The organism is Streptomyces sp. NPDC085937, from assembly GCF_044540535.1.
Taxonomy (GTDB): Bacteria; Actinomycetota; Actinomycetes; order Streptomycetales; family Streptomycetaceae; genus Streptomyces.
Genome location: NZ_JBITSH010000020.1, coordinates 1 through 57671, shown reverse-complemented (window position 1 = coordinate 57671; position 57671 = coordinate 1). Strand labels below are relative to the sequence as shown.

Below are 57671 nucleotides of genomic sequence, written 5' to 3'. Positions count from 1 at the left end.
ATCTCGCGCTCTCCGCGAACCCGCAGTCGTTCCGCACCGGCGCCCGGGGCTGCTGCACCATCGAGGACTCCCGTGACGCCCGCCGGGCCGCCGACGTCATCGGCATCCCGTTCTACGTGTGGGACCTCGCCGACCGCTTCCGCGAGGACGTCGTCGAGGACTTCGTCGCCGAGTACGAGGCCGGCCGCACCCCCAACCCGTGCCTGCGCTGCAACGAGAAGATCAAGTTCGCCGCGCTGCTCGACAAGGCGCTCGCGCTCGGCTTCGACGCCGTCTGCACCGGCCACTACGCCAAGGTGATCCTGCGCGAGGACGGCACCCGCGAACTGCACCGCGCCTCCGACATGGCCAAGGACCAGAGCTACGTCCTCGGTGTGCTCGACGACCGCCAGCTCGCCCACGCCCTGTTCCCGCTCGGCGACACGGTCACCACCAAGGAGGAGATCCGCGCCGAGGCCGAGCGCCGGGGCCTGGCCGTGGCCAAGAAGCCCGACTCGCACGACATCTGCTTCATCGCCGACGGCGACACCCAGGGCTTCCTCGCCAAGCGGCTCGGCAAGGCCGAGGGCGACATCGTCGACGAGTCCGGCGCCACGATCGGCACCCACGAGGGCGCGTACGGCTTCACCATCGGCCAGCGCAAGGGCCTGCGCATCGGCACCCCCGCCCCGGACGGCAAGCCCCGCTACGTCCTGGACATCTCTCCGGTGGACAACACCGTCACCGTCGGCCCGGCGGCCTCCCTGGACGTCACCGCGCTCACCGCGATCCGCCCTCGCTGGTGCGGCAGCGCCCCGGCCGGCCCCGGCACCTACACCGCCCAGCTGCGCGCCCACGGCGGCGAGACCGAGGTGACGGCCGAACTGGTCGGCGAGGAGCTGCGCGTGCGCTTCACCGAGCCCGTGCGCGGTGTCGCCCCCGGACAGGCGGTCGTGCTGTACGACGGCACGCGCGTGGTGGGTTCGGCGACCATCGCCTCGACGGAGCGGGCGACGGCGGACGTGGCCTGACACGGCCCGCCCCCGCGGCGGTCACCGTGCGAGGGTCACGCGGCAGTCACGGCGTGAGGGTCACGCGGCGGTCACCCCACGGGGACCACGCGGCGGTCACCGTGCTGCGGGGCCGCGCGGTGCTTCACCGCGCGAAGAACTCCGCCAGCACCGGCGCCAGCACGTCCGGTTCGGCCATGTGGGTCTGGCCCCCCAGGGTGCGGTACGCGCCCCGGGGGACCGACTCGGCGATCGCCCGTGCCGCCTGACGCATCCACGCCGGGCTCGCGTCGCCCGCGATCGACAGCACCGGCACCGCGATCGACGCCAGCATCTCCCGCGGCACACCCCCGCCGCCCATCACGGCGTCGTCGTACGCCAGGCTCGGCGCCAGCGCCTCCATCCCCGCCCACATCGGCGACTGCCGCGCGCTCCCGATCACCCCGTCGCCCAGCCCGGTCAGCCGCAGGAAGAGCTCCACCGCGTCGCCCCGCCGCCCCTCCTCCAGCGCCGCCGTCAGCCGCTCGGTGTACCGGGCGCGCTCCGCGAGGTCGTCCTCGGACATGGCGTACGGCGTCTCGTACACCGAGACCTGGCGCACCGGCAACCCGCTCGCCGCCGCCCGCAGCGCCAGCGCGCCCCCCGAGGAGACGCCGTACAGCGCCGCCTCGCCGCCCACCGCCTCGATCAGCGCCGCCAGGTCCTCCACCTCGCGCTCCACCGCGTACGGCGGCGTGTCGCCGCTCGCGCCCCGGCCGCGGCGGTCGTAGACCACCACCCGGAACCGCTCGGAGAGCGGGGCGGCCAGCGGCGCCACCGTGGCGCCCGTCGACATCGCGCCGCTGACGAGGACGATCGTGGTGCCGCGCCCGGCGCTCTCGTAGGCGAGGGTGGTCCCGTCGCGCGAAGAGATGTTCTGGTCCATGTCTCACGAGACTGCCGCACGGCGCCGGAATCGTGGGTGAGGCGGGCGGCGCGTCCGCGGATCACGTCCCGCGGTGAGCGGTCAGTCCACGTCCACCTCGTAGAAGCACAGGTGGTCCTTGATCGGCGCCACCGCCGGCTTCGGGTCCGGGTACGCCCACACCAGGTCCGCCGCGTCCGGCAGCGACCAGTACGACGCGGTCCCCTTGAACGGGCAGTGCGTGTGCGTCGCCGACGGCGTCAGCAGGTCCAGCCGCACGTCCTGCGGCGGGATGTAGTAGCGCGCGGGGCAGCCCGTCTCGTGCAGTACCAGCGCGCGGTCGCTCTCCGCCAGAACCTGCCCGTCGCGCACCACGCGCACGTGCCGGTCGCTGGACTCGACGGTGATGCGATGGCCTGTGGTCACGGCGTCCTCCTCGGTGGTCGGTCCGACGGGTACAGCGCGCCCCGGGGCGGCCTTCTTCCCGAGCGTAGGCTGGCCTCCGTGAACATCTGCGTCTTCCTCTCCGCCGCCGACCTCGCCGACCGCTACACCACTCCGGCGCGCGAGTTCGCGCGCCTGATCGGCAAGGGCGGGCACACCCTGGTCTGGGGCGGCTCCGACGTCGGTCTGATGAAGGTCGTCGCCGACGGGGTGGAGAAGGCCGGCGGCCGGCTCCTCGGCGTGTCGGTGGAGTTCCTCTCCGCGAAGGCCCGCCAGGGCGTCGACGAGATGGTCGTCGCCAAGGACCTCGCCGAGCGCAAGCGGCTGCTGCTGGAGAAGGCCGACGCGGTCGTGATCATGGTGGGCGGCACCGGCACCCTCGACGAGGCGACGGAGATCCTGGAGCTGAAGAAGCACGGGCACACCGACATGCCCGTGGTGCTGCTCAACACGGCCGGCTTCTACGACGGGCTCAAGGAGCAGTTCCACCGCATGGAGGCGGAGGGCTTCCTGCCCCGTCCGCTGAGCGAGCTGGTCTTCTTCGCCGAGGAGCCGGTGGGCGCGCTGGCCTACCTGGAGGAGAGCCGGGGCGTCGCCTGATCGGCGAGGGTGCGAGCATGGCGGTCATGGCTACACATGTGATCACCGGAGCCGGTTCCGGCATCGGCGGGGCCGTCGCCCGCCGTCTGCACGCGCGCGGGGACGACCTCGTGCTGCACGCGCGCGACGCGGGCCGCGCGAAGGAGCTGGCCGCCGAGTTCCCCGGTGCCCGCACCCTGGTCGGCGACCTCGCCGACCCCGACCGGCTCAGCTGGGCCTTCTCGCACCAGTCACTGCCCGACCGGGTGGACTCGCTGCTGCACATCGCGGGCGTCGTCGACCTCGGCCCGGTCGGCGACCTCACCCCCAAGAGCTGGCGCCACCAGTTGAACGTCAACCTGGTCGCCCCCGCCGAGCTGACCCGCCACTTCCTGCCCCAGCTCCGCGCGAGCCGGGGGCACGTGCTCTTCGTCAACTCCGGCGCCGGTCTGAACGCGCACGCGGACTGGTCCGCCTACGCCGCCTCCAAGCACGGCCTGAAGGCCCTCGCCGACTCCCTGCGCCACGAGGAGCACGCGAACGGCGTCCGCGTCACCTCGGTCTACCCCGGCCGCACCGCCAGCCCCATGCAGGCCAAGGTCCACCAGCAGGAGGGCAAGGAGTACGACCCCGCGAAGTGGATCGACCCCGAGTCGGTCGCCACGACGATCGTCATGGCCCTGGACCTTCCCAGGGACGCGGAAGTGAACGACCTGACGGTCCGCCCGGGAGGCTGAAGCCCGTCCGGCGCTCGAGGACGAGGCCCGAAGGGCCGAAGGGGGTCTGGGGCGCAGCCCCAGGGACGGGAAGGGAAGGGGCGGCGGGGGCGAAAACCCTCCGCCGCCCACTGCGTACGCTTCCCCTGTGAACGACACCCTTCGCTTCGCCCCCGCCCTCGCCACCGGCGTCGGCTCCCTCCCCGGCGGCGACGCCAGAGAAGCCGCCAAGACCGCCACCGGCAGTTTCGAGGACTTCCCCCACCTCCCCGAGCTCCCCGCCCGCGGCCCCGGCGCCGACATGATCGGCCGCACCGCCGGCATGCTCGTCGAGCTCTACGCCCGCGTGGAGCCCAGCGGCTGGCGGATCGGCGACCGCCCCGGCCGGGACACCCGCCGCGCCCGCTCCTGGCTCGGCGAGGACCTCGACGCGCTGGAGGAGTACACCCAGGGCTACGAAGGGCTGCTGAAGGTCCAGGCCGTCGGCCCCTGGACCCTCGCCGCGTCCCTGGAACTGAGGAACGGCGAGGCCGCCCTCTCCGATCCCGGCGCCGCCCGCGACCTCGCGGCCTCCCTCGCCGAGGGACTGCGGCTCCACCTCGACGAGGTGCGCCGCCGCGTCCCCGGCGCCACCCTCGTCCTCCAGCTCGACGAACCGTCCCTCACCGCCGTCCTGCGCGGCCAGGTGAAGACGGCCAGCGGCTACCGCACCCACCGCGCGGTCGACCGGCAGATCGTCGAGGCCACCCTGCGCGACGTCGTCGGCGTGCACGACGGAGGGCCGGTCGTGGTCCACTCCTGCGCCCCGGACGTCCCGTTCGCCCTGCTGCGCCGGGCGGGCGTGGCGGGCATCTCGTTCGATTTCTCCCTCCTCACCGAGCGTGACGACGAGGTGATCGGGGAAGCGGTCGAGGGCGGCACCCGCCTGTTCGCCGGTGTCGTCCCCGGCACGGACGCCCCATTGTCGGACCCTGCCGGTAGCGTCATGGGTGTCAGGACGCTCTGGCGCAGGCTGGGGCTGCGGCCGGGACTTCTCCCGGAGGCGGTCACGCTCACTCCGGCGTGCGGACTCGCGGGGGCCTCTCCCGCGTACGCGCGCGCGGCCTACGCACACTGCGTCCGGGCGGCGAGATCCCTCGCGGACAACCCTGAGTAACGGGAGGACACACGGTGGCCGGCGACAAGCAAGCGGAGACGACGAGCGTGCCCGCACAAGCGCGGGAGCAGCACGCCACGCTCGCCGAGCAGATCGAGGAGCACCGCTTCCGGTACTACGTGAACGACGCACCGGTCGTCAGCGACGCGGAGTTCGACCGCCTCCTGCGTGAGCTGGAGGCACTGGAGGAGCGGTACCCGGAGCTGCGCACGCCGGAGTCGCCGACCCAGAAGGTCGCCGGGGCCTACGAGACGGAGTTCACCTCCGTCCAGCACCGCTCCCGCATGCTGTCCCTGGACAACACGTTCAACGACGAGGACCTCGCCGCCTGGGCCGAGCGCATCCACAAGGAACTGGGTACGCAGACGTTCCACTTCCTGTGCGAGCTGAAGGTCGACGGCCTCGCGGTCAACCTCACCTACGAGCGCGGCCGGCTGGTCCGCGCGGCGACCCGCGGCGACGGCCGCACCGGTGAGGACATCACGCCCAACGTCCGCACCATCGCCGAGATCCCGGACCGCCTCAAGGGCGACAAGGTGCCCGACGTCGTGGAGATCCGCGGCGAGGTCTACTTCCCGATGGAGAAGTTCCAGGAGCTCAACGCCCGTCTGGTGGAGGCCGGTGACAAGCCCTTCGCCAACCCGCGCAACGCGGCGGCCGGTTCGCTGCGCCAGAAGGACCCCCGGGTCACCGCCACCCGCCCGCTGCACATGGTGGTGCACGGCATCGGTGTGCTCGAGGGCTACAAGGGCATGACCCGGCTCTCCCAGGGCTACGGCCTGCTGAAGGAGTGGGGCCTGCCGACCTCCCCGCACAACCGGGTCGTCGACGGCATGGAGGGCGTGCGGGAGTTCATCGCCCACTACGGCGAGAACCGCCACTCCGTGGCGCACGAGATCGACGGCGTCGTCGTCAAGCTCGACGAGATTCCGCTCCAGGGACGTCTCGGCACCACCTCCCGCGCCCCGCGCTGGGCCATCGCCTACAAGTACGCGCCCGAGGAGGTCAACACCAAGCTGGTCAACATCCGGGTGGGCGTCGGCCGCACCGGCCGGGTCACGCCGTACGCGCAGGTCGAGCCGGTGACGGTGGCCGGCTCGGAGGTCGAGTTCGCCACGCTGCACAACCAGGACGTGGTCAAGTCCAAGGGCGTGCTCATCGGCGACACCGTGGTGCTGCGCAAGGCCGGTGACGTCATCCCCGAGATCCTCGGGCCGGTGGCGGACCTGCGGGACGGCAGCGAGCGCGAGTTCGTCATGCCCTCCGAGTGCCCCGAGTGCGGTACGCCGCTGCGGCCGATGAAGGAGGGCGACGTCGACCTGCGCTGCCCCAACGCGCGTGCGTGTCCGGCCCAGTTGCGCGAGCGGCTGTTCTATCTCGCCGGACGCAAGGCGCTGGACATCGAGCACTTCGGCTATGTCGCCGCCGCGGCCCTCACCAGCCCGCTGGAGCCGCAGGAGCCGCCCCTGAAGGACGAGGGCGACCTGTTCGACCTCACCGTCGAGCAGTTGCTGCCCATCAAGGCGTACGTGCTCGACCAGGACAGCGGGCTGCCCAAGCGGGACCCGAAGACCGGCGAGGAGAAGATCGCCACGGTCTTCGCCAACCAGGAGGGCGAGCCGAAGAAGAACGCGATCGCGATGCTCGCCAACATCGCGGCGGCCAAGGAGCGCCCGCTGGCCCGCGTGCTCACCAGCCTGTCGATCCGTCACGTCGGCCCGGTGGCCGCGGAGGCGCTGGCCCGCGAGTTCCGGTCGATCGAGCGCATCGAGCAGGCCACCGAGGAGGAGCTGGCCGGCACCGAGGGCGTCGGCCCGACCATCGCCGCCTCGCTCAAGGAATGGTTCGCCACCGACTGGCACCGCGAGATCATCCGCAAGTGGAAGGCGGCCGGCGTCCGCATGGAGGACGAGCGGTCCGGCGAGGACGAGGGCCCGCGCCCCCTCGAAGGACTCACCGTCGTCGTGACCGGAACGCTGGAGGATTTCACCCGGGATGGCGCGAAAGAGGCCCTGCAGAACCAGGGCGCCAAGGTGACCGGATCCGTGTCCAAGAAGACGTCGTTCGTGGTCGTGGGTGACAATCCCGGGTCGAAGTATGACAAAGCGATGCAGTTGAAGGTGCCGGTTCTGAACGAGGACGGTTTCAACGTCCTTCTGGAGCAGGGTCCCGAGGCCGCGGCCGGCGCCGCCCTTTCGGCCGAGGAGTAGCGGTTGAAGGCCACCCGATCGGCGCATACCAGATGCATACGGGTGGCTGGGGCGCATTCGGGCAACCGTCGGCGACCGGTGCCCGTGGAAGCCTTCCGCGGCCTACTGTTGAGATGTGCGCCTGCCGTGCCCAGTTGCGGTCGGGGCAACCCCCGAACCCGTGAGGGGTCCGGGGAAGGGCTTTCCACCGCGGAGCCGCTGAGGGTTGTCGGGCATCGGGCCGCGTGGCGTGGGCACCGCCGGCTGTGAGAGGGACGGGAATGGAACCGACCGAGAGCGCCGCCCCGGGCTCACGGCTGCGCCTGCGCCGTATGGCGGTCGTCTGGCGACGCGGCCGCGAGGACGGGCGGCCCGCGGGGCGTCCGGACGCGCGGGGGCGCACCGGTGCGGGCACCGCGGACGCGCGCGACGCCGGGCGCCCGGCCGGCGGGACCGGTCTCGGGCCGGACGGGACGGAGACCGAACGCCACCCGTCCTGGCCCGCGTTGCCCACGGCCGTCGTCGCCGCGGCCGCCTTCGTCCTCGGCGCCGGCTTCCTGCGCGCCTTCACCGGAGGGCACGCCCTCTTCCCGTCCGGCACCGTCGGCTGGTCGCTCGCGGTGCTCACCGGGATCGTCGTCGGCCACCTCGTGATGCTGGGCCGCTCCCGCTGGTGGGGCGGCACCGGATCCGGCGCCGCCCTCACCCTCGCCGTGCTGCTGCTGTACGGCTGGGTCCCGGCCGGCATGGTGAGTCTCACCGTCGTCGTGCTGGTCGGCATAGCCCGGCGGGGCCGCTGGCGGCAGGGCGTGCTGCACGGCGCGGCCGACCTGCTCGGCATCGGCGCCGGAGCGCTGGTCCTGGCCGCGTTCGGCACCGTCCCGTCCGTCGAGTCGCCGTCCACCCCCGACACCTGGACCCTCTACACCGGCCCCGGTGTGGTGCTGGTCGCCGCCGCCTATCTCACGGTCACCCGCACCCTGTTGTGGTACCTGTACACCCCCCGCTCGGGCCTGCCCACGGTCGCCCGCACCGCCCTGGTCCGCCAGGGGCTCGTCGCGGTGGCCCTGCTCGGCATAGCGCCGCTGATCTGCGTGGTCGCCGACGCCAAGCCCGTCCTGCTGCCGCTGTTCTCCATCCCGCTGATCGCCCTCGACTCCACCCTGTGGATAGCCAGGGCGCGGGCCGAGGAGCAACTGCGCGACCCGCTCACCGGGCTGCCCAACCGGCAGTGGCTGCAGGAGCGCATCTGGACCGCGCTGGACGACGCGGAGCGGGTCGGCTCCCGGGCCGCGCTCATGCTCATCGACCTCGACCGCTTCCGGTCGGTCAACGACACCCTGGGCCATCTCGCCGGCGACCGGCTGCTGCTGCAGATCGCCGACCGGCTGAGACTGGCCCTGCCGCGCGGGGCGGAGGCCGCGCGGCTCGGCGGTGACGAGTTCGCCGTGTTACTGCCCGTGGCCGACTCCACGACGTCCGCGACCCGCGCCGCCCGCGGTCTGGTCGCCGCCCTCAGCTCCCCGCTCGACCTCGACGGGCTCACCCTCGTCCTGGAGGCGAGTGCGGGAGTCGCCGTGTTCCCGGACCACGCGGCCGACGCCGAGGGGCTGCTGCGGCGGGCGGACGTGGCGATGTACCAGGCCAAGCGGGACCGTACGGGCGTCGAGGCGTACGAGTCCAAGCGGGACTCCAACACCCCTGACCGGCTGGGCCTGCTGGGCGATCTGCGCCGCGCCCTCGACGCGCACGAGGTGGAGCTGCACTACCAGCCGAAGGTCCGCTTCGACGGCCAGGTCTCCGGCCTGGAGGCGCTGGTGCGGTGGGTGCACCCGGAGCGCGGGCGGGTCCCCCCGGACGAGTTCATAGCGATAGCCGAGTCGTCCGGGCTGATGCCGCAGCTCACCGAGTACGTGCTGGAGACCGCGCTCGGTCAGGTCGCCCGGTGGCGCGCGCAGGGCCTGTTCGTGCCGGTCGCCGTCAACGTCTCGCCGCGCGACGTCCACAGCCCCGGCTTCGCGGGCTCCGTCGCGGCCCGGCTGGCCCGGCACGGGGTGCCCGCGGGAGCGCTCCAGCTGGAGATCACCGAGCACGTGCTGCTGGAGGACCCGACGCGGGCCGCCGACACCCTCAACGCGCTGACCGGGCACGGCGTGAAGATGTCGCTCGACGACTTCGGTACCGGCTACTCCTCGCTGGTGCACCTGCGGCGCCTGCCGGTGAGCGAGCTGAAGATCGACCGGTCGTTCGTGGCGCGGCTCGCGATCGACACGGAGGACGCGGAGATCGTCCGCTGCACGATCGACCTGGCCCACTCGCTGGGTCTGCTGGTGGTCGCGGAGGGCGTCGAGGACGACGAGACCTGGGAGCGGCTGCGGGATCTGCGGTGCGACGCGGTGCAGGGGTGGCTGGTCGCGGCGGCGATGCCGCCGGACGAGACGACGGCCTGGCTGCTCGCCCGGGGGTCGCGGGGGTGGCAGCGGCCGGCGGCGGCGCTGCCGGCGGCGACGGGGCCGGCGGGGCCGGCGGAGGACTAGCCCTCCGCCGGAGTCGTGCCCGGGAGCCGGCGCTGCGCCGTCCCGCGGGGCCCGGCCGCCCCCCGGCGGACAGGCCGTCGTGCGGCTGCGGGTCCGCTGGGGCTGGTCGCGCAGTTCCCCGCGCCCCTTTCAGGGGCTCCGGGAGCCCGCGTTGCGTTGCCCCGGCGAGGGTGCGGTCGTTCCTGGGGAGGTCGTCGTGCGGCTGCGGGTCCGCTGGGGCTGGTCGCGCAGTTCCCCGCGCCCCTTTCGGGCCCTCCGGGGGGCGTCGGGTGGAGGGTTTCACGGGCAGGGGTGCCCGCCCCATAGGATTGGTCCCAAACCACACACACTCACCCCAGAGGATCGCTGCATGCCTGGCATCACGCGCGAGGAGGTCGCCCACCTCGCCCGGCTGGCGCGTCTGGAGCTGAAGCCCGAAGAGCTCGACCACTTCGCAGGCCAGCTCGACGACATCATCGGCGCGGTCGCCCGCGTCAGCAAGGTCGCCGACCAAGACGTCCCGCCGACCTCGCACCCGCTCCCGCTGACGAACGTCATGCGGGCCGACGAGGTCCGTCCCTCGCTCACCCCCGAGCAGGCGCTCTCCGGCGCCCCGGCCCAGGAGCAGCAGCGTTTCAAGGTGCCGCAGATCCTGGGGGAGGAGTAAACCGCCATGAGCGATCACATCATCAAGCTCACCGCGGCCGAGACCGCCGCGAAGATCGCCTCCGGCGAGCTCACCGCGGTCGAGGTCACCGAGGCCCACCTGGCCCGGATCGAGGCCGTCGACGAGAAGGTGCACGCCTTCCTGCACGTCGACCGTGAGGGCGCCCTCGCGCAGGCCCGCGCCGTCGACGCCAAGCGCGAGCGCGGCGAGCAGCTCGGCCCGCTGGCCGGTGTGCCCCTCGCGCTGAAGGACATCTTCACCACGGAGGGCATCCCGACCACGGTCGGCTCCAAGATCCTCGAGGGCTGGATCCCGCCGTACGACGCGACGCTCACCAAGCGCCTCAAGGACGCCGACGTCGTCATCCTCGGCAAGACCAACATGGACGAGTTCGCCATGGGGTCCTCCACCGAGAACAGCGCTTACGGCCCGACCGGCAACCCGTGGGACCTCACCCGCATCCCCGGCGGTTCCGGCGGCGGTTCCTCCGCCGCGCTCGCCGCGCACATGGCTCCGCTCGCCATCGGCACCGACACCGGCGGCTCCATCCGCCAGCCGGCCGCCGTCACCGGCACGGTCGGTGTGAAGCCGACGTACGGCGCGGTGTCCCGTTACGGCATGGTGGCGTTCTCCTCCTCCCTCGACCAGGGCGGCCCCTGCGCCCGCACGGTCCTGGACGCGGCCCTGCTGCACGAGGTGATCGCCGGGCACGACCCGATGGACTCCACCTCCATCGACGAGCCGGTCCCGCCGGTCGTTGAGGCCGCCCGCAACGGCTCGGTGGCCGGCATGCGCGTCGGTGTCGTCAAGCAGTTCCGCGGCGAGGGCTACCAGGCCGGCGTCGTCCAGCGGTTCGACGAGTCGGTGCAGATGCTCAAGGAGCTCGGCGCCGAGATCGTCGAGCTGGACTGCCCGTCCTTCGACCTGGCGCTGTCCGCGTACTACCTGATCGCGCCGTCCGAGTGCTCCTCCAACCTCGCCCGCTTCGACGGCCTGCGCTACGGCGCGCGCGTCGGCGACGACGGCACGCACTCCGCCGAGGAGGTCACCTCGCTGACCCGCGAGGCCGGCTTCGGCGACGAGGTCAAGCGCCGCATCATGCTCGGCACGTACGCGCTCAGCTCCGGCTACTACGACGCGTACTACGGCAGCGCCCAGAAGGTCCGCACGCTGATCAAGCAGGACTTCGACCAGGCCTTCGAGCAGGTCGACGTGATCGTCTCCCCGACGACCCCGACCACCGCCTTCCCGATCGGTGAGCGCGCCGACGACCCGATGGCGATGTACCTCGCGGACCTGTGCACCATCCCGACCAACCTGGCGGGCAACGCCGCCATGTCGCTGCCCTGCGGCCTCGCGCCGGAGGACAACCTGCCGGTCGGCCTGCAGATCATCGCCCCGGTCATGAAGGACGACCGCCTCTACAAGGTGGGTGCCGCCGTCGAGGCCGCCTTCGTGGAAAAGTGGGGCCACCCGCTGCTCGAGGAGGCTCCGTCGCTGTGAGTGCACTGACCAAGGCCAAGGGATTCAAGAAGTCCCGGTCCGGTACGTACCTGTCCATGGCCGCCACCGCGTTCGGCGCGTTCGGCGTCGCCAAGCGGCTGAAGACGGCGCGCGCCGAGAAGGACACCCTGGTCCTGATCGACGCGACCGTGTCCGCCGCCGCCATCGTCACCGGCCTCGCCATCCTCTACCGCGAGCTGAAGCGGCTGGGCGACGACGACGTCCTGCTGGGCTGAGAGGGAAGTTTTCACCGTGACCACCACGACCGACCTGGTGTCGTACGAGGACGCACTCGCGTCGTACGACCCCGTCATGGGCCTCGAGGTCCATGTCGAACTCGGCACCGCCACCAAGATGTTCTGCGGCTGCTCCACCGCGCTCGGTGCCGACCCCAACACCCAGACCTGCCCGGTCTGCCTCGGCCTGCCCGGCGCGCTCCCGGCCGTCAACGCGACCGGCGTCGAGTCCGCCGTCAAGATCGGACTCGCGCTCAACTGCGAGATCGCCGAGTGGTGCCGCTTCGCCCGGAAGAACTACTTCTATCCGGACATGCCGAAGAACTTCCAGACCTCCCAGTACGACGAGCCGATCGCCTTCAACGGCTACCTCGACGTGCAGCTGGAGGACGGCGAGACCTTCCGCGTGGAGATCGAGCGCGCCCACATGGAGGAGGACACCGGCAAGTCGCTGCACGTCGGCGGTGCCACCGGCCGTATCCACGGCGCCTCGCACTCCCTCCTCGACTACAACCGCGCCGGCATCCCGCTCATCGAGATCGTCACCAAGCCGATCGAGGGAGCGGGCGAGCGTGCCCCCGAGGTGGCCCGGGCCTACGTCCGTGAGCTGCGCGAACTCATCCGGGCGCTCGGCGTGTCCGAGGCCCGCATGGAGATGGGCCAGATGCGCTGCGACGTGAACCTGTCGCTGCGCCCGCACGGCACCGAGAAGTTCGGTACGCGCTCGGAGACGAAGAACGTCAACTCGCTGCGTTCCGTCGAGCGTGCCGCCCGCTTCGAGATCCAGCGGCACGCGGCGGTGCTGTCCTCCGGCGGCACGATCGTCCAGGAGACCCGGCACTTCCACGAGGACACGGGGTCCACGACCTCGGGCCGCGTGAAGGAGGAGGCCGAGGACTACCGGTACTTCCCGGAGCCGGACCTGGTGCCCGTGGCGCCGTCCCGGGAGTGGGTCGAGGAGATCCGCGCCCAGCTGCCCGAGCTGCCGCTGGTGCGGCGCAACCGGCTCCGCGAGGAGTGGGGCGTCTCCGGCACCGACATGCAGGCCATCCTGAACGCCGGTGCGCTGGACCTGATCGTCGCGACGATCGACGCCGGTGCCGACGCGGCCTCCGCCCGCAAGTGGTGGATGGGCGAGCTGGCCCGCAGCGCCAACGAGTCGCAGAAGCCGCTGGACGAGCTGGCGATCACCCCGGCGCAGGTGGCCCGGGTCACCGAGCTGGTGACCAAGGGCGAGCTGAACGACAAGCTGGCCCGCCAGGTCATCGAGGGTGTCCTCGCCGGGGAGGGCACGCCGGACGAGGTCGTGGAGAAGCGCGGCCTGAAGGTCGTCTCCGACGAGGGCGCGCTCACCGCCGCCGTCGACGAGGCGATCGCCGGCAACCCGGGCGTCGCGGACAAGATCCGCGGCGGCAAGGTCGCGGCGGCCGGCGCGCTGGTCGGCGCGGTCATGAAGGCCACGCGCGGCCAGGCGGACGCGGCCCGGGTGAAGGAACTGATCCTGCAGAAGCTGGGCGTCGAGGGCTGAGACCCGTACGACGTGAGGAGGGGACGCACCCGCCGGGTGCGTCCCCTCCTTGTGTCACGGGCGTGCGCGGGTCAGCGGCGGCGGCCCACCACGCGGGTGAAGCCCAGCGTGCGGCCCTGGTCGGCGCGCACCAGTCGCGCGTTCTCCCGGCTCATCCGCCGGTGGAACTCGTCCGTGTGGTGTTCGGCGACCACGTCGGACCAGAGCAGCCACTCCCGCCAGCCGCCCTCCAGCCGGTCGGCCGTCTCGACCTCCACGGCGCCGCTGCGGGTCCAGTGGCGACACCACCAGGCGGGGCTGTGGAAGCACCAGAACGCGGGCTCCCAGAAGGGCTTCAGATGGTCCGGCGGCTCGGTGCCGTCGATCTCCTCGGTGAGCGACGGCACGACGACCCCGACGCGTCCGCCCGGCTTCAGCAGCCGGGTCAGCGTCGGCAGGTAGAGGTCGTCGGTGCCGAAGTACTGGTACGCGTCGACCGAGACGATCGCGTCGAAGGTCTCCTCCCCGAAGGGCAGGTCGTGCGCCTCGGCGAGGACGGGCTGGACGCGGTCGGCGACGCCCGCCTCGGCGATCCGGCGGGCGTTCTCGTCCGGGCCGATCCACAGGTCTGCGGCGGTGACCTGGACGCCGTACTCCCGGGCCAGGAAGACCGAGGTCATGGCGCGTCCGCAGCCCAGGTCGAGCACCCGGGCGCCGGGGCGCAGGGTGTCGAGGCCGAGGGCGGGGGCCAGCCACTCCAGCAGCCACAGCGCGTGCGGGCCCATGGAGTTCTCCACGGTCCAGCGGGCGTCGTAGGCGCTGCTGCGGGGGTAGCGCGGAAGGCTCAGGCGGTCAGCGAGATCGTCGTGCGGGGTGTTCGGAGTGATGTCCGACATCGGTGAACGGGCTCCTTGAGGCCGTGAAGAGGGGAAGGGTCGCGTCGGAGATCGGACGGACAAGCATCAAAGCACCTGCTTCGGCCGGCGGCGGACTGCCGCGGGGAGTCGGACCGACGGACGCTAACAGCCGCACGGGTGCCCCCGCATCCAGGTTTCCGGTGTCGGGGCGCTACGCTCCGGCGCCATGAGTGGACGTCCTGATTCCGACATACGCCCGGACACTCAGACCGTCGAAAAGGACGGGAAAGCCGGAGAAACGCAATCGACGGCAGACACCGACGCCAGGAATTCCGGAATATCCGAAATGGGCGGAAAGTCCGGAGCGGCTGAGAACGGCGAGGATGCCGAGCGTACCGGGTCGCCCGAATCCGCCGAGGCCTTCGAGGAAGCGGACGGCGGTGGTCTCCTCGTCGAGCGGGCGCGGCGGGCCCGGTGGGCCGCGGCCGGCACGGGGATCGCGCTCGCCCTCGCGGGTGTCGCCGCCGCCCTGCTGCGGGCGGTCGGCGGGGCGCCGGCCCTGGTCGCGACGGCCTACGCCGGCGGAGCGGCGGTCTGCGCCCTGGCGGCGGTCCTGGGTGCGCGCGGACGAACCCGCAGGGCGCTGTGGACGACGATCGCGGGCGTCATGGTCATGGCGCTGGGGGACCAGTTCGACTGATTCCGCGAGCCCGACGGGAAATGTGAGTTAGTCCACGAAAGGGACAAACGATCATTTCCACCTGCAACAGTGGCAGGGCATTGCTCATGCGTTCTTTGCGGGCTGTTCGATCGTTCGTCGGCTGTACCCGGTCAAAGATCCACCCCGAGCCATACCGGGAGCACGCCTGTGGCAGCCCTAGCACGTTGGTGCGTTCAACGCCGTCTGTTCACCGTTCTGCTGTGGCTTCTCGCCCTGGTCGGGATCGCGGCGGGCGCCTTCGTCGCCGGCTCCGCCTACTCGAACGACTACAAGGTGCCCGGCACCGAGTCGGGGCGCGCCACCGAGCTGCTGAGGGAAGGCTTCCCGGGCCTCGGGGGCGACAGCGACAGCGTGGTCTGGCACACCTCGTCCGGCACGGTGCGGGACAGCGACGTCGAGCAGACCATGACCCGCACCCTCGACCGCATCGCGGACCTGCCCGGCATCGCCTCCGTCAGCACCCCGTACGCCGACGCGGGCGCCGGACAGATCAGCCAGGACGGCCGCACCGCCTACGCCACGGTGACCTTCGAGCACCAGACCAAGGACATGTCCCCCGGTCAGGCCGGTGCCGTGGTGAAGGAGGCCAAGGCCGCCGAGACCGACGGCCTGAGCGTCGATCTGGGCGGCAGCGCCGTCGAGCTGAGCGAGCCGTCCGGCGGGCACATGGCCGAGATCGTCGGCGTGGCCGTCGCGGCCGTGGTGCTGTTCCTCGCCTTCGGCTCGCTCGCCGCCTCCCTGCTGCCGATCGCCACCGCGCTGGTGAGCGTCGGCACCGCCTACGCGGGCATCGTCCTGCTCGGCCACCTGATGACCGTCGCGGACTTCGCACCCATGCTCGGGCTGCTGATCGGGCTCGGCGTGGGCATCGACTACGCGCTGTTCATCGTCACCCGGCACCGGCGCGGACTGAAGCGCGGCCTGAGCGTCACCGAGGCCGCCACCAGCGCCGTCGCCACCACCGGCCGGGCCGTGGTGTTCGCGGGTGCGACGGTGTGCATCGCCCTGCTGGGCATGCTGATCCTGCGCCTGAACTTCCTCAACGGCGTGGCCGTGGCCGCCTCGCTCACCGTGGTGCTCACCGTCGGCGCCTCCGTCACCCTGCTGCCCGCCCTGCTGTCGCTGATCGGCACCCGGGCGCTCAGCCGCCGCGAGCGGCGCCGGCTGGCCGAGCACGGCCCCGAGCCGGAGGTGCCCACCGGGTTCGCCGCCCGCTGGTCGGCGTTCGTGGAGCGCCACCCCAAGCTGCTCGGCGCGATCGCCGTCGTCGCGATGGCCGTCCTCGCGCTGCCCACCTTCTCGCTGCACCTGGGCACCTCCGACCAGGGCAACGACCCCAAGACCTCCACCACCCGCCAGGCCTACGACCTGCTCGCCGACGGATTCGGCCCGGGCGTGAACGGGCCGCTCACCCTGGTCACCAAGGTCGACGGCGCCCCCGACCGGCTCGCCCTGGACAACCTCGACGCCACCCTGCGCGCCACCGAGGGCGTCGCCTCGGCGTCACCGGTGACGTACAACCAGGGCGGTGACACCGCCTTCCTCACCGTCGTGCCGGAGTCGTCCCCGCAGTCCAAGCAGACCAGCGACCTGGTCGACCGGCTGCGGGAGGACGTGCTGCCCCGGGCCGAGTCGGGCACCTCGCTCGACCTCCAGGTCGGGGGCGTGACGGCCGGCTACGACGACTTCGCCTCCGTCATCGTCGGCAAGCTGCCGCTGTTCGTCGGCGTCGTGATCAGCCTGGGCTGTCTGCTCCTGCTGCTCGCCTTCCGGTCCATCGGCATACCGCTCAAGGCCGCCGCGATGAACGTGGCAGCCGTCGCCGGCGCCTTCGGCGTGGTCGTGATGATCTTCCAGTGGGGCTGGGGGAGCGAACTGCTCGGCCTCGGCCGCGCGGGCCCCATCGAACCCTTCCTGCCCGTGATCATGGTGTCCGTGCTCTTCGGGCTGTCCATGGACTACCAGGTGTTCCTGGTGAGCCGGATGTACGAGGAGTGGCTGGAGACCGGCGACAACCGCCGTGCCGTCCGCGTCGGCCTCGCCGAGACCAGCCGCGTGATCAACTCCGCCGCCGTCATCATGATCTCGGTGTTCCTCGCCTTCGTGCTGAGCGGTGACCGCGTGATCGCCATGTTCGGCATCGCCCTCGCCGCGGCCGTCGCCCTGGACGCCTTCATCCTGCGTACCCTGCTCGTGCCCGCCCTGATGCATCTCCTCGGCGGCGCCAACTGGTGGCTGCCCAAGTGGCTGGACCGGATCCTGCCCCGGATCAGCATCGAGCCGCCCGAGTGCCGCGCCGCCCATGAGAGGCTGGCCGCCGTCACGGACGCCGAGGTGGCGGACGTGCTGGCGGAGGAGGAGCGGCAGCGGGATGTACGCGATACGACTGGGTGACGACGGCGCCGAACTGCGCCCGCTGGAGCCGTGGCACGCCGAGGAGTTCCTCGCCCACCTGGACCGGGGCCGGGACTTCGTCAACCAGTACATCCCCTTCGGCTCCCGGGCCACGGACGTCACCACGGCCCGTGAGGCGCTCCAGCGCTACGCCGACATGCGCGCCGCCGACACCGCCTCGGTGCACGGGCTGTGGCTGGACGGCACGCTGGTCGGCGGGGTGCTCACGCTGAACTTCGACGCCGCGAACGGCACCTGCGAGGTCGGCTGCTGGCTGGAGCCCGCGGCCACCGGACGGGGACTGGTCACCCGCGCGATGCGCGTGCTCGTCGACTGGGCCGTCGAGCAGCGCGGGATCCACCGGGTCGAATGGGTCGCCGCGTCCGGCAACACGGCCAGCATCGCCGTCGCCCGCCGGCTCGGCATGACCCGGGACGGCGTCCGCCGCGCGGCCCACCTGCACCACGGCGTACGGCACGACCTGGAGGTCTGGTCCGTCCTCGCCCCCGAGTGGCGCGCCCGTGGGGAGCACCCGGACCCGCGTTAAGCGGAATCTCAGACGCCGTCCGTACGGTGCGAGACATGGGAACGAAAACAGAGGACGAGACCGAAACCGGAATCACGACCGCGACCACGGCCGGGCCTGACGGGCAGGTGACGGAACAGCCCGGGGAGCCCGCCGCCGAGGACCGCGCCGAACCGGCCGAGGGCCCGTCCGGCGTCGGACAGGGCGCCGCCGCGGTCGTCTCCGCGGCGCTCGGCCTCGTCTCGCTCACCGGCAGCTGGCTGGGCACGGTGGCCGCCGCACGCGAGACCCTGGTCGGCCAGCTGCGGACCGCCGCCGACGCGGGCGTCGCCACCCAGGTCAAGGAGATCTACGGCGACGCCTGGCACACCAGCGCCCTGTGGGGCGGCCTCTTCGCCCTCACCGCGCTGATCGTCGGCGCGGTGGTGCTGGTGCGGCCCGCGTTCGGCGCGCCCGGCCGCACCGCGCAGGCGCCCTGGATCAAGTCCGTCGCCTGGGCCGGCGTCGCCCTCGGTGTCGTAGGACTGCTGCTCGCGGTCCTCAAGTACACCGACCTCCTTCTGGGGCTTCCCGCGACCGGCTGAGGAGGCGCCTAAGGCCCCCGGCCCGCCTGAGGCACGCTTTCTAAGGCATCGCGCCCGCGCCAAGATATGGAACTCTCCCGATGTGGCGGACCCGCCTCGGGGACGAAGGTGGAGGCATCGCAGATAGCGACGTCGACACCGACTCCCAGGGGGAACACCATGTGGGAACACGAGCTGTACCGGCTCCGCCACGACGACCTCGTCCGCAGGGCCGCGACCGAGCGCCGCGCCCTTGCGGCCGTGCGGGGCCGCCGCGCCGCCCGCCGCGGAACATCGGCACGCGGCGCCGAGCCCGAGAGCCATACCCGGCGACGGTCCTGGTTCGCCCGGGCCGCGTGAAGAACGAACCGGGGCGGCGGCCGCGCCGAATGCGGCCGCCGCCCCTTTCGGCCGCTGTGACCACACAGTTTCGAGGAGGCGATGTCGTGCCGGTGCTCCGGGACGGGAAAACCGCTGCGCCGACGCCGGACGCGCATGCGATGCTCAAGGGCGTGGAGACCAAGTCCGTCAGTCCCGTTTTCGTCGGCCGCTCCGCCGAACTCGCCACTCTGAACGACGTGTTCACCCGCGCCGACGCCGGTGAACCCCAGGCGACGCTGATCGGCGGCGAGGCCGGGGTGGGCAAGACCCGCCTCGTGGAGGAGTTCGCCGCCGCGGCCCGCGACCGGGGCGCGGTCGTCGCCGCCGGCGGCTGCGTGGAGATCGGCGCCGACGGGCTGCCCTTCGCCCCGTTCTCCACCGCCCTGCGCCAGCTGCGCCGGGAGCTCCCCGAGCAGCTCGCGGCCGCCGCCTCGGGCCAGGAGGAGGAGCTGGCCCGCCTGCTGCCCGAACTCGGCGCCGCCGCCGCCCGCCAGGCCCGCCGGGACGAACAGGGCATGGCCCGCCTCTTCGAGCTCACCGCCCGCCTGCTGGAGCGGGTCGCCGCCGAGCACACCGTCGTCCTCGTCCTGGAGGACCTGCACTGGGCCGACGCCTCCACCCGCCACCTGCTCGCCTATCTGTTCCGCACCCTGCGCACCGGCCGTCTCGTCGTCCTCGCCACCTACCGCGCCGACGACATCCACCGCCGCCACCCGTTGCGCCCCCTGCTCGCCGAACTGGACCGGCTGCGCACCGTGCTCCGCGTCGAACTGGGCCGCTTCAACCGCGCGGAGGTGCACCGGCAGATCGCCGGCATCCTCGCCCGCGAACCCGAGCCGCACCACGTCGACGACATCTTCGAACGCTCCGACGGCAACGCCTTCTTCGTCGAGGAACTCGCCGTCGCCGCCCACGAGGGCTGCCGCACCGGCCTCACCGACTCCCTGCGCGACCTGCTCCTGGTCCGGGTGGAGACACTCCCGGAGGACGCCCAGCGGGTGGCCCGGATCGTCGCCGAGGGCGGCTCCGCCGTCGAGGACCGGCTGCTCGCCGCCGTCGCCGGACTCGGCGAGGACGAGCTCATCGAGGCCCTGCGCGCGGGCGTCAACGCCAGCATCCTCACCCCTGCCCCCGAACGCGACGGCTACCGCTTCCGGCACTCCCTGGTCCGCGAGGCCGTCAGCGACGACCTGCTGCCCGGCGAGCGCTCCCGCCTCAACCGCCGCTTCGCCGAGGCCCTGGAGGCCGACCCCGCCCTCGTCCCCGCCGACGAGCGGGCGACCCGGCTGGCCAGTTACTGGTACCACGCCCACGACGCCGCCAAGGCCCTGCCCGCCGTCCTCGACGCCTCCGTCGAGGCCCGCAGACGCCACGCCTACGCCGAACAGCTGCGGCTGCTGGAGCGGGCGATGGAGCTGTGGGACGGCGTCCCCGACGCCGTGCGCGCCGCACTGCGCCCGCTCGACCACGCCGAGACCTACCCCTGCCCGGTGCCGGCGGGACACGACGGGAGTCCGGAGGGCCACGACGCCGGGGGCAGACCGCTGCGCTATCTCGACCTCATGGCGGAGGCCGCCGTCGCCGGCCGCCTGTGCGGGGAGCGCGAACGCGCCCTGAAGATCACCAAACGGGCGCTGCGCCTCCTCGACGAAAACCCCGACCCGCTGCGCGCCGCGTGGTTCTGGGTGCAGCGCTCCCGGCTCACCCAGGCACTCGCCCGCGGCGACGGCTGGGACGAGCTCGGCACCGCGCGGGAACTGGTGCGCGGACTGCCGCCCTCCGAGGTGCACGCCGAGGTGCTGGCCTCCGCGGCCGGCTGGTCGATGCTGCACGAACCCGGCGCGGACGCCATGACCGCTGCGGAACGCGCCGTCGAGTACGCCCGCATGGTCGGCGCCCACGACATCGAGCTCAACGCCCGGCTGACCCTCGGCGGCCTCATGGTCGACGCAGGTGACATCGACGCCGGACTGGCCGAGCTGTACGAGGTCAAGGAACGGGCCACCGAACTCGGCGTCGACACGGTGGTCGCCCGCGCCTTCGTGAACCTGCCCTCCGTGCTCGAGAGCGTCGGCCGGTCCGAGGAGGCCGTGCGGCTGCTCGAGGAGGGCGTCCGGGTCACCCGGCGCCTCGGACTGCTGGACCCCGAGGGCTGGATGTACGGCAACCTCGCCGAGTCCCTCATCTCCGTGGGGCGCTGGGACGAGGCCGAGCAGGCCGCGACCCAGGCGCAGCGACCCGGGCAGGGCGCCAAGCCGCGCGCCGGCGGTTCGATCCGCCTCGCGCACCTGGCCCACGTCCGGGGGGACACCGCCGCGGCGGTACGCCGCCTCGCCGAGGCCCGCGCCCAGTTCGGCACCCACGACCCGATGCCGCAGTACGCCCTGCCGATGACGTGGGTCGCCCTCCACGTCGCCGCCGCCGAGGGCCGCCTCGACGAAGCCCGCGCCCAGCTGTTCGACGCCCTGAGTACCGGCTTCCCGCCCGGCACCCAGCGCTACGGCTGGCCCCTGCTGCTCGCCGCCGCCACCGCCGAGGCCGACCGGTACGGCGACCCGGAGACCGAGGCCGGCCGCGCCCAGGTCCTCGACCGCATCCGTGACGCGGCGAAACGCCTGGCCACCGGAGTCCCCCTGTGGACGGCCCACGACCTGTGGCTGCGCGCCGAACTGCTGCGCGCCGAGGGCAGGACCGAGCCCGACGCGTGGTCCGAGGCCGTGGCCGCGACGGAACCGCTGGGGCGGCCCTACGACCTCGCCTGCGTCCGCCTGCGGCTCGCCGAGGCGCTGCTGGCCGCCGGCGCGGACGAGGACGAGCGGGCCCGCGCCGTCGAACTGCTGCGGCTGGTGGACGCCGTCGCCGGTCACCTCGGCGCGGCGCCGCTGGCGCGCGAGGCCGCGCTGCTGGCCCGGCGCGGTCGCCTGGCGCTGACGCCCGCCCCGCGCGAGGAGACGCCCCCGGCTCCGGCCGACCCGGCCGAGGCACTCGGACTGACCAGCCGGGAGCGGGACGTCCTGCGCCTGGTGGCCGCCGGGCACACCAACCGCCGTATCGCCGAGGAACTCTTCATCTCGCCGAAGACGGCCAGCGTCCACGTCTCGAACATCCTCGCCAAGCTGGGCGTCTCCGGCCGTGGCGAGGCGGCGGCGGTGGCCCACCGGGTGGGCCTGGTCCCGGCCGGAGCCGGACAGCGGGAGGCCGCGCGACAATCGGTGTAGGACGGGAGCGGTCCGGCACCCGTGGCCCTGGGAAGGGGAGCGATGTTCAACGCCTTCGAGGAGCTGTTCGCCCCCGGACGCAAGCACGGTGTCGACGAGCGCAAGCGCCTGGAGCTGAGCCGGGAGGACGTCGGTGACGCCGACCCCGGACGCGGGCCGATAGACCTCGCGTCCGGGAAGGTCACCGTCCGCCGGCCGGAGCCCCCGCAGGAGGACACCGAGGACGCCTCCGAGGAGGAGCGACCCGGAAGCTAGCTCACCCGCAGCTCCAGGATGCGGTCGTCGTCGTCCTTCGGGTCGCCCCGGCCGTCCGTGTTGCTGGTCACCAGCCAGAGCCGGTCGCCGCCCGCGGCGACCACGGTGCGCAGCCGGCCGTAATCGTCCTCCAGGAAGGCCTGCGGGTCCGCGGAGGCCTCCGTCCCCCTGAGCGGTACGCGCCACAGCCGGTCGCCGCCCAGGCCCGCCATCCAGACGGAGCCCTCGGCGTACGCGATGCCGCTGGGGGACGCCTCGTCGGTGCTCCACTGGGCGATCGGGTTGTGGAAACCGCCCTCGTCGGAGTGGCCCTCCGCCTCCGGCCAGCCGTAGTTGTCGCCCGGCGCGACGGCGTTCAGCTCGTCCCAGGTTTCCTGGCCGAACTCCGAGGCGAACAGCCGCTGTTCACGGTCCCAGGCCAGGCCCTGCACATTGCGGTGGCCGTAGGAGTACACGGGGGAGCCGGGGAACGGGTTGCCCGGGGCCGGTTCGCCGTCCGGGGTCATCCGCAGGATCTTGCCGCCCAGGGAATCCTTGTCCTGGGACAGGCCCGTGTCGCCGCTCTCGCCCGTGCCCGCGTAGAGCATGCGGTCCGGGCCGAAGGCGATCCGTCCGCCGTTGTGCACGAAACCCTTGGGGATGCCCCGGAAGACCGTGTCGGGAGCCCCCAGCTGCTCGCCGGCCGGCTTCCGCTCGGTGTACAGCATGCGCACGATGCGGTTGTCGGAGGCGGAGGTGAAGTAGGCGTAGATCATGTGGTCCGAGGCGAACCCGGGGGACAGGGCGATGCCCAGCAGACCGCCCTCGCCCTCGGGCGAGACCCCGGGCACCTCGCCCAGCTCGGTCTTCTTCCCGGTCTTCGCGTCGACCCGGGTGATCGTGGCGTCGTCACGGGAGGACACCAGGAGGTCGCCGTCCGGCAGCGGGGCCAGGCCCCAGGGCGTGCTCAGTCCCGTCGCCACCGTGCGGACGACGGTCACCGAGCCCTTCGCGGGCGGGGTCTCCTCGGCCTTCCCGGAGGGCGAGGAGGGGGCCGCCGCGGCGGTGGAGGGGGTGCCGTCCCGGTCCGGCGGTGCTCCCTCGTCGGAGGAGCAGCCGGCCGTCAGCAGGAGCGCGGCGGCGGCCAGCACGGCCGTCACGGCTCGTCGTTGCACGATCTCGTCCCTTCGACGCGGCGGGTTCTGTCTGTCATACACCGCTCGCGCCTCCCAGGTTCCCGCTTCGCCCGGGCCGAACCCCGGGGCCGAACCCCGGGCCGAGCCCGGGGCCGGTGTCCGGGGCGCCCCCCGCCGGGCCTCCGGCCCCGCCCGCCACCCGGCCACCGTCGGCCACCGGTCGCGGGAGTGCGCCCCCGGCCGTGCCACGTGCCCGCTCAGTCCCAGGACCCCTGTGCCGCCGGAAGGGCCGCGATCTCCGCGAGGTCCCGTTCCGTCAGACGCAGGTCCGCCGCGGCCGCGTTCTCCGTGACCCATCGCTCCCGCTTCGTGCCCGGCACCGGGATCACCTGGCGGCCCCGGCTCAGCACCCAGGCCAGCGCCACCTGCGCCGGGGTGACGTGCTCCCCGTGCCGGCGCGCGATCCGGCGCAGACCCACCACGATCGGCTGGTTCGCGGCCATCATCTCGGCCGTGAAGCGGGGGTGCCGGGCGCGCAGGTCGTCCGCCTCGAACCCCACGCCGGGGGTCAGCGTTCCGGTCAGGAAGCCGTTGCCCAGCGGCATCGCCGCCAGGAAGCCGACGCCCCGCGACGCGCACCACGGCAGCAGGCGCTCCAGCGCCTCCGGCGACCAGACCGAGAGCTCCGCCTCCACCGCGCTGACCGGGAAGACCTGCTGCACCCGCTCCAGCTGCCGGATCGTCGCGTCGTGCAGCCGCGCCCCCGGCCGTCGCGACGAACGCGCCCCGACCGCGCAGAGCCCCAGTGCCCGTACCTTCCCCGCCCGCACCAGCTCCGCCATCGCGCCCCAGGTCTCCTCGACCGGCACCTCCGGGTCGGCGCGGTGCAGCTGGTAGAGGTCGATCACGTCGGTCTGCAGCCGGCGCAGCGACGCGTCGCAGGCCCGTCGGACGTACCCGGGGCGGCCGTTGGCCACGATGTGCTGGTCGCCCACCAGCAGTCCGACCTTGGTCGACACGAAGGCGTCGGCGCGCCGCTCCTTCAACACCCGCCCGAGCAGCAGCTCGTTGGTGAACGGCCCGTACATGTCGGCGGTGTCGAGAAGGGACGAGCCCACGTCCAGCGCCCGGTGCACCGCCTTCAGCGACTCCTCGCCGCGCTGCCGGGACGTGCTGTAGGCCCAGCTCATCGGCATGCACCCGAGTCCTACGGCACCCACCGCGAGCGCCGCCGCGCCGATCGTCCTGCGCTCCACCTGCTCGTGACCCTCCCTCTCCGGCCCCCCCAACCTAACCTCTGCGTCCGCGAACGCCTGAACTAGCCTCCGGAGCATGACTGCTGACGTGTGGCTCCCCATCCCGCCGGACGAGATCGAAGGGCTCCCCGAGGGGCCGCGGTACCGCTTCTGGGACGGCGGTGACGCGTTCCCGGCCGACCCGGCGGACTGCGCCTTCTACGTCGTGCCGTACATGAGGTCCGCCGAGGTGTGCCTGCGTCCGCTGCCGCGGATGCGTTCCGTGCGCGTGGTGCAGACCCTGTCGGCCGGCATCGACCACGTGCAGCCGGGACTGAAGGACCTGCCCGCGGGCGTGCGGCTCTGCAACGCCCGCGGGGTGCACGAGGCCAGCACCGCGGAGCTCGCGCTCACCCTGGTCCTCGCCTCCCTGCGCGGCATCCCCGACTTCGTGCGGGCCCAGGACCGGGGGGAGTGGCGGGGCGGCTTCCGGCCGGCGCTCGCCGACCGGAGCGTGCTGATCGTCGGGTACGGCTCGATCGGCGCGGCCATCGAGGACCGGCTCGCTCCGTTCGAGCTCGCGCGGGTGGCGCGCGTCGCGCGCTCCGCGCGCACCACGGAGCGCGGGCCGGTGCATCCACTCACCGAACTGCCCTCCCTGCTGCCGGAGGCGGACGTCGTCGTCCTCTCCACCCCGCTGACCGACAGCACCCGGCATCTCGTGGACGCCGGATTCCTGGCCCGGATGAAGGACGGTGCCCTGCTCGTCAACGTCGCCCGCGGACCCGTCGTCGACACCAAGGCCCTGCTCACCGAGCTGGAGAGCGGCCGTCTCACCGCGGCCCTCGACGTCACCGACCCCGAACCGCTGCCCGCCGGCCACCCGTTGTGGCGGGCCCCCGGTGTCCTCGTCAGCCCGCACGTCGGCGGACCCACGTCCGCCTTCCTCCCCCGCGCGAAGCGTCTGCTCCGCGACCAGTTGCGCCGATACGTGAACCACGAGGAGCTCGGCAACGTGATCCTGGTGACGGGAAGGGAAGACGTGTAGTCCGCTTCGAGTACCGTCCGCGACTCCCCGGAAGCGGTGGGTACTCGACGGTCCGTTGATCGTCACGGAGCGTAGAGGACCTATGTCCCTGAGTGACGATACTGGTGTATCGTCCCGACAGGGGCTGCGCCGTCGACCAACGGCGCGGGGGAGCGACACGAAGACTGTGAGGGGGGCGACGGGCGATGCACGGCCACTGGACGAGCGATCCGACGCGGCGGACGCGTCGGCGGCGACACCGGCGCACGGACACGCACAGGCGCGGCCACCACATCCGGCGCGGCGACCGGACCGACGGCGCCCGCCCTCACCTCGACCCCGGCGACGACCGGTGGACCGGCCGGCGGTCCAGGCCCCGGACGCTCCGGGGACCGTGGGGCGCGGCCATGGCGCGGACCGGGAGGGACCGGTGAGCGCGCCGCCCTCGACCCCCACGCTGGACGGAGCGCTGTGTCCCGCGTCCGCCCCGCGGGCGCCGCTGCCCGGTGCGCCCGCCGCCGCCCGGCGGCCCGGTCCGGCGGCGCAACTGGTCCTGGCCCTGGTCTGCGCCGCCTACGCCGTCGGAGCCGCGTGCGGCTGGGGCTCCGAGCGACTCGCCCTGATCATGGGCGACTTCGGGCTCAGCGCGGCGGCCGCTGCCGCCGCCGTCTCCTGCGTCGTCTACGCCCGCAGCCGCCGCACCCGCTACCGGCCCGCCTGGCTGCTGTTCGGCCTCTCCTCGGCCATGGCCTCCCTGGGCAACCTGGTCTGGGGCTGGTACGAGGTCGTGCTGAACCGCGAGGTGCCGAACCCCAGTTACGCCGATCTGTTCTTCCTCTGCTTCGCGCCGCCCGCCATCGTCGGCCTGCTGGTGCTCGCCAAACGGCCCGTGACCAAGGCCGGATGGGTCTGCCTCGGACTCGACGCCTGGCTGATCGGCGGCTCGCTGCTGACCCTGGCGTGGAGCCTCGCCCTCGCCCAGGCCGCCCAGGCCGAGGGCCCGGGCGTCGCGCACACGGCGCTGTCGCTGGCGTACCCGCTGCTCGACATCGCCCTGGTCAGCATGGTGCTGGCACTGCACTTCCGGCGCTCGGCGATCAACCGGTCCGCGGTGAACACCGCGATCGGGGCGCTCGCGCTCACCGTGATGTGCGACGCCCTGTTCACCTCCCCGCTGCTGCACGCCGACTACCGCTCCGGGCAGCTGCTCGACGCGGGCTGGTTCGCCGGCTCGCTGCTTCTGGCCTACGCCCCCTGGACGGCTCCCCGCCGCGGCGGACCGGAGCGCGAGGGGCACACGCGCGTGGTCCGCGAGCACCTGCCCGGGCGGCGCGGCGCCCCGGACCACCAGCACGCCCCGCCGCCCGGCCAGGACCCCGGCCGGTACCAGCTCTCGCGGCCCATCGCGGGATCCCTCGCCGCGCTCACGCCGTACCTGGCGGCGGCCGTGTGCACCCTCGGGATCCTCTACAACGTCCTCAACGGGCGCAGCGTGGACCGCGTCGTGCTCCTCACCGGCGGCACCGTCGCGCTGGCGCTCGTCGTGCGCCAGGGCATCATGCTCCTCGACAACATCACCCTGACCCAGGAACTGGCGCAGAAGGAGAACCACTTCCGCTCCCTGGTGCAGGGGTCGAGCGACGTCATCATGATCGCGGCGCCCAGCGGCATCCTGCGCTACGTCTCCCCGGCCGCCGCCGGGGTGTACGGCCGCCCGGCGGAGGACCTGGTCGGCACCGAACTGGCCGCGCTCATCCACCCCGAGGACCTGGGCCGCGTGGTGCACGAGGTGCGCCGGTTCCTCGCCGCCGACCCGGTCGAGGAGCCCACCACGCGCATCGAGTGCCGCTTCCGCTCCGGCGGCGGGGCAGGCTGGCTGAACGTGGAGTCGACGGTCAACCGGCACCACGGCGGCCTCATCTTCAACAGCCGTGACGTCACCGAGCGGGTGCGGCTCCAGGCCCAGCTCCAGCACAACGCCGAGCACGACCCGCTGACCGACCTGCCCAACCGCGCCCTGTTCACCCGGCGCGTCCAGCAGGCCCTCTCCGGCCGCCGCGCCTCGGACCGCGGAGCCGCCCTGCGCGGCACGGCGGTGCTGTTCATCGACCTCGACGGCTTCAAGGGCGTCAACGACACCATCGGACACCAGGCGGGCGACGAACTGCTCGTCCAGGCCGCCCGCAGACTGCAGGACGCCGTCCGCAAGGGCGACACCGCGTCCCGGCTGGGCGGTGACGAGTTCGCGGCCCTCATCGTCGGCGACGGAGTCCGCGACCGGGACGCCCGCGAGCGGCACATCCTCGAACTCGCCGACCGGCTCAGAGTCACCCTCTCCCAGCCCTACCTCATCGACGGCAACGACGTTCGCGTCAACGCCTCCATCGGCGTCGCCTTCGCCGAGCCGGGACTCGGCGCGGGCGAGCTGCTGCGCAACGCCGACCTCGCGATGTACCGGGCGAAGGCGGCCGGCAAGGGCCGGGTCGAGCTGTACGAGCCGCACATGCAGCAGGACGTCGTCCGCAAGGCGGAGCTGGCCACGCGGCTGCGCGCGGCCCTGCACCACGGCGAGTTCGCCCTGCTGCACCAGCCGGTGGTGTGCCTGGCGGACGGCCGGATCACCTCGGTGTGCGCCCAGGCGCGCTGGCGTTCCTCGCAGGGCGTGCTGTTCACCCCCGCGGAGTTCCTGCGCGTGGCCGAGGACAGCGAGAAGACCGCCGAGCTGGGCCGCTGGCTGCTGGACGAGGCGGTGGAGCAGGCCGCCGAACGGCACGCGACCGGGCTGCCCGTACCGGTGGCCGTCCGGCTGAGCGCCCGCCGGCTGCTGGACCGGTCGCTGCCCCTCGGCTCGATCGAGGCCCTGCTCACCCGGCACGGACTCCCGTCCGGCTCGCTGATCGTGGAGCTGGCCGACATCGACCCCAGGGTCTCCCTCGACGAGCTGGAGCGCCGGCTGACCGTGCTCAAGCGGCTCGGCGTGCGGATCGCCCTGGACGGCTTCGGCAGCGGACCGGCGGCGATCACGGCCCTGCGGCGGCTGCCCGTCGACATGCTGAAGCTGGACCGCAGCCTGGTCGACGGAGTGGCGGAGTCCGCGCGGCTGTACAAGATCACTCACGGGCTGCTGCGGATCGCCTCCGACCTCGGACTGCAGTCCGTGGCCGACGGCGTGGACCTGCCCGAACAGGCCGAGGCACTGCGGGCGATGGGCTGCACCCACGGGCAGGGCCTGGCGTTCTCCGGGCCGCTGGACGAGTACCGGCTGCGCCGGGCGCTGGCCACCGGCCCTTACCCGGTGCCGCTCGGTGCGGCCGAACCGGTGCTCGCCGGCGGGGGTTCCGCGGTGTACTCCTCCGGGGTGACCGCGGTGCTCAAGAGCGGTACGGCACTCCGCTCACATAATGAGACTCCCGTCCCACCCACTTGACAGTGAGTGCGCGCCGGGGGGAGGGTCAATGCCATGCGCACCCGAATTCTCGTACTTGGACAGCGCGTCGGCTGACGCTGAGCGACCAACGCTCAGCGACCCACCACCCGGCGCGCTCCCCTCGCTTGCCTTATGGCACGAGGGGTTTTTTGTTGCACAGGCACCTGTCGAGCAGCACGCGTAACCCGCACGAACTTCGCAAAAAACCCTCAGCATCGAGAAGAGAATGCCGATGACCGAGCAGGCCACCGGGGCCCATCACCCGCAGCCGCGGCCCCGTTCCGGAGGACAGCAGTCCGCCCCCGTCGAGCACGTCACGGGCGCGCAGTCCCTCATCCGCTCCCTCGAGGAGGTCGGCGCCGACACGGTATTCGGTATCCCCGGCGGCACGATCCTGCCCGCCTACGACCCGCTGATGGACTCGACCCGGGTGCGCCACGTCCTGGTCCGTCACGAGCAGGGCGCCGGTCACGCGGCCACGGGTTACGCGCAGGCCACCGGCAAGGTGGGCGTCTGCATGGCGACCTCGGGACCGGGCGCCACCAACCTGGTCACGCCCATCGCCGACGCGCACATGGACTCCGTCCCGCTGGTGGCCATCACCGGTCAGGTCGTCTCCAAGGCGATCGGCACCGACGCCTTCCAGGAGGCGGACATCGTCGGCATCACCATGCCGATCACCAAGCACAGCTTCCTGGTCACCAAGGCGGAGGACATCCCCCGGGCGATCGCGCAGGCCTTCCACATCGCCTCCACCGGCCGCCCCGGCCCGGTGCTGGTGGACATCCCCAAGGACATCCTCCAGGCGAAGACCACCTTCTCCTGGCCGCCCGTCATGGACCTGCCCGGCTACCGGCCCGTCACCAAGCCGCACGCCAAGCAGATCCGCGAGGCCGCCAAGCTGATCACGGCGGCCAGGCGGCCCGTCCTCTACGTCGGCGGCGGCGTCATCAAGGCAGGCGCCACCGCCGAGCTGAAGATGCTCGCGGAGCTCACCGGAGCGCCCGTCACCACCACCCTGATGGCACTCGGCGCATTCCCCGACGGCCACCCGCTGCACGTGGGAATGCCGGGCATGCACGGTGCGGTCACCGCCGTCACCGCGCTGCAGAAGGCCGACCTGATCGTCGCCCTCGGAGCCCGCTTCGACGACCGCGTCACCGGCAAGCTGGACAGCTTCGCCCCGCACGCGAAGATCGTCCACGCCGACATCGACCCGGCCGAGATCGGCAAGAACCGCGCCGCCGACGTGCCGATCGTCGGTGACGCCCGCGAGGTCCTCGCCGACCTTATCCAGGCCGTCCAGAGAGAGCACGCCGAGGGCCACCGCGGCGACTACTCCGCCTGGTGGAACGACCTGAACCGCTGGCGCGACACCTACCCGCTGGGCTACGACCAGCCCGCGGACGGCTCCCTCTCCCCGCAGCAGGTCATCGAGCGCATCGGACAGCTGGCCCCCGAGGGCACCGTCTTCGCGGCGGGCGTCGGCCAGCACCAGATGTGGGCCGCGCACTTCATCCAGTACGACAAGCCCGCCACCTGGCTGAACTCCGGCGGCGCCGGAACGATGGGGTACGCGGTCCCGGCCGCCATGGGAGCCAAGGCGGGCGTGCCCGACCGCACGGTGTGGGCGATCGACGGCGACGGCTGCTTCCAGATGACCAATCAGGAGCTGACCACCTGCGCCCTGAACAACATCCCGATCAAGGTCGCCGTCATCAACAACGGCGCCCTCGGGATGGTCCGCCAGTGGCAGACCCTCTTCTACAACCAGCGGTACTCCAACACGGTCCTGCACTCCGGCCCCGACGACGTCAACCCGGAGGCGAGGGGCACCCGCGTCCCCGACTTCGTGAAGCTGGCCGAGGCCATGGGCTGCTACGCGATCCGCTGCGAGGACCCCGCCGACCTCGACAAGGTCATCGAGGAGGCCAACTCGATCAACGACCGCCCGGTCCTGGTGGACTTCATCGTCCACGAGGACGCGATGGTCTGGCCGATGGTCGCCGCCGGCACCTCCAACGACGAGATCATGGCCGCCCGGGACGTGCGCCCCGACTTCGGCGACAACGAAGACGACTGAGCGAGAGAGACCGAAGAGATCATGTCCAAGCACACGCTCTCCGTCCTGGTGGAGAACACCCCCGGCATCCTGGCCCGGATCGCCGCCCTGTTCTCCCGCCGCGGCTTCAACATCGACTCGCTCGCCGTGGGTGTCACCGAGCACCCCGACATCTCCCGCATCACCATCGTCGTGAGCGTGGACGAGTTCCCGCTGGAGCAGGTCACCAAGCAGCTCAACAAGCTCGTCAACGTGCTGAAGATCGTCGAACTCGAACCCGGGCACGCCGTCCAGCGCGAACTCGTCCTGGTGAAGGTGCGCGCCGACAACGAGACGCGCTCCCAGATCGTCGAGATCGTCCAGCTCTTCCGCGCCAAGACCGTGGACGTCTCCCCGGAGGCCGTGACCATCGAGGCCACCGGCAGCAGCGACAAGCTGTCCGCCATGCTCAAGATGCTGGAGCCGTTCGGCATCAAGGAGCTGGTCCAGTCCGGCACGATCGCGATCGGACGCGGTGCCCGTTCGATCACGGACCGGTCGCTCCGTGCTCTGGACCGGTCGGCCTAAGACACCGAACGGGCGGCCGGGACACGGCCGGCCGCCCGCATCGCGAGACCCCCAACCTTCCCCCTCCCTCACCGTCATACGGTGGGACGCAACACCTGCACACAAGGAGAGAACCCAGTGGCCGAGCTGTTCTACGACGCCGACGCCGACCTGTCCATCATCCAGGGCCGCAAGGTCGCGGTCATCGGGTACGGCAGCCAGGGCCACGCCCACGCCCTGTCGCTGCGCGACTCCGGCGTCGACGTGCGCGTCGGTCTGCACGAGGGCTCCAAGTCCAAGGCCAAGGCCGAGGAGCAGGGCCTGCGCGTGGTGACCCCCTCCGAGGCCGCCGCCGAGGCCGACGTCATCATGATCCTCGTCCCGGACCCGATCCAGGGCCAGGTCTACGAGGAGTCCATCGCCCCGAACCTGAAGGACGGCGACGCGCTGTTCTTCGGCCACGGCTTCAACATCCGCTTCGGCTTCATCAAGCCCCCGGCCGGCGTCGACGTCTGCATGGTCGCCCCCAAGGGCCCGGGCCACCTGGTGCGCCGCCAGTACGAGGAGGGCCGCGGCGTGCCCTGCATCGCGGCCGTCGAGCAGGACGCCACGGGCAACGGCTTCGCGCTGGCCCTGTCGTACGCCAAGGGCATCGGCGGCACCCGCGCCGGCGTCATCAAGACCACCTTCACCGAGGAGACCGAGACCGACCTGTTCGGAGAGCAGGCCGTGCTCTGCGGTGGCACCGCCGCCCTGGTGAAGGCGGGCTTCGAGACGCTGACCGAGGCCGGCTACCAGCCGGAGATCGCCTACTTCGAGTGCCTGCACGAGCTGAAGCTGATCGTGGACCTCATGTACGAGGGCGGCCTGGAGAAGATGCGCTGGTCGATCTCCGAGACCGCCGAGTGGGGCGACTACGTCACCGGCCCGCGGATCATCACCGACGCCACCAAGGCCGAGATGAAGAAGGTCCTCTCCGAGATCCAGGACGGCACCTTCGCCCAGACCTGGATGGACGAGTACCACGGCGGCCTGAAGAAGTACGACGAGTACAAGAAGCAGGACTCCGAGCACCTCCTGGAGACCACCGGCAAGCAGCTGCGCAAGCTGATGAGCTGGGTCGACGAGGAGGCCTGAGCCGATCCGTCGGAAGGGCCGGAGCGGCATGCTCCGGCCCTTCGGGCGAACCAGGGGTAACGTCGGTGGTACCGCGTTGTCCGTCCCGTCCCACCACGGACGGGTGATCCTTCCGAAGCGGCGTAAGACGACGCCACCGGCGCCACTACACTGCTGCACTACATACGCGTCAGGCCCACAGCGTCGTGCGTCTTCCACGCGGCTAGCACTTCTTCACCGCCTGCGGCCGTCGGGACGGCCGTCCGCATTGGGACTTGTGAGGACTCACGTGAGCTCGAAACCCGTCGTACTCATCGCTGAAGAGCTGTCGCCCGCCACCGTCGACGCACTCGGCCCGGACTTCGAGATCCGGCACTGCAACGGCGCGGACCGAGCCGAACTGCTCCCCGCCATCGCCGACGTCGACGCCATCCTGATCCGCTCCGCCACCAAGGTGGACGCCGAGGCGATCGCCGCGGCCAACAAGCTGAAGGTCGTCGCGCGAGCCGGCGTCGGCCTCGACAACGTCGACGTCTCCGCCGCCACCAAGGCCGGCGTGATGGTCGTCAACGCCCCCACCTCCAACATCGTCACCGCCGCCGAGCTCGCCTGCGGCCTGATCGTGGCCACCGCCCGCCACATCCCGCAGGCCAACGCCGCACTGAAGAACGGCGAGTGGAAGCGCAGCAAGTACACGGGCGTCGAGCTCGCCGAGAAGACCCTCGGTGTCGTGGGTCTGGGCCGCATCGGTGCGCTGGTCGCCCAGCGCATGTCCGGCTTCGGCATGAAGGTGGTCGCCTACGACCCCTACGTCCAGCCGGCGCGCGCCGCGCAGATGGGCGTGAAGGTGCTGTCCCTCGACGAGCTGCTCGAGGTCTCCGACTTCATCACCGTGCACCTGCCGAAGACCCCCGAGACCCTCGGGCTGATCGGCGACGAGGCGCTGCGCAAGGTCAAGCCGACCGTGCGTGTCATCAACGCCGCGCGCGGCGGCATCGTCGACGAGGAGGCGCTGTACTCGGCGCTCAAGGAGGGCCGCGTCGCCGGCGCCGGCCTCGACGTGTACGCCAAGGAGCCCTGCACCGACTCCCCGCTCTTCGAGTTCGACCAGGTCGTGTGCACCCCGCACCTCGGCGCCTCCACCGACGAGGCCCAGGAGAAGGCCGGTATCGCCGTCGCCCGCTCGGTGCGCCTCGCCCTCGCCGGTGAACTGGTCCCCGACGCGGTGAACGTCCAGGGCGGTGTCATCGCCGAGGACGTCAAGCCGGGCCTGCCGCTGGCCGAGCGCCTCGGCCGCATCTTCACCGCGCTGGCGGGCGAGGTCGCGGTCCGCCTCGACGTCGAGGTGTACGGCGAGATCACCCAGCACGACGTGAAGGTGCTGGAGCTCTCCGCGCTCAAGGGTGTCTTCGAGGACGTCGTCGACGAGACCGTGTCCTACGTCAACGCCCCGCTGTTCGCCCAGGAGCGCGGTGTGGAGGTCCGGCTGACCACCAGCTCGGAGTCGGCCGAGCACCGCAACGTGGTCACCGTGCGCGGCACCCTCGCTGACGGCGAGGAGATCTCGGTCTCCGGCACGCTGGCCGGTCCCAAGCACGTCCAGAAGATCGTCGCCGTCGGCGAGTACGACGTCGACCTCGCGCTGGCCGACCACATGGTCGTCCTGCGCTACGAGGACCGCCCGGGTGTCGTCGGCACCGTGGGCCGCATCCTCGGCGAGGCGGGCATCAACATCGCCGGCATGCAGGTCGCCCGGGCGACGGTCGGCGGCGAGGCGCTCGCCGTGCTGACGGTCGACGACACCGTGACCACCACGGTGCTGGGTGAGCTGGCCGCGGAGATCGGGGCGACCTCGGCCCGTTCCGTGAACCTGGTCTGACGTCACCCTTCGTCAGGGCTCACACGCCGGACGGGCTGAGTTTCTCGGCCTGTCCGGCGTTTCCCGTGTCCGGACGTACCCGGACGTGCCGCAGGCCCGCCACCGCGATCCCCGCCGCGACCAGGAGCAGCAGCGCCCCGGCGACCGCCGCGCCCCGCATTCCCTCGGTGAACGCCTCGCGTGCCGCCGTGGCCAGGGCGTCCCCCGCGCGCCCCGGCATCTCGGCGGCGACGGCGAGCGCCCCGCCGAGGGTCTCCCGCGCCGGCTCGGGCGCGGTGTCCGGCATGGCGTGCCGGTAGACGGCCGCGCCGATCGACCCGAGGGCGGCCATGCCCAGGGCGCCGCCGAACTCGGTGCCGGTCTCCAGCAGGGACGAGGCCGAGCCCGCCCGGTCCACCGGGGCCGAGCTGAGCGCCAGGTCGGTGAGCAGGGACATCACGACGACGATGCCCGCGGCCATCACCCCGCACGCCGCCAGCACCAGCCACAGGGAGTCCGTCCCGGCCAGGGCGAGCAGCCCGTAGCCGCAGGCGGCGATGAGGAATCCGGCGGTGACGACGTGCGCGCGCTCGGCCCCGCGCTGCACCAGCGTCGCCGCGGCCGGGGCGGCGACGCCGATGAGCACCGACGGCAGCAGGCTCCACAGCGCGGCCTCCAGCGCGCTCTTGTCGAGCACCGACTGCAGGTACTGGGTGGTGAAGATCGCGGAGCCCATCATCCCGAGCGCCGACAGGGTGTTGAGGACGAGCGCGGGACTGAAGCCGTGCCCGCGGAACAGCGCGGGCGGGATCATCGGTGACTTCGCGGTGCGCTGCCGGTGCACGAACAGCGCGCCGAACAGCAGGCCGACGGTGATCGAGACGACGTACCGGACGTTCCAGCCCTCGGAGGGCAGTTCCTTCAGGCCGTAGACGACGGGCAGCACCGTGGCCATCGACAGCGGGACGCTGAGCAGGTCGAAGCGGCCGGGGGAGGGGTTCCTCGACTCCGGCAGCAGCAGCGGGCCGAGGACCAGCAGCAGCGCCATCGCGGGCAGGTTGACCAGGAAGACCGAGCCCCACCAGTAGTGCTCCACGAGCAGCCCGCTCATCACCGAGCCGAGCGCGATGCCGCCCGTCATCACCCCGGACCACAGCCCGATGGCCTTCGCCCGCTGGCCGGAGTCGGTGAACATCGTGCGGACCAGCGCCATCGTCGACGGCATCAGGGTGGCGCCGCCGATGCCGAGCACCGCGCGGGCCACGATCAGGGTCTCCGCGCTGTGCGCGTAGGCGGCGAGCAGGGAGGCGGCGCCGAAGGCGGCAGCGCCGCACAGCAGCAGCCGGCGGCGGCCGATGCGGTCGCCGAGCGCGCCCATGGTCATCAGCAGGCCGGCCAGTACGAAGCCGTAGATGTCGAAGATCCACAGTTGCTGGGTGCCGGTCGGCTCCAGGTCGGCGCTGATCTCGGGGACGGCGAAGTAGAGGACGGAGACGTCCATCGAGACCAGCAGCAGCGGAAGCATCAGGACGACGAGCGCGGTCCACTCGCGGCGGCCGGCCCGGGGCGGGTTCGGTGTCATGACGCCGACTGTACGCACGTCTTATACGACTGTCTAGAACGGTTGTATAAGACGCCCGTATGGGGTGCGGGGTAGGCTGCGGCCATGGGACACCGTGAGGATCTGCTCGAAGGGGCCAAGCGCTGCCTGCTCGCCAAGGGGTTCGTGCGCACCACGGCGCGCGACATCGTCAAGGAGTCGGGCACGAACCTCGCGTCCATCGGCTACCACTACGGCTCCAAGGACGCGCTGCTCGCGCAGGCCTACGTCTCCCTCGTGGAGGGCATGGGCGACGCCTTCGACGGCGACGGGACGGTGGACGAGGCCGCGCCCGGATCGCTGGAGCGGTTCGAGCGGGTGTGGGCGAACATCATCGCCACCATGAAGGACCCCGGCTCGCTGTGGCGGCTCAGCATGGAGGTGCTCGCCATGGGCGACCGGATGCCCGAGGTGCGCGCGCACCTCGCGGCGGCCCAGCGCGAGGCGGGGCGCGGCCTGGTGCCCCTGCTCATGGGCGGCCGGGAGGAGGACGTGTCCGACGCGACCGCCGACACCGTCGGCGCGTTCTACGTGACCCTGATGACCGGCCTCATCGCCCAGTGGACCTTCGACCCGGACAGCGCGCCCGACGCCGAGCGGCTCACCGCCGGCCTGCGCCAGGTGGTCGAGGCGGCCACGAGCGGGGCGTCTACAGACGGTGCGCCTTGAGCGCCATGTGCAGCAGCAGGCGGTCCTCACCGTCGTCCAGGTCCAGGCCCGTGAGCTGCTCGATCCGCGACAGCCGGTAGTACAGCGTCTGACGGTGGATGCCCAGCTCCGCCGCCGTGCGCCCGGCCTGGCCCGCGCAGTCGAGGTACGCCTCGGCGGTGCGGGCCAGTTCCGTGTGCGCGGGGGAGAGCAGCGGGCCGACCGCCGGGTCGTGGGCGGCGCCGGGGGACAGCGCGGTCAGCAGGCGGTACGGGCCGATCGACGCCCAGCGGGCGACCGGTCCGAGGCGGGGTTCGGCCAGCGCCGCCCGCGCCGACGCGGACGCCTCGTCCCAGGCGGTGCCCAGATCGGCCAGGCCGCCGCGGGGCGCGGCGATGCCGGCGGCCACCGGAGGAGGCCCGGGCCGGCCCGCCGGACGGCTGTCGCGGGCCCGCTCCAGCAGCCGGCCCGCCGCCGTCGTCGCCGGCGACAGCACGTCGGCCGAGCGCAGCCGCAACAGCAGAGCCAGCGACACCGAGGTGGCGCCCCACGGCAGGGTGCACAGCGCCGTGGCCCCCGGCACCGTACGGACCGAGGGCGCGTCGTCGGGGTCGGCGGACGGCCAGGGGGCGACGCAGACCACCGTGTGCAGGCCCTCGGCGCGGGGGCCGAGGGCGGTGCGCAGCTCGGCGACCGCCATGTCCCGCTGCCAGTCCCGCTCCGCGGTCAGTACCGCGCGCAGCTCACGCGTGAGGTCCGCGCCGTGCTGGGCCTCGTCCGCGAGCAGCGCGCCGATCCGCGCGGTCACCCGCATGGCCGCGTCCAGCTGCTCCGGTGTGGGCCCCGGGTCGTCCTCCAGGAGCCAGACGTATCCGAGGGCCACCCCGCGATGGCGTACCGGCAGACAGACGCGCCCCCGGTGCACGCCCGCCTCCGGGGTGCGCGGGATGTGGACCGGGCCGGTCGCGCGGGTGATGCCGAAGCCCTCGAACCAGGCGCGGACCGCCGCCGTGGAACGCCGGGTCAGGATCGAGCGGGCGCGCACCGGGTCCAGGGCGGACGGGTCGAGGTCGCCCTCGCTGTCGTACGCGCCGAAGGCGATCAGCTCGAAGTCGCGGTTCTCCAGGGTCGCCGGAGCGCCGAGGAGCTCCGAGATCTCGTCCACCAGCTCCTGGTAGTCGTCCCTGTATTCCGACGTCACCCGGGCATTCTGCCGCAAAAACCGGTGCCCTTCATACATCTGTCTGAGATCTGGTCCAGGGATGCGTGACGTCTGTCGATGGCCCAGGATCGGGGTCGTCCTTAGGTTTCACGGTGGTTCTCCGTGCCGTCCCCGAAACGTCGGGTGGCGGCCTCATGCAGCTTGTGGAGGTGCCCCGTGCTGGGTCCCGTGATTCTCGCCGCGTCGCGCAGCGACCGGATGCGACGCCTGATCTCGGCGGCCCCGGTGACCAAGCAGGTCGTCGACCGCTTCATCCCCGGTGAGACCGTCGACGAGATCCTGCCCATCGTCCAGGAGCTCACCGGCAACGGGCTCGAGCTGACCATGGACGTCGTCGGCGAGGACATCACCACGCCCGCGCAGGCCGCCGCCGCCCGTGACGCGTACCTGGAGCTGATCGGCCGGCTGAAGTCGCTGGAGCTCGGCCCGCGCGCCGAGATGTCGGTGAAGCTGTCGATGTTCGGCCAGGCGCTGTCCGGCGGCCACGAACTGGCCCTCGCCAACGTCCGCCCGGTCGTCGAGGCCGCCGCAGAGATCGGCACCACGGTCACCCTCGACGCCGAGGACCACACCACCCTCGACTCGATGTTCGCCATCCACGAGGAGCTGCGGAAGGACTTCCCGCAGACCGGCTGCGTCATCCAGGCCTACCTCTTCCGCACCGAGGAGGACGCGCGCCGCCTTGCCGCGGCCGGCAGTCGCGTACGGTTGGTGAAGGGCGCCTACAAGGAGCCCGCCGAGGTCGCCTACCAGCAGAAGCACGAGATCGACAAGGCGTACGTGCGCATCCTGCGGACGCTGATGGAGGGCGAGGGCTACCCGATGATCGGGTCGCACGACCCGCGCCTGATCTCCATCGCCCAGGAACTGGCCCGCACCGCCGGCCGCAAGCTCGACGAGTACGAGTTCCAGATGCTCTACGGCATCCGCGGGGACGAGCACCTGCGGCTCGCCGCCGAGGGCCACCGCATGCGCGTCTACACCGCCTACGGCACCGACTGGTACGGCTACTTCATGCGGCGTCTGGCGGAGAAGCCGGCCAACCTCCGGTTCTTCGCCCGCAGCATGATCACCAAGGGCTGACACCACACCGCTCACACAAGGAGTTACGGAACCCATGGACGCTGTGACCCAGGTCCCCACCCCCGTCAACGAGCCGGTGCACGGCTACGCCCCGGGCACCCCCGAGCGGGCCCGGCTGGAGGCCAAGCTCAAGGAGCTGGCCGACAACCCGGTCGACCTGCCCTGCACCATCGGCGGTGAGAAGCGGATGGGCGGCGGCGAGCGCTTCGACGTCGTGCAGCCGCACAACCACAAGGCCCGCCTCGGCACCTACGCCAACGCCACCCAGCAGGACGCCCAGGACGCCATCGACGCGGCCCTCGCCGCCGCCCCCGCCTGGCGCGCGATGTCCTTCGACGACCGCGCGGCCATCATCCTGCGCGCCGCCGAGCTGCTGGCCGGCCCCTGGCGCGAGACCATCGCCGCCTCCACCATGCTGGGCCAGTCGAAGACCGCCCAGCAGGCCGAGATCGACAGCCCCTGCGAGCTGGTCGACTTCTGGCGCTTCAACGTCCACTACGCGCGAGGCATCCTCGCCGAGCAGCCCCCGGCCAACTCCCCGGGCGTGTGGAACCGGCTCGACCACCGGCCGCTGGAGGGCTTCGTCTACGCGATCACGCCCTTCAACTTCAGCGCCATCGCGGCCAACCTGCCCACCGCGCCCGCGCTGATGGGCAACGTCGTGGTGTGGAAGCCGTCCCCGACGCAGACCCATGCCGCCGTGCTGCTGATGCGGCTGCTGGAGGAGGCCGGACTGCCCAAGGGCGTCATCAACCTCGTCACCGGCGACGGCCTCGCCGTGTCGGAGGTGGCCCTCGCCCACCGCGACCTGGCGGGCATCCACTTCACCGGCTCGACCAAGACCTTCCAGCACCTGTGGAAGACGGTCGGCCAGAACATCGAGAAGTACCGCACCTACCCGCGTCTGGTCGGCGAGACCGGCGGCAAGGACTTCGTCGTCGCCCACCCGAGCGCCGACCCCGCGATCCTCAAGACCGCGCTGACCCGTGGCGCCTTCGAGTACCAGGGCCAGAAGTGCTCGGCCACCTCCCGCGCCTACATCCCGGCCTCGATCTGGAACTCCGGCTTCAAGGAGGAGTTCGCGGCCGAGGTGGACGGCATCGCGATGGGTGACGTCACCGACCTGTCCAACTTCATCGGCGCCGTCATCGACGAGCGGTCCTTCGCCAAGAACAAGGCCGCCATCGACCGCGCCCAGGAGGACCCGGCCTGCACGATCGTTGCGGGCGGCTCCTACGACGACTCGGTGGGGTACTTCGTGCGCCCGACCGTCATCGAGTGCACCGACCCGGAGAACGAGGTGTTCCGCACCGAGTACTTCGGCCCGATCCTCGCCGTGCACGTCTACGAGGACGACAAGTACGACGAGATGCTGACCCAGATGGAGTCGGTGTCGGACTACGCGCTCACCGGCTCGGTCGTCGCGAACGACCGCGCGGCGGCGGCGTACACGATGGAGAAGCTGCGCTACGCGGCCGGTAACTTCTACATCAACGACAAGTCGACCGGTGCCGTCGTCGGCCAGCAGCCCTTCGGCGGCGGCCGCGCCTCCGGCACCAACGACAAGGCCGGTGCCCCGCAGAACCTGATGCGCTGGACGCTGACCCGCGCCATCAAGGAGACGCTGGTCCCGCCGACCGACTACACGTACCCGCACATGGGCTGACGCCCATCCCGGACGCGAACGGGCCAGGTCACCCCCCGACCTGGCCCCTTCGTCCGTCCGCATCCGGAAAAACACCAGGTCAGAAGGGTGTGACCCACTCCACCGTCTCAGATAGTAGGAAGCCCAAGTAATTGTGCAGACAGATGCTTCCGGCGCCCTTACTTTTGTAGGAGCCGAACGCATCGCTCGATCCAGCGAACGGCGGTCGTGAGCCGGCCCCACGCAGGCGACCCCTGTGGCCGAGGCTCCCCGCCCCTTCCGGCGTCTCGTCACCCTCCGCGCACCCGCATCCCTCCGCGCTTCCGAAGGAGTCGATCAGCCATGCCCGAGACGACCGCCCGCCGCCGCGTCCGCCGCTCCGTCCGCAGCGCCGAGAACGACCGCAAGAACGCCGCCGCCGCCCTGCAGCGCGCCCTCGACCGCCGGGACAACGGCGGCTCGACGGGTCACTGACCGGCAGTCCGACCGGGCCGCTGACCACGGGCCGACCGGCCGCTGACCGCAGGCCGACCGGCCGCTGACCGGCGGCCCGGCCGGTCGCCGGCCTGCCCAACAGGGTGCTGACACGCCCGGCTGTCCGTATGCCGGACGTCGCATGTCATCCCGTGGGACGAGGAGTAGGGTTCCCGCATGTCTCGCAGCATCAATCTCGCAGTGATCCCCGGTGACGGCATCGGCCAGGAGGTCGTGGCCGAAGGCCTGAAGGTCCTCTCCGCCGTCCTTCCGCAGGATGTGAAGCTGGAGACCAAGGAGTTCGACTTCGGCGCCCGGCGCTACCACGCCACCGGTGAGACCCTCACGGACGCCGACCTCGACGCGCTCAAGCGGCACGACGCGATCCTGCTCGGCGCCATCGGCGACCCGAGCGTCCCCTCCGGGGTCCTCGAGCGGGGCTTCCTGCTCAAGCTCCGCTTCGCCTTCGACCACCACGTCAACCTGCGGCCCTCGAAGCTCCTCCCGGGCGTCGCCACACCGCTCGCCGGACAGCCCGAGATCGACTTCGTGGTCGTCCGCGAGGGCACCGAGGGCCCCTACACGGGCAACGGCGGCACCATCCGCAAGGGCACCGAGCACGAGGTCGCCACCGAGGTCTCCGTCAACACGGCCTTCGGTGTCGAGCGCGTCGTCCGGGACGCCTTCGAGCGCGCCCAGGCCCGCCCGCGCAAGAAGCTGACGCTGGTCCACAAGAACAACGTGCTGACCTTCGCCGGCCACCTGTGGACAAACGTCTTCAACAAGGTGGCCGAGGAGTACCCGGACGTCACCACCGACTACATCCACGTCGACGCCGCCACCATCTACCTGGTCACCGACCCGGCCCGGTTCGACGTCATCGTCACCGACAACCTCTTCGGCGACATCATCACCGACCTCGCCGCGGCCGTCTCCGGCGGCATCGGCGTCGCGGCCTCCGGCAACATCAACCCGAGCCGCGCGTTCCCGTCCATGTTCGAGCCCGTGCACGGCTCGGCCCCGGACATCGCCGGACAGGGCAAGGCGGACCCCACCGCCACGGTCCTGTCCGTCGCGCTCCTGCTGCGCCACCTCGGCCACGACGCCGAGGCCGCCCGCATCGAGGACGCCGTCTCCGCCGACCTCGCGGAACGCGGTGGCCTGCCCGCCCGCAGCACCTCTCAGATCGGCGACGCGCTCGCCGCACGAGTAGCCGGCTGACCCGGCGCCACCTCGACACCACTCGAAGCCGCCGGGTCGCATCCGCATCCGGCGGCTTCCTCTGTTCACCGCCGGGTGACGTCGACGACCACCGGGCCGCAATCACCCTGTTTCTTCCCCCGCCTCCGCCGGGCGATAATCGAACGCGGAGCCGCGGACTGAGGGAATGCTCGGACGTCCTGGTACTGGCCACGGGCCGTACGGGCGTGTGCGCGGCCCGTCACTACAACCGGTGAAGGACAAGCACTCATGACGACGCCCACGATCGAGCTCAAGCCCTCGGCCCACCCGCTCTCCGACGCGGAGCGCGAGGCGATCCTGGCCAGCCCCGGCTTCGGCCGCCACTTCACCGACCACATGGTGACGATCAAGTGGACCGAGGGCCGTGGCTGGCACGACGGCCAGCTCGTCCCGTACGCGCCGCTCTCCCTCGACCCGGCGACCACCGTGCTGCACTACGCGCAGGAGATCTTCGAGGGTCTCAAGGCCTACCGGCAGCCCGACGGCTCCGTCGCCACCTTCCGCCCCGAGAAGAACGCCGAGCGCTTCCAGCGCTCCGCCGCGCGCCTGGCCATGCCGGAGCTGCCGGTCGAGACCTTCATCGAGGCGTGCGACGCGCTGGTCGCCCAGGACCAGGCGTGGGTCCCGGCGCACGGCGGCGAGGAGTCGCTGTACCTGCGGCCCTTCATGATCGCCACCGAGGTCGGGCTGGGCGTGAAGCCCGCCAACGAGTACCTGTTCCTGGTGATCGCCTCCCCGGCCGGCGCCTACTTCCCGGGCGGCGTGAAGCCGGTGTCCATCTGGGTCTCCGAGGACCGTGTCCGCGCCGTCCCCGGCGGCATGGGCGACGCCAAGACGGGCGGCAACTACGCCGCCTCCCTGCTCGCGCAGGCCGAGGCGGCGGCCAAGGGCTGCGACCAGGTCTGCTACCTCGACGCGGTCGAGCACCAGTGGGTCGAGGAGCTGGGCGGCATGAACCTGTACTTCGTGTACGGGGACAAGATCGTCACGCCGGCCCTCACCGGGTCGATCCTGGAGGGCGTCACCCGTGACTCCCTGCTGGGCGTCGCCCGCGACCTCGGCTACGACGCCGTCGAGGGCCGCGTCTCCGTCGAGCAGTGGCAGCGCGACTCCGAGAACGGCAGCCTCACCGAGGTGTTCGCCTGCGGTACGGCCGCCGTCATCACGCCGGTCGGCACGGTGAAGCGCGCGAGCGGGGAGTGGCAGCAGGGCGGCGGCGAGCCCGGCGAGGTCACCGTCCGCCTCCGCCAGGCCCTCCTCGACATCCAGCGCGGCACGGTGGAGGACAAGCACGGCTGGATGCACAAGCTCGCCTGACGCATCGGGGGCCGGGGCAGACGCCCCGGCTCCCGGCCCGTCCCCTCCCGTCGCGGCGCCCCGGTCGTGCCGCCGATGCGGCGGGTCAGGCCGGCTCCTCCTCGCGTGCTCGTGCGGGGGTCGCCGGCGCCGTGAGCGTCGGGGTGGCGCGGGTGGTGAGCAGGTAGGTCACCGCCCCTGCCGCGCCCGACAGGAGGAAGCTCGCGTCCACTCCCCCCGTCAGGGTGACCAGCGGGCCCTCGTAGGAGGGGAGGGAGAGGGCCAGGAGGCCGACCGTCGAGCCCAGGGCCCAGGAGGCCGTCGCCGGGATGTTCCAGCCGGCGGTGTACCAGTAGACCCCGCCCCGCGTGCGGCGGTTGAAGACCTGGAGCGCGTCGGCGTCGTACACCCCTCCGCAGCGCACGGACCCGATCAGGGTGATCACCGCCCACGGGGTGCCGACCGCGGTGAGCAGCAGCACGAACGAGGTCATCGCGTCCTGCGCGGTCGAGAGGTGGTGGCCGGCGAAGACGCAGACCGTGGCGATCACGGCCACGACGTAGGTGGCCGTCGTGCGCGACGCGCGGGGCAGGATCGCGTCCAGGTCGAGCCCCATCGAGTACAGCATCAGCCCCGCGTTGCCGACCGAGCCCGCGGACGCGGCCAGCAGCAGCGGCAGCAGGTACCAGTCGGGGGCCGCGTCGACCAGCGGGCCGGCGTAGTCGAGGGCGGCGTGGGCCGCGTACGCCGTGAACGTACCGAAGAGCTGGGGCACCAGCAGCCCCAGCATCAGACCCAGCCAGGTCGCGCGCAGCACCCGCCGGGAGGAGAAGCGGGCGGGGGAGATGTACCGGGTGTAGTCACCGAGCAGGGTGATGAAGGCGATCGGTCCGGACAGCCCGGCGGCCACCGCGGCCAGCAGCCAGGTCGGCCAGAAGCCGTCCAGCAGATAGCCCCCGGCCTCGGGCAGCGCCTCGGTCGTGAAGCCGGGCGCGTAGGCGATCACCCCCAGGACCATCAGCGCCGTCATGCCGAACGCCAGCACCCGGGACACGGCGAGCAGCACCCGGTAGCCGTAGACCGCGCCGGCCACGGTCGCCGCCGCGAGCAGCGTGTACACCACGGTGTAGGACGTCCCGTCGGCCGGCAGCCCGAACAGCCACGGTCAGCGCGGTGTAGCCGAGCGCCAGCAGCAGCCCGACGACCGAGCCCACCAGCCGCCCCCGCACGCCGAACTGCGCGCCCGAGGAGGTCGACAGGTTGGTCGCGGTGCGCAGCGAGACGAGGGCCAGCGGTGCGGTGAACAGCGTGCCGACGACGGTGCCGGCCACCACCGAGGTGACCGACGACCACCAGTCCAGGCCGAAGGACGGCGGCAGCCAGCCGAAGACGATCACGCCCAGGCAGAGGTTGGACCCCAGCAGGATCGAGACGAGGTCACGTGGCCCGCTGGTGCGTTCCGCCTCGGGGATGGTGTCGACTCCGCGCAGTTCCCTCGGCATGGCTGGTCTCCTTCAACGGTCACCCGGCGTTCAGCTGTTTAGAGCGACGTTCAATGTGTCTTCTCTCAGTTCTTTCGTCAACGGTTCCGCGCAGAGAATCCAAGCTTTAGAGTGATGCTCTAACCGATGGCCGAGGGAAGGCAAGGAGGTGTTCACGGCGTGAGACTGACCCCGACGGAACGCGACCGGCTGCTGCTGTTCGGCGCGGCAGAGCTGGCCCGGGCCCGTCGCGCCCGCGGACTCAGGCTGAACGTCCCCGAGGCGACGGCGCTGATCGCCGACACCGTCTGCGAGGCCGCCCGGGACGGCGCGCGCCTGGCAGAGGCCGTGGAACGGGCGCGCTCGGTGCTCGGCCCGGACGACGTGCTGCCCGGGGTGGCCGACGTGGTCACCGAGGTGCACGTCGAGGCCGTCTTCGACGACGGCTCCCGGCTCGCGATCGTCGCCGAACCCATCGGGGGCGGCCTCGGCGAGGACGCCCCGGGCGCGCTGCTCCCCGGCCCCGCCCACGCGGACCCCGAGGCGGTGGCCACGCTGACCGTCACGAACACCGCCTCCGTGCCCGTCTCGGTCACCTCCCACTTCCACTTCTTCGAGGCCAACCCGCGCCTGGACTTCCCCCGGTCGGTCGCCTACGGCATGCGGCTCGCCGTGCCCGCCGGCTCGTCCGTGCGCTTCGGGCCGGGCGAGACCCGGCAGGTCGGTCTGGTGCCGATCGGCGGGGCCCGCGTCGCCGTCGGCTTCGCCGGACTGGTCGACGGCCCGCTGGACGCCCCGGGCGCCAAGGAGGAGGCGCTGCGCCGCGCGGCCGCCTGCGGCTACCTGGGCGCCACGGCCCCCGGCGACCACCCCGGCACCCCGGAAGGAGCCACACCATGAGCCGCACCCTGGGCCGCGGGACCGGCGAGTACGACGGCCTCGACCCGCACGCCTACGCCGCCACCCACGGCCCCCGGGCCGGTGACCGCCTCCGCCTCGGCGACTCCGGCCTGGTGATCCGCGTCGAGTCCGACGCCCAGCGGTACGGGGACGAGTTCCTCGCCGGGTTCGGCAAGACCGCCCGCGACGGACTGCACCTCAAGGCCGCCTCCGTGCACGAGACCTGTGACGTCGTCATCAGCAACGTGGTGGTGATCGACGCCGTCCTCGGCATCCGCAAGGTGTCCATCGGCATCCGGGAGGGCCGGATCAGCGCGATCGGGCGCGCCGGGAACCCCGACACCCTCGACGGCGTGGACGTCGTCGTCGGCACCGGCACCACGATCGTCTCCGGCGAGGGGCTCGTCGCCACCGCCGGCGCGGTCGACACCCACGTCCACCTGCTGTCGCCGCGCGTCATGGAGGCGTCCCTCGCCTCCGGGGTGACCACGATCGTCGGGCAGGAGTTCGGCCCGGTCTGGGGCGTCGGCGTCAACTCGCCCTGGGCGCTGCGCCACGCGTTCTCCGCCTTCGACGCCTGGCCGGTCAACATCGGCTTCCTCGGCCGGGGTTCGTCCTCCCACGCGGCCCCGCTGGTCGAGGCGCTCGCCGAGGGCGGCGCGTGCGGCTTCAAGGTGCACGAGGACATGGGCGCCCACACCCGCGCCCTGGACACCGCGCTGCGCGTCGCCGAGGAGCACGACGTCCAGGTGGCCCTGCACAGCGACGGCCTGAACGAGTTCCTGTCCGTGGAGGACACCCTCAAGGCGCTGGAGGGCCGCACCGTGCACGCCTTCCACATCGAGGGCTGCGGCGGCGGCCACGTCCCGAACGTGCTGAAGATGGCGGGCGTGCCGAACGTCATCGGCTCCTCCACCAACCCGACCCTGCCCTTCGGCCGGGACGCGGTCGCCGAGCACCACGGCATGATCGTTTCCGTCCACGACCTCAAGCCGGACCTGCCCGGCGACGCCGCCATGGCCCGTGACCGGGTCCGCGCCGGGACCATGGGCGCCGAGGACGTCCTGCACGACCTGGGCGCCATCGGCATCACCTCCTCCGACGCCCAGGGCATGGGCCGCGCCGGCGAGACCGTCCGCCGCACCTTCGCCATGGCCGGGAAGATGAAGACCGAGCTCGGCGCGGACGGCGACGACGACAACGAGCGGGTGCTGCGCTACATCGCCAAACTCACCGTCAACCCGGCGATCGCGCACGGCCTGGCCCACGAGGTCGGCTCCCTCGAACCGGGCAGGCTCGCCGACATCGTGCTGTGGCGCCCGGAGTACTTCGGGGCGAAGCCGCAGCTGGTGCTCAAGTCCGGCTTCCCCGCGTACGGCGTCACCGGCGACCCCAACGCGGCCACCGACACCTGCGAACCCCTCGTCCTCGGACCGCAGTTCGGCGCGTACGGGGCCACGTCCGCCGACCTGTCGGTGGCGTTCGTCGCCCGCGCCGCCGTCGAGCAGGGGCACGACACGATGCCCACCCGGCGCCGCCGCGTCGCCGTGCGCGGCACCCGCGGCATCGGGCCCGCCGACCTGCTCCGCAACTCCCGCACCGGCTGCGTCGACGTCGACCCGCGCACCGGTCTGGTCACCCTCGACGGGGAGCCGCTGCGCTCCCGGCCCGCCGACGCGGTCTCCCTGAACCGCCTCTACTTCCTCTGAGGACCCAGATGAACACGCCCGCCTCCGACGGCTTCCGCATGCCCGCCGAGTGGACCCCGCACGAGCGCACCTGGATGGCCTGGCCCGGCCCGAACCCCACCTTCGCCGAACCGGGCGACCTGGCCGCGGCCCGCACCGCGTGGGCCGGGGTCGCCCGCGCCGTGCGCCGCTTCGAGCCGGTCACCGTGGTGTGCGGCCCGGGCCAGGAAGCGCAGGCGCGCCGGCTGCTCGGCCCCGGCATCGACACCGTGGAGCGGGAGCTGGACGACGCGTGGATGCGGGACGTCGGGCCCACCTTCCTCACCGACGGCGCGGGCCGGCTGGCCGCCGTGGACTGGACGTTCAACGGCTGGGGCGCCCAGGAGTGGGCCCGCTGGGAGCACGACGCGAAGATCGCCGCACACGTCGCGGACCTCGCCGGGGCGCGGACGTACGCCACGGACCTCGTCAACGAGGGCGGCGGCATCCACGTCGACGGCGAGGGGACCGTGCTGCTCACCGAGACGGTCCAGCTCGGTCCCGAGCGCAATCCCGGCCGGACCCGGGCCGAGGTCGAGGCGGAGGTCCACGCCCACCTCGGCACCAGCAAGGCGATCTGGCTGCCACGCGGCCTGACCGCCGACTATCCGCCCCACGGCTTCGGCACCCTGGGCCACGTCGACATCGTCGCCGCCTTCGCCCGGCCCGGTGTGGTCGTCGCCCACCACCAGCCCGACCCGGCCCACCCGGACCACGAGGTCACCCGGGAGGTCATCGGCCTGCTGCGGGGGGAGACGGACGCGCGGGGCCGGCGCCTGGAGGTCGTCGAGGTGCCCGCCCCGACCGTGCTGGAGGCGGACGGCCACTGGGCCGACTACTCCTACATCAACCACTACCTGTGCAACGGCGGCGTGGTGCTCTGCGGCTTCGACGACCCCCGCGACGAGGTCGCCGCCGGCATCTTCCGCCGCCTCTTCCCGGACCGCGCGGTCGCCCAGGTGGACGCCCGGACGGTCTTCGCGGGCGGCGGCGGCATCCACTGCATCACCCAGCAGCAGCCGAGAACCACGGTCCGGTAGAACGTACGGGTGAACGTACTGCTCTGCGCGACCAGCGGGACCCGGCTGACCGAACCGGTCGGGCGGCTCGACGAGATGCCCGAGTACCCCGGCCGGACGTCCGACGACCGGGGCTTCCTGGGCTCCGAGGGGCCGTGCGGCACGTACGTGCCGCACCCGGACGACGTCGTGCGCGCCGGCCCGCACCCCGACTCACGCCGTCCCAGCGGGTGCCGCGGTCTCGACGGACACAAGGGCCCGGACGCCGTCCCGGTGGAGGCCGCTCCGTGACCGCAGCCCGTCGTCGTACGCCCGCGCCGCCGCGTGAGGACGTGCTCGCCGCCGCCATGGCGATGATCGCCGAGCGCGGTCTGGAACAGCTCACCATGGCGGCGCTCGGCCGCGAGGTCGGGATGAGCAGCGGACACCTGCTCTACTACTTCGGGTCCAAGGACGAGTTGCTGCTGCGCACCCTGGAGTGGAGCGAGGGACGCCTGGGTGCCGAACGGGCCCGGCTGCTCGCCCGCACCGGCACCGCCCGCGCCCGCCTCGACGCGTACGTGGAGCTGTACGTGCCCGACGGACACCGCGACCCGCACTGGACGCTGTGGCTGGAGGTGTGGAACCGCTCGCAGAACGCGGAGGCCGAGGCGCGCGACCGCCAGGCCGCGATCGAGGGCGCCTGGCACCGCGACCTGGTGGCGCTGCTCGCCGAGGGCGTCTCCCGGGGCGAGTTCCGCACGGTCGACGCCGACCGCTACGCCGCCCGGCTGCGCGCGCTGCTCGACGGCCTGTCCATCCACGTGGCGATCGGCCTGCGCGGCACCGACCGGCCCCAGGTCCTGGAGCACGTGCGGGAATTCCTCGACGAGACACTGCTCGCGGAGGGCTGAGAACGGACGGCGCACCCGGTACGGCGTCTCACCGCACCCGGTGCGCCGCCCGCATCCTGAGACGGACGGTGAACGCGCGGGCGGTGTGTGCCAAAATCCCCCCGTGCTCTCGTTCGCCACGATTATTGGCAGCAGGCGCGCCGGTCCGCAGTGACCGCACGTACGACACCGTACGGGCGGACACCGTCGTCCTCGACCCGCGCGCAGACCTCTCGCACCCGCGAGAGGTTTTTCTGTTTCCTGGCCCACCCACAGCCGGGAACCGGGCGCGCGGGACCATGGGGGAACGGTGGAACCGGTCATTCCGGTAGACCGAGATCCAATACAGGAGCCTTCAGACCATGACCGCACCCAGCGAGCCCGACGACTCGTTCCACGTCTTCGACACCACCCTGCGCGACGGCGCCCAGCGTGAGGGCATCAACCTCACGGTCGCCGACAAGCTGGCCATCGCACGGCACCTGGACGAGTTCGGCGTGGGCTTCATCGAAGGCGGCTGGCCCGGCGCCAACCCCCGCGACACCGAGTTCTTCGCCCGCGCCCGGCAGGAGATCGAGTTCCGCCACGCCCAGCTGGTCGCCTTCGGGGCCACCCGCCGCGCCGGCACCACCGCCGGCCAGGACCCGCAGGTGAAGGCGCTGCTCGACTCCGGCGCGCCCGTGATCACGCTCGTCGCCAAGTCCCACGACCGCCATGTCGAGCTCGCGCTGCGCACCACCCTCGACGAGAACCTCGCGATGGTCCGCGACACGGTCTCCCACCTCAAGGCGCAGGGCCGCCGCGTCTTCGTCGACTGCGAGCACTTCTTCGACGGCTACCGCGCCAACCCCGAGTACGCCAAGGCCGTCGTCCGCGCCGCCTCCGAGGCCGGAGCCGACGTCGTCGTCCTGTGCGACACCAACGGCGGCATGCTCCCGGCGCAGATCCAGGCCGTCGTCGCCACCGTGCTGGCCGACACCGGCGCCCGGCTCGGCATCCACGCCCAGGACGACACCGGCTGCGCGGTCGCCAACACCCTGGCCGCCGTCGACGCGGGCGCCACACACGTGCAGTGCACCGCCAACGGATACGGCGAGCGGGTCGGCAACGCCAACCTGTTCCCGGTCGTCGCCGCCCTGGAGCTGAAGTACGGCAAGAGGGTCCTGCCTGACGGCCGGCTGCGCGAGATGACCCGCATCTCCCACGCCATCGCCGAGGTCGTCAACCTCACCCCCTCCACCCACCAGCCCTACGTCGGCGTCTCGGCCTTCGCCCACAAAGCCGGACTGCACGCCTCCGCGATCAAGGTCGACCCCGACCTGTACCAGCACATCGACCCCGAGCAGGTCGGCAACACCATGCGGATGCTGGTCTCCGACATGGCCGGCCGCGCCTCCATCGAGCTCAAGGGCAAGGAGCTCGGCATCGACCTCGGCGGCGACCGCGAACTGGTCGGCCGGGTCGTGGAGCGGGTCAAGGAGCGCGAGCTCAAGGGCTACACCTACGAGGCCGCCGACGCCTCCTTCGAACTGCTGCTGCGCGCCGAGGCCGAGGGCAGGCCGCTGAGGTACTTCGAGGTCGAGTCGTGGCGGGCGATCGTCGAGGACCGCCCCGACGGCACCCACGCCAACGAGGCCACCGTGAAGCTGTGGGCGAAGAGCGAGCGCATCGTCGCCACCGCCGAGGGCAACGGCCCGGTCAACGCCCTCGACCGCGCCCTGCGCGTCGCCCTGGAGAAGATCTACCCCCAGCTCGCCAAGCTGGAGCTGGTCGACTACAAGGTGCGCATCCTGGAGGGCAAGCACGGCACCCAGTCCACGACCCGGGTGCTGATCTCCACCTCCGACGGGGAGGGCGAGTGGTCGACGGTGGGCGTCGCGGAGAACGTCATCGCCGCCTCCTGGCAGGCCCTGGAGGACGCCTACACCTACGGACTGCTGCGCGCCCAGGTCGAACCCGCCTGACCCGGGCCCGGCGCGGCCGACGTCTTCCGGACGAAAGGCCACCGGAGCGTGTCCTGAGGACACGGACCGGCGGGCGGTTTCAACGCCCACCGGTCCGGATGTCCGTTTCCAGGCGTATTCAGGTAGCTTCGAAGGTATGAAGGCCGCATCGACGCGTACCCTCCTCCGCCTGCTGATCCTGCCGGTGGCCGCCGCATTGGCGGTCCTGATGGCCGGCGCGCCGGGGGCGCAGGCGGCCACGGACCTCTCCGTCGTCGCCGAGAAGCTCCGCGACAGTCCCGTCTACGTCGACCCCGCCGCCCGCGACATCCTGTCGGCGTCCGACGCCGAGGCCCTCGCCGACAAGATCGAGGACGCCGACAAGCCGATCTTCATCGCGGTCCTCCCGGCGGACTTCCCCACCCAGAACCTCTTCCGCGAGCTGCGCACCGAGACCGGCGTCACCGGGCTGTACGGCGTGCGGCTCGGCGACCGGTTCGACGCCCGGGCCGACAGCAGCGTGCTGAGCCGGCAGGGCGTGTCCAACCTGGTCGGGTCGGTGCAGAGCGCCGGGGACGCCAAGGCCCAGCTGAACGACTTCGTCGACAGCGCCGTGCGCAACATCGGCGGCGGCGCTCCCACCTCCTGGAACGACGGGTCCGGTGACGTCCCGGTCGGTGGTCTGATCACCGTCGGCGCGCTGGTCGCGGCAGGCGGAGCGGGCGCGTACGCGCTGTCCCGCCGCCGCAGGCTCCGCCACGAGGAGGAGCAGCGGGCCGCTCTGGAGAAGCTGCGGGTCGTGGTGGACGAGGACATCACCGCGTTCGGCGAGGAACTCGACCGTCTCGACTTCCACCCGGGCGAGCCCGGCGCCGACGACGCGATGCGCGCGGACTACGAGCGCGCGCTGGACGCCTATGAGCAGTCCAAGTCGTACATGGCGGCCGCCGGCAAACCGGAGGACGTCCGGGCGGTGACCCAGGCCGTGGAGGACGGCCGGTTCGCGCTCGCCTCGCTGGCCGCCCGCCGTGAGGGCAGGCCGGTGCCGGACCGCCGCCCGCCCTGCTTCTTCGACCCGCGCCACGGACCCTCCGTCGCCGACGCCCGGTGGACGCCGCCCGGTGGGACCGAGCGCGAGGTGCCGGTGTGCGCGGCCGACCAGGCCCGCCTGGCCGACGGCCGGGACCCCGCCGTCCGCGAGGTCGACACCGAGTACGGCCGCCGTCCCTACTGGGAGGCCGGGCCCGCGTACGGCCCCTGGGCCGGCGGCTACTTCGGCGGCGGCCTGCTGCCCGGCCTACTCGTCGGCACCCTGCTCGGCGGCGTGATGGCCGGCCCCGGCTACGCGGCCGACTACGGTTCCGGCTACGGGGACTTCGGCGGCGGCTATGGCGGCGGCGACGTCTCGGGCGCCGACTTCGACCCCGGTGACTTCGGGGGCGGGTTCGGCGGAGGCGGGGACTTCGGCGGAGGCGGCGGCTTCGGTGGCGGCGGCGACTTCGGCGGAGGGTTCTGACCGGCACCACCCGCGGCCCCGGGGGCTCCCCCGGGGCCGCGGGTGGTGCCCGCACACGGCCCGCTGGTGGTCCCCGCACACGGCCCGCTGACCTGCTGGTGCCCGCACGCGCGAGCGCCCGCCCTCCCGCACAGGGTGCCGGGGAGCGGGCGCGCTCGGGCGCGGGGCGTCGACGACCGCCGCGAGGGGCGTCAGGCCTTGCGGATCGCCGAGATGTCGAAGTTCAGCTTGATCTTGTCCGACACCAGCACGCCGCCCGTCTCCAGGCCGGCGTTCCAGGTCAGGCCCCACTCGGAGCGCAGGATCTCGGTCCTGCCCTCGAAGCCGACGCGCTCGTTGCCGAACGGGTCCTTCGCTGCGCCGTTGAACTCCAGGTCGATGGTGATCGGCCGGGTGGTGCCCAGGATGCTCAGATCACCGGTGATCCGGTAGTCGTCGCCGCCCAGGGCCTCGGCCTTGGTGGAGCGGAACGTCATCGTCGGGAACTCGTCCGTCTTGAAGAAGTCCGCGCTCTTCAGGTGACCGTCACGGTCGGCGTTGCCCGTGTCGATGCTGTCCATCACCACGTCGAGCGTGGCCGTGGAGCGGCTCGGGTCGGAGCCGTCGAGCTGCAGGGTGCCGGTGAAGTCCTTGAAACTGCCCTTCACGTTGGTGACCATCGCGTGGCGCGCCACGAAACCGATCGTGGTGTGCGCCGGGTCGATCGTGTACTCGCCGGTCAGCGCGGCCAGGTCCGGGCTCACCGCGGAGTCGGTGGTGCCGTTGTCGTTGTCCTTGCGGCCGAAGAGACCCATGGTGTTCCTCCTGGGGAGATCACGTTGAATGTTCAACTAACTCAACACGGCCCACCGTAGACCCATTCCCTTCAAAGTTCAACATCTTTCGGGGAAGGTGTCGTGATCCCTCGCTCGAACGAGTGATAGTGATCGGCCGGGCCCGCCTAGTCGGGCGTGCGGCGGGTCGGAGCGCCCTGCGTCCCGCCCCGGGTGTGGACGTACAGCTTGCGCCGGTCGCCCACGTCCAGCCGCTGGGGGAGCGGCAGTTCGTGACGCACCGGACGCGCGTGGTCGGCGAGCTGCCGGCGCGGGTTGTACACCTGGTTGAACTTCCACAGCATGCGGGCGAAGTTCGTCTGCCCGTGCGCCAGGTTGCGGGTCAGTACGCGCGCCGCCCCGAACGCCGTGCGCAGCCCCAGGTGCTTGCGGTTGATGACCGCCTGGGTGCGCACCAGCTCCTCGTAGAAGCGGTCCAGGGGCAGCGTGGTCGGCACCACCGCGTGCTGGATGTCGAACAGCCGGTAGTCGCGGGTGGTGAGGCGGCGCGACTCGGTGTGCCAGATCTCCGTCCCCGGGTACGGCGTCATCACCGTGAAGTGCACGATCTCGGGCACGGCCAGCGCGAACTCCCGCACCACCCGGAACCGCTCCTCGTCCCACGCCGGGTCCACGATCAGGTTGATGGCGACCCGGATGCCCATCCGGCGGGCCACCTCCAGCGCCTTCAGGTTCTCGTCGGGGCTGATCCGCTTGCGGTACAGGTCCAGCCCCTCGGCGTCGATCGCCTCCATGCCGAGGAACATGTACCGCAGCCCCAGCCGTGCCCAGCGCTCGAACACCTCGGGGTGGCGCAGCAGCACGTCGGCGCGGGTCTCCAGGTAGTACTGCTTGCGGATGCCGCGCCGCTCCACCTCGGCCGCGATCGCGTTCCCGTGCTCGGGCCGGATGAACGCCACGTCGTCGACGATGAACACGTTCGGCTCGCGGATCCGCGCCAGGTCCTCCGCCGCCGCCTCGGGAGACGCCTTGCGGTAGCTGCGGCCGTAGAAGGTCCACGCCGAACAGAACGAGCAGTCCCAGGGGCAGCCGCGGGTGAACTCGATCGAGGCGCACGGGTCCAGCTCCCCGATGAAGTAGCGGCGCCTGCCGCGCATCAGGTCCCGGGCCGGGAGCGGGGTGTCGATGCCGTGCAGCATCAGCGGGGCCGGGCCCCGCCCCGACGCCGTGACGACGCCCGGCACCCCGTCCACCCCGCCGTCCCGCACCGCCTCCAGCAGCGGTGCCACGGCCGGCTCGCCCTCCCCGCGCACCACGGCGTCGACAGCTCCCCCCGCCTGCTCGACGACCTCCTCGGCGACGAAGGAGACGCTGTGGCCGCCGAGGAACACGAAGCAGCCCGGCACCTCCTCCTTCACCCGCTCCGCCAGCCGGATCGCCTCCGGGATGTTCGCCAGGTAGTTCAGCGAGATGCCGAGCGCCTCCGGACGGAACGCGCGCACCTCGTCGCGCAGCCGCCGCACGCTCAGCACCTGCAGATCCACCACCCGGACCTCGTGACCCGCCTCGCGCGCGGCACCGGCCACCCGCTCCAGACCCAGGGGTTCGAGCCGGAGGAAGATCTCGGAGTACATCAGGGCGCTGGGGTGGACGAGCAGCAGACGCATCAGGGGTACCTCGCCACGGAGCCGGGATCGGAGCTGGACGTCCCTTTCGTAACCCGGCGCGGCGCGGCGCGTACTGCCCGTACGCCCGCATGGCCGCACCCGGCGGCCCGCAGGAGTGGTCCTGCGGCGCGGCGCGCGGGACCCGCGACCGCCCGCGTCCCGCCCGCTCACCGGCGGCCGCGCGCACCGGCGGGACGCCGCCGCGGCTGCCGCGAACGGGCCGCTGCGCTGGCAGACGCACCGCACCAGGGGTGTCCTGGATGGCGAGGCCCGCAGCGACAGCGCATGGGAGACCGACTCGTGACCACCACCGGCTCCGATTCCACCTACGACCCCCCGGCGGATCCCGCCGCCTCCGCCGTCCCCACCGGGGCGGCGGCCCCCGGACAGGGCCCGCCCCCCACGGACCGGCGGGTCGCCCTCGTCACCGGCGCGTCCTCGGGGATCGGCGCGGCCACCGCCCGGCGCTTCGCCGCCGGCGGCTGGCACCTGCTGCTCAGCGGGCGCGACCGGCGACGGCTGGAGGAGACCGCCTCCGGCACGTCCGCCGTCCTCCTGCCCGCCGACCTCGCCGCCCCGGACGGGGCGAAGATGCTGGCCGAGGCCGCGCTGCGGGAGGCGGGACGCGTCGACCTGCTGATCGCCGGGGCGGGCATCGGCTGGGCGGGGCCCTTCCTGACCATGCCGCACACCGACATCGACCGGGTGCTCTTCCTCGACCTCAACGCCACCCTCCACCTGGTCCGCGAGGTGCTGCCCGCCATGGTTGCCTCGGGCGGCGGCCGGGTGGTGCTGGTCGGGTCGGTGGCCGGTTCGGTGGGCGTGCGTGAGGAGGCGGTGTACTCCGCCGCCAAGGCCGGACTGGCCGCCTTCGCCGAGGCGCTCCGGCAGGAGCTGCGCGGCACCGGTGTGGGCGTCACGCTGGTCGTGCCCGGGCCGGTCGAGACCGGCTTCTTCGCCCGCCGGGGCCGGCCGTACCACCGCTCCCGGCCACGCCCCACCTCGCCCGGCCGGGTCGCGGCGGCCGTGTGGGACGCGGTCGGCGAGGCCCGCGACGACACCTACATCCCGTCCTGGCTCACCCTCCCCGCCCGGGTCCGCGCCCTCACCCCCGGCCTCTACCGCAAGCTGCTCAACCGCTTCGGCTGACCCCGGCCGCGGCCCCGGACCCGGTGCCCGCGGGCGTGTCCCCTACTGCCCGGGGCCGCCGGGTAGGGTCCCCGCGTTCTCGGCGCGGAGGGCGGCGCCGCGATGGGCCGTGCCGTACACGGACTGGTTCTGGCCCACGGTCGACCCGTACCGCCTGCGCGGCACCACCGTCTCCGCCCGGCCGGTGTACTGCTGCGCCGTCAAGGGCGTACTGTCACCCTCGGCGTGAGCGAGCCGACCCGAACGGGCGAACCGGTGGAGGTCGAACGGGATCACCCGGTGAGGCAGGTGCTCAGGGCTCCCGAGTCCGTGGAAAGGCTGGCCACCGGACCCCGGCTGCGGCTGCGCGTCACTCCGGGGGAGGTATGCGGGGCGCGCACATGTGAGGCGGCTCTCAGCTGACGGCTTTGTACGACCCCCACAAGCGCGAGGGCCTCTGAGCAGTCGGAACGCCTGCATGACCCCAAGGTTCTGTTCAGTGCTACCAGGAAAACGACCTGGAGACTGTGAGGAGTCGACGGCTCGCAATCAGCGCCGGGCTTCGTAAGGTCACTACATGACCGTTTTGGATGAGGCGCCGGGTGAGCCGACCGACGCGCACGGACGCGTGGCCGAGCTGCACGAGATCCGTGCCCAGGCACTGGCCGGCCCGAGCGAGAAGGCGACCCGGGCGCAGCATGCCAAGGGCAAGCTGACCGCGCGGGAGC

At 72.4% G+C, this 57671-nt stretch carries 46 protein-coding genes and 1 pseudogene (1 of these 47 running past the window's edge); 36 read left to right on the top strand and 11 right to left on the bottom strand.

The genetic code is table 11. The features are described from left to right. On the top strand, positions 1-1010 hold the 3' portion of the coding sequence (gene mnmA / locus ACIF8S_RS30570) for a tRNA 2-thiouridine(34) synthase MnmA (RefSeq protein ID WP_400003464.1). It extends 121 nt beyond the left edge of the window; the window shows 1010 of its 1131 coding nt (coding positions 122-1131); its start codon lies off the left edge, out of view; it ends in the stop codon at positions 1008-1010. Between the two features lie 124 nt (positions 1011-1134). Here the strand turns inward: mnmA and ACIF8S_RS30565 are convergent, their stop codons facing one another. Continuing rightward, entirely contained in the window at positions 1135-1914 is a 780-nt protein-coding gene (locus tag ACIF8S_RS30565; protein ID WP_400003462.1) for an alpha/beta fold hydrolase, read from the bottom strand. Between the two features lie 81 nt (positions 1915-1995). Next, complete coding sequence (locus ACIF8S_RS30560; RefSeq protein ID WP_400003460.1) at positions 1996-2319, bottom strand: DUF427 domain-containing protein; 324 nt, start codon at positions 2317-2319, stop codon at positions 1996-1998. Between the two features lie 78 nt (positions 2320-2397). Here ACIF8S_RS30560 and ACIF8S_RS30555 point away from each other — a divergent pair, with 78 nt between their 5' ends. From ACIF8S_RS30555 to gatB, 9 genes are all read left to right on the top strand, one after another. After that, the gene (locus tag ACIF8S_RS30555; RefSeq protein ID WP_400003458.1) at positions 2398-2937 is read left to right on the top strand and encodes a TIGR00730 family Rossman fold protein; all 540 of its coding nucleotides are present in this window, start codon (positions 2398-2400) and stop codon (positions 2935-2937) included. 26 nt (positions 2938-2963) lie between these two features. Continuing rightward, complete coding sequence (locus tag ACIF8S_RS30550) at positions 2964-3653, top strand: SDR family oxidoreductase (RefSeq protein WP_400003456.1); 690 nt, start codon at positions 2964-2966, stop codon at positions 3651-3653. Positions 3654-3780: 127 nt separating this feature from the next. Beyond that, positions 3781-4788 (top strand): methionine synthase, encoded by a 1008-nt coding sequence (locus tag ACIF8S_RS30545; RefSeq protein ID WP_400003455.1) that lies wholly within the window; start codon positions 3781-3783, stop codon positions 4786-4788. A 14-nt stretch (positions 4789-4802) separates the two neighbouring features. Next, positions 4803-6998 (top strand): NAD-dependent DNA ligase LigA, encoded by a 2196-nt coding sequence (gene ligA / locus ACIF8S_RS30540; protein ID WP_400003453.1) that lies wholly within the window; start codon positions 4803-4805, stop codon positions 6996-6998. 260 nt (positions 6999-7258) lie between these two features. Continuing rightward, on the top strand, positions 7259-9514 hold the full coding sequence (locus tag ACIF8S_RS30535; protein WP_400003451.1) for a putative bifunctional diguanylate cyclase/phosphodiesterase: 2256 nt from the start codon (positions 7259-7261) through the stop codon (positions 9512-9514). A gap of 349 nt (positions 9515-9863) precedes the next feature. Continuing rightward, positions 9864-10160 carry an Asp-tRNA(Asn)/Glu-tRNA(Gln) amidotransferase subunit GatC gene (gene gatC, locus ACIF8S_RS30530; RefSeq protein ID WP_400003450.1) on the top strand — a complete coding sequence of 99 codons (297 nt, stop codon included), beginning with the start codon at positions 9864-9866 and terminating at the stop codon, positions 10158-10160. 6 nt (positions 10161-10166) lie between these two features. Beyond that, the gene (gene gatA, locus ACIF8S_RS30525; protein ID WP_400003448.1) at positions 10167-11663 is read left to right on the top strand and encodes an Asp-tRNA(Asn)/Glu-tRNA(Gln) amidotransferase subunit GatA; all 1497 of its coding nucleotides are present in this window, start codon (positions 10167-10169) and stop codon (positions 11661-11663) included. Further along, complete coding sequence (locus ACIF8S_RS30520; protein ID WP_033276008.1) at positions 11660-11899, top strand: hypothetical protein; 240 nt, start codon at positions 11660-11662, stop codon at positions 11897-11899. Before gatA ends, ACIF8S_RS30520 begins: the two co-directional genes overlap by 4 nt. A 16-nt stretch (positions 11900-11915) precedes the next feature. After that, positions 11916-13427, top strand: coding sequence for an Asp-tRNA(Asn)/Glu-tRNA(Gln) amidotransferase subunit GatB (gene gatB, locus ACIF8S_RS30515; protein WP_024888040.1), 1512 nt, complete (start codon positions 11916-11918; stop codon positions 13425-13427). 71 nt (positions 13428-13498) lie between these two features. On the opposite strand, the gene ACIF8S_RS30510 is transcribed toward gatB, so the two are convergent. After that, positions 13499-14302: an SAM-dependent methyltransferase gene (locus ACIF8S_RS30510; RefSeq protein WP_400003446.1), complete on the bottom strand. Its 804-nt coding sequence runs from the start codon at positions 14300-14302 to the stop codon at positions 13499-13501. A 307-nt stretch (positions 14303-14609) separates the two neighbouring features. Between ACIF8S_RS30510 and ACIF8S_RS30505 the strand changes: the two genes are divergently transcribed. From ACIF8S_RS30505 to ACIF8S_RS30480, 6 genes are all read left to right on the top strand, one after another. Beyond that, positions 14610-14963 (top strand): hypothetical protein, encoded by a 354-nt coding sequence (locus tag ACIF8S_RS30505; RefSeq protein WP_400003444.1) that lies wholly within the window; start codon positions 14610-14612, stop codon positions 14961-14963. Positions 14964-15131: 168 nt separating this feature from the next. After that, on the top strand, positions 15132-17378 hold the full coding sequence (locus ACIF8S_RS30500; RefSeq protein ID WP_400003442.1) for an MMPL family transporter: 2247 nt from the start codon (positions 15132-15134) through the stop codon (positions 17376-17378). Next, complete coding sequence (locus tag ACIF8S_RS30495; RefSeq protein ID WP_400003440.1) at positions 17356-17925, top strand: GNAT family N-acetyltransferase; 570 nt, start codon at positions 17356-17358, stop codon at positions 17923-17925. Before ACIF8S_RS30500 ends, ACIF8S_RS30495 begins: the two co-directional genes overlap by 23 nt. A 35-nt stretch (positions 17926-17960) precedes the next feature. Next, positions 17961-18488, top strand: a complete 528-nt coding sequence (locus ACIF8S_RS30490; RefSeq protein ID WP_400003438.1) for a hypothetical protein — start codon at positions 17961-17963, stop codon at positions 18486-18488. Between the two features lie 479 nt (positions 18489-18967). Continuing rightward, positions 18968-22066: an AAA family ATPase gene (locus ACIF8S_RS30485; protein ID WP_400003524.1), complete on the top strand. Its 3099-nt coding sequence runs from the start codon at positions 18968-18970 to the stop codon at positions 22064-22066. Positions 22067-22108: 42 nt separating this feature from the next. After that, complete coding sequence (locus tag ACIF8S_RS30480; protein ID WP_400003437.1) at positions 22109-22321, top strand: DUF6191 domain-containing protein; 213 nt, start codon at positions 22109-22111, stop codon at positions 22319-22321. Here ACIF8S_RS30480 and ACIF8S_RS30475 read toward each other — a convergent pair. Further along, positions 22318-23475: a PQQ-dependent sugar dehydrogenase gene (locus tag ACIF8S_RS30475; RefSeq protein WP_400003435.1), complete on the bottom strand. Its 1158-nt coding sequence runs from the start codon at positions 23473-23475 to the stop codon at positions 22318-22320. The two genes, ACIF8S_RS30480 and ACIF8S_RS30475, sit on opposite strands and share 4 nt — an antisense overlap. Positions 23476-23693: 218 nt before the next feature. After that, positions 23694-24692: an aldo/keto reductase gene (locus ACIF8S_RS30470; RefSeq protein WP_400003433.1), complete on the bottom strand. Its 999-nt coding sequence runs from the start codon at positions 24690-24692 to the stop codon at positions 23694-23696. A gap of 76 nt (positions 24693-24768) precedes the next feature. Between ACIF8S_RS30470 and ACIF8S_RS30465 the strand changes: the two genes are divergently transcribed. From ACIF8S_RS30465 to serA, 6 genes are all read left to right on the top strand, one after another. Then, the gene (locus tag ACIF8S_RS30465) at positions 24769-25719 is read left to right on the top strand and encodes a 2-hydroxyacid dehydrogenase (RefSeq protein ID WP_400003431.1); all 951 of its coding nucleotides are present in this window, start codon (positions 24769-24771) and stop codon (positions 25717-25719) included. Between the two features lie 409 nt (positions 25720-26128). Beyond that, positions 26129-29125 (top strand): putative bifunctional diguanylate cyclase/phosphodiesterase, encoded by a 2997-nt coding sequence (locus ACIF8S_RS30460; protein ID WP_400003430.1) that lies wholly within the window; start codon positions 26129-26131, stop codon positions 29123-29125. Between the two features lie 232 nt (positions 29126-29357). Next, the gene (locus tag ACIF8S_RS30455) at positions 29358-31208 is read left to right on the top strand and encodes an acetolactate synthase large subunit (protein WP_400003429.1); all 1851 of its coding nucleotides are present in this window, start codon (positions 29358-29360) and stop codon (positions 31206-31208) included. A gap of 21 nt (positions 31209-31229) precedes the next feature. Next, positions 31230-31754, top strand: coding sequence for an acetolactate synthase small subunit (ilvN, locus tag ACIF8S_RS30450; RefSeq protein ID WP_024888027.1), 525 nt, complete (start codon positions 31230-31232; stop codon positions 31752-31754). Positions 31755-31871: 117 nt separating this feature from the next. Then, on the top strand, positions 31872-32870 hold the full coding sequence (ilvC, locus tag ACIF8S_RS30445) for a ketol-acid reductoisomerase (protein ID WP_400003427.1): 999 nt from the start codon (positions 31872-31874) through the stop codon (positions 32868-32870). Between the two features lie 268 nt (positions 32871-33138). Next, positions 33139-34728 (top strand): phosphoglycerate dehydrogenase, encoded by a 1590-nt coding sequence (serA, locus tag ACIF8S_RS30440; RefSeq protein ID WP_349791002.1) that lies wholly within the window; start codon positions 33139-33141, stop codon positions 34726-34728. Between the two features lie 19 nt (positions 34729-34747). On the opposite strand, the gene ACIF8S_RS30435 is transcribed toward serA, so the two are convergent. Further along, a complete protein-coding gene (locus ACIF8S_RS30435) occupies positions 34748-36289 on the bottom strand; it encodes an MFS transporter (protein WP_400003425.1) in 1542 nt (513 codons plus the stop codon). Positions 36290-36373: 84 nt separating this feature from the next. Here ACIF8S_RS30435 and ACIF8S_RS30430 point away from each other — a divergent pair, with 84 nt between their 5' ends. After that, on the top strand, positions 36374-36976 hold the full coding sequence (locus ACIF8S_RS30430) for a TetR/AcrR family transcriptional regulator (RefSeq protein WP_400003423.1): 603 nt from the start codon (positions 36374-36376) through the stop codon (positions 36974-36976). Here ACIF8S_RS30430 and ACIF8S_RS30425 read toward each other — a convergent pair. Continuing rightward, positions 36957-38195, bottom strand: coding sequence for a PucR family transcriptional regulator (locus tag ACIF8S_RS30425; RefSeq protein ID WP_400003421.1), 1239 nt, complete (start codon positions 38193-38195; stop codon positions 36957-36959). The two genes, ACIF8S_RS30430 and ACIF8S_RS30425, sit on opposite strands and share 20 nt — an antisense overlap. Before the next feature lie 138 nt (positions 38196-38333). On the opposite strand from ACIF8S_RS30425, the gene ACIF8S_RS30420 reads away from it, so the two are divergent. The 5 genes from ACIF8S_RS30420 to ACIF8S_RS30400 all read left to right on the top strand — a co-directional run bounded on the left by ACIF8S_RS30420 (position 38334) and on the right by ACIF8S_RS30400 (position 43938). Beyond that, a complete protein-coding gene (locus ACIF8S_RS30420; RefSeq protein ID WP_349790998.1) occupies positions 38334-39260 on the top strand; it encodes a proline dehydrogenase family protein in 927 nt (308 codons plus the stop codon). 34 nt (positions 39261-39294) lie between these two features. Then, the gene (gene pruA, locus ACIF8S_RS30415) at positions 39295-40926 is read left to right on the top strand and encodes an L-glutamate gamma-semialdehyde dehydrogenase (RefSeq protein ID WP_400003420.1); all 1632 of its coding nucleotides are present in this window, start codon (positions 39295-39297) and stop codon (positions 40924-40926) included. A 321-nt stretch (positions 40927-41247) separates the two neighbouring features. Next, the gene (locus tag ACIF8S_RS30410) at positions 41248-41379 is read left to right on the top strand and encodes a hypothetical protein (protein ID WP_106967124.1); all 132 of its coding nucleotides are present in this window, start codon (positions 41248-41250) and stop codon (positions 41377-41379) included. A gap of 177 nt (positions 41380-41556) precedes the next feature. Next, on the top strand, positions 41557-42600 hold the full coding sequence (locus ACIF8S_RS30405; RefSeq protein WP_400003418.1) for a 3-isopropylmalate dehydrogenase: 1044 nt from the start codon (positions 41557-41559) through the stop codon (positions 42598-42600). Between the two features lie 249 nt (positions 42601-42849). Then, positions 42850-43938 carry a branched-chain amino acid aminotransferase gene (locus ACIF8S_RS30400; RefSeq protein WP_400003416.1) on the top strand — a complete coding sequence of 363 codons (1089 nt, stop codon included), beginning with the start codon at positions 42850-42852 and terminating at the stop codon, positions 43936-43938. Positions 43939-44023: 85 nt separating this feature from the next. On the opposite strand, the pseudogene ACIF8S_RS30395 reads toward ACIF8S_RS30400, so the two are convergent. After that, positions 44024-45419 (bottom strand): annotated as a pseudogene (locus tag ACIF8S_RS30395) (cytosine permease). Positions 45420-45578: 159 nt separating this feature from the next. Between ACIF8S_RS30395 and ureA the strand changes: the two are divergent. The 7 genes from ureA (at position 45579) to ACIF8S_RS30360 (ending at position 53375) form a co-directional block, all read left to right on the top strand. Continuing rightward, complete coding sequence (gene ureA, locus ACIF8S_RS30390) at positions 45579-46298, top strand: urease subunit gamma (RefSeq protein WP_400003414.1); 720 nt, start codon at positions 45579-45581, stop codon at positions 46296-46298. Continuing rightward, entirely contained in the window at positions 46295-48007 is a 1713-nt protein-coding gene (locus ACIF8S_RS30385; protein WP_400003412.1) for an urease subunit alpha, read from the top strand. The genes ureA and ACIF8S_RS30385 overlap by 4 nt, the downstream gene beginning before the upstream one ends. A gap of 8 nt (positions 48008-48015) precedes the next feature. Next, positions 48016-49065: an agmatine/peptidylarginine deiminase gene (locus ACIF8S_RS30380; protein ID WP_400003410.1), complete on the top strand. Its 1050-nt coding sequence runs from the start codon at positions 48016-48018 to the stop codon at positions 49063-49065. Positions 49066-49074: 9 nt separating this feature from the next. Continuing rightward, positions 49075-49335: a hypothetical protein gene (locus tag ACIF8S_RS30375; RefSeq protein ID WP_400003408.1), complete on the top strand. Its 261-nt coding sequence runs from the start codon at positions 49075-49077 to the stop codon at positions 49333-49335. A gap of 56 nt (positions 49336-49391) precedes the next feature. Continuing rightward, positions 49392-49937 (top strand): TetR/AcrR family transcriptional regulator, encoded by a 546-nt coding sequence (locus ACIF8S_RS30370; RefSeq protein ID WP_400003522.1) that lies wholly within the window; start codon positions 49392-49394, stop codon positions 49935-49937. Positions 49938-50278: 341 nt separating this feature from the next. Then, entirely contained in the window at positions 50279-51880 is a 1602-nt protein-coding gene (gene cimA, locus ACIF8S_RS30365) for a citramalate synthase (RefSeq protein WP_400003406.1), read from the top strand. Between the two features lie 136 nt (positions 51881-52016). After that, the gene (locus tag ACIF8S_RS30360; protein WP_349790987.1) at positions 52017-53375 is read left to right on the top strand and encodes a hypothetical protein; all 1359 of its coding nucleotides are present in this window, start codon (positions 52017-52019) and stop codon (positions 53373-53375) included. Between the two features lie 191 nt (positions 53376-53566). Here ACIF8S_RS30360 and ACIF8S_RS30355 read toward each other — a convergent pair whose 3' ends face one another. Together ACIF8S_RS30355 and hpnR are read right to left on the bottom strand one after the other, a co-directional pair. Further along, the gene (locus tag ACIF8S_RS30355; protein WP_400003404.1) at positions 53567-54169 is read right to left on the bottom strand and encodes a YceI family protein; all 603 of its coding nucleotides are present in this window, start codon (positions 54167-54169) and stop codon (positions 53567-53569) included. A 146-nt stretch (positions 54170-54315) separates the two neighbouring features. Next, positions 54316-55815, bottom strand: a complete 1500-nt coding sequence (gene hpnR, locus ACIF8S_RS30350; RefSeq protein ID WP_400003403.1) for a hopanoid C-3 methylase HpnR — start codon at positions 55813-55815, stop codon at positions 54316-54318. 300 nt (positions 55816-56115) lie between these two features. Here hpnR and ACIF8S_RS30345 point away from each other — a divergent pair, with 300 nt between their 5' ends. Continuing rightward, positions 56116-56964, top strand: a complete 849-nt coding sequence (locus ACIF8S_RS30345; protein ID WP_215211340.1) for an SDR family oxidoreductase — start codon at positions 56116-56118, stop codon at positions 56962-56964. Positions 56965-57006: 42 nt separating this feature from the next. Here ACIF8S_RS30345 and ACIF8S_RS30340 read toward each other — a convergent pair whose 3' ends face one another. Then, complete coding sequence (locus tag ACIF8S_RS30340; RefSeq protein WP_400003401.1) at positions 57007-57168, bottom strand: hypothetical protein; 162 nt, start codon at positions 57166-57168, stop codon at positions 57007-57009. Positions 57169-57671: the final 503 nt, after the last annotated feature.

Bases quoted from the DNA above. Each gene is read 5' to 3' on its own strand.
- ACIF8S_RS30565 (WP_400003462.1), bottom strand. From the start codon at position 1,914: ATGGACCAGAACATCTCTTCGCGCGACGGGACCACCCTCGCCTACGAG.
- ACIF8S_RS30550 (WP_400003456.1), top strand. From the start codon at position 2,964: ATGGCTACACATGTGATCACCGGAGCCGGTTCCGGCATCGGCGGGGCC.
- ACIF8S_RS30535 (WP_400003451.1), top strand. From the start codon at position 7,259: ATGGAACCGACCGAGAGCGCCGCCCCGGGCTCACGGCTGCGCCTGCGC.
- gatC (WP_400003450.1), top strand. From the start codon at position 9,864: ATGCCTGGCATCACGCGCGAGGAGGTCGCCCACCTCGCCCGGCTGGCG.
- gatA (WP_400003448.1), top strand. From the start codon at position 10,167: ATGAGCGATCACATCATCAAGCTCACCGCGGCCGAGACCGCCGCGAAG.
- ACIF8S_RS30510 (WP_400003446.1), bottom strand. From the start codon at position 14,302: ATGTCGGACATCACTCCGAACACCCCGCACGACGATCTCGCTGACCGC.
- ACIF8S_RS30505 (WP_400003444.1), top strand. From the start codon at position 14,610: ATGGGCGGAAAGTCCGGAGCGGCTGAGAACGGCGAGGATGCCGAGCGT.
- ACIF8S_RS30495 (WP_400003440.1), top strand. From the start codon at position 17,356: ATGTACGCGATACGACTGGGTGACGACGGCGCCGAACTGCGCCCGCTG.
- ACIF8S_RS30490 (WP_400003438.1), top strand. From the start codon at position 17,961: ATGGGAACGAAAACAGAGGACGAGACCGAAACCGGAATCACGACCGCG.
- ACIF8S_RS30485 (WP_400003524.1), top strand. From the start codon at position 18,968: ATGCTCAAGGGCGTGGAGACCAAGTCCGTCAGTCCCGTTTTCGTCGGC.
- ACIF8S_RS30480 (WP_400003437.1), top strand. From the start codon at position 22,109: ATGTTCAACGCCTTCGAGGAGCTGTTCGCCCCCGGACGCAAGCACGGT.
- ACIF8S_RS30465 (WP_400003431.1), top strand. From the start codon at position 24,769: ATGACTGCTGACGTGTGGCTCCCCATCCCGCCGGACGAGATCGAAGGG.
- ACIF8S_RS30455 (WP_400003429.1), top strand. From the start codon at position 29,358: ATGACCGAGCAGGCCACCGGGGCCCATCACCCGCAGCCGCGGCCCCGT.
- ilvN (WP_024888027.1), top strand. From the start codon at position 31,230: ATGTCCAAGCACACGCTCTCCGTCCTGGTGGAGAACACCCCCGGCATC.
- ACIF8S_RS30435 (WP_400003425.1), bottom strand. From the start codon at position 36,289: ATGACACCGAACCCGCCCCGGGCCGGCCGCCGCGAGTGGACCGCGCTC.
- ACIF8S_RS30430 (WP_400003423.1), top strand. From the start codon at position 36,374: ATGGGACACCGTGAGGATCTGCTCGAAGGGGCCAAGCGCTGCCTGCTC.
- ACIF8S_RS30425 (WP_400003421.1), bottom strand. From the start codon at position 38,195: ATGTATGAAGGGCACCGGTTTTTGCGGCAGAATGCCCGGGTGACGTCG.
- pruA (WP_400003420.1), top strand. From the start codon at position 39,295: ATGGACGCTGTGACCCAGGTCCCCACCCCCGTCAACGAGCCGGTGCAC.
- ACIF8S_RS30410 (WP_106967124.1), top strand. From the start codon at position 41,248: ATGCCCGAGACGACCGCCCGCCGCCGCGTCCGCCGCTCCGTCCGCAGC.
- ACIF8S_RS30405 (WP_400003418.1), top strand. From the start codon at position 41,557: ATGTCTCGCAGCATCAATCTCGCAGTGATCCCCGGTGACGGCATCGGC.
- ACIF8S_RS30400 (WP_400003416.1), top strand. From the start codon at position 42,850: ATGACGACGCCCACGATCGAGCTCAAGCCCTCGGCCCACCCGCTCTCC.
- ACIF8S_RS30385 (WP_400003412.1), top strand. From the start codon at position 46,295: ATGAGCCGCACCCTGGGCCGCGGGACCGGCGAGTACGACGGCCTCGAC.
- ACIF8S_RS30380 (WP_400003410.1), top strand. From the start codon at position 48,016: ATGAACACGCCCGCCTCCGACGGCTTCCGCATGCCCGCCGAGTGGACC.
- ACIF8S_RS30370 (WP_400003522.1), top strand. From the start codon at position 49,392: ATGGCGATGATCGCCGAGCGCGGTCTGGAACAGCTCACCATGGCGGCG.
- cimA (WP_400003406.1), top strand. From the start codon at position 50,279: ATGACCGCACCCAGCGAGCCCGACGACTCGTTCCACGTCTTCGACACC.
- ACIF8S_RS30360 (WP_349790987.1), top strand. From the start codon at position 52,017: ATGAAGGCCGCATCGACGCGTACCCTCCTCCGCCTGCTGATCCTGCCG.
- ACIF8S_RS30355 (WP_400003404.1), bottom strand. From the start codon at position 54,169: ATGGGTCTCTTCGGCCGCAAGGACAACGACAACGGCACCACCGACTCC.
- hpnR (WP_400003403.1), bottom strand. From the start codon at position 55,815: ATGCGTCTGCTGCTCGTCCACCCCAGCGCCCTGATGTACTCCGAGATC.